50 protein-coding genes (1 of these 50 running past the window's edge) are annotated in these 57,671 nt (G+C 35.3%); 16 read left to right on the top strand and 34 right to left on the bottom strand.

The window, feature by feature from the left end; all coding sequences use genetic code 11:
* The 12 genes from argH to G3A47_RS18975 form a co-directional block, all read right to left on the bottom strand.
* Positions 1-723 carry the 5' portion of an argininosuccinate lyase gene (gene argH, locus G3A47_RS19030; protein WP_166925267.1) on the bottom strand. The gene continues 558 nt to the left of window position 1, outside the view, so the window shows 723 of its 1,281 coding nt (coding positions 1-723); the start codon lies at positions 721-723; its stop codon lies off the left edge, out of view.
* 137 nt (positions 724-860) lie between these two features.
* Entirely contained in the window at positions 861-1,931 is a 1,071-nt protein-coding gene (locus tag G3A47_RS19025) for a M20 family metallo-hydrolase (RefSeq protein ID WP_166925265.1), read from the bottom strand.
* Positions 1,932-2,015: 84 nt separating this feature from the next.
* Positions 2,016-2,792 carry an acetylglutamate kinase gene (gene argB / locus G3A47_RS19020; RefSeq protein ID WP_166925263.1) on the bottom strand — a complete coding sequence of 259 codons (777 nt, stop codon included), beginning with the start codon at positions 2,790-2,792 and terminating at the stop codon, positions 2,016-2,018.
* 80 nt (positions 2,793-2,872) lie between these two features.
* The gene (locus G3A47_RS19015; RefSeq protein WP_166925262.1) at positions 2,873-3,820 is read right to left on the bottom strand and encodes an N-acetylornithine carbamoyltransferase; all 948 of its coding nucleotides are present in this window, start codon (positions 3,818-3,820) and stop codon (positions 2,873-2,875) included.
* A gap of 141 nt (positions 3,821-3,961) precedes the next feature.
* Positions 3,962-4,354, bottom strand: coding sequence for a GxxExxY protein (locus G3A47_RS19010; protein ID WP_166925260.1), 393 nt, complete (start codon positions 4,352-4,354; stop codon positions 3,962-3,964).
* A gap of 121 nt (positions 4,355-4,475) precedes the next feature.
* Complete coding sequence (gene proB, locus G3A47_RS19005; protein WP_166925258.1) at positions 4,476-5,237, bottom strand: glutamate 5-kinase; 762 nt, start codon at positions 5,235-5,237, stop codon at positions 4,476-4,478.
* Between the two features lie 213 nt (positions 5,238-5,450).
* Positions 5,451-6,647 carry a glutamate-5-semialdehyde dehydrogenase gene (locus tag G3A47_RS19000; RefSeq protein WP_166925256.1) on the bottom strand — a complete coding sequence of 399 codons (1,197 nt, stop codon included), beginning with the start codon at positions 6,645-6,647 and terminating at the stop codon, positions 5,451-5,453.
* Positions 6,648-6,742: 95 nt separating this feature from the next.
* The gene (locus G3A47_RS18995) at positions 6,743-7,882 is read right to left on the bottom strand and encodes an aspartate aminotransferase family protein (protein WP_166925254.1); all 1,140 of its coding nucleotides are present in this window, start codon (positions 7,880-7,882) and stop codon (positions 6,743-6,745) included.
* Positions 7,883-7,971: 89 nt separating this feature from the next.
* Positions 7,972-8,949, bottom strand: a complete 978-nt coding sequence (argC, locus tag G3A47_RS18990; RefSeq protein WP_166925252.1) for an N-acetyl-gamma-glutamyl-phosphate reductase — start codon at positions 8,947-8,949, stop codon at positions 7,972-7,974.
* Entirely contained in the window at positions 8,942-10,135 is a 1,194-nt protein-coding gene (locus G3A47_RS18985) for an argininosuccinate synthase (RefSeq protein ID WP_166925250.1), read from the bottom strand. The genes argC and G3A47_RS18985 overlap by 8 nt, the downstream gene beginning before the upstream one ends.
* Positions 10,136-10,139: 4 nt before the next feature.
* Positions 10,140-10,757, bottom strand: coding sequence for a GNAT family N-acetyltransferase (locus G3A47_RS18980; protein WP_166925248.1), 618 nt, complete (start codon positions 10,755-10,757; stop codon positions 10,140-10,142).
* Positions 10,758-11,224: 467 nt separating this feature from the next.
* Positions 11,225-13,495 carry a M1 family metallopeptidase gene (locus tag G3A47_RS18975; RefSeq protein ID WP_166925246.1) on the bottom strand — a complete coding sequence of 757 codons (2,271 nt, stop codon included), beginning with the start codon at positions 13,493-13,495 and terminating at the stop codon, positions 11,225-11,227.
* A 369-nt stretch (positions 13,496-13,864) separates the two neighbouring features.
* On the opposite strand from G3A47_RS18975, the gene G3A47_RS18970 reads away from it, so the two are divergent.
* The 3 genes from G3A47_RS18970 (at position 13,865) to G3A47_RS18960 (ending at position 15,967) form a co-directional block, all read left to right on the top strand.
* Positions 13,865-14,716, top strand: a complete 852-nt coding sequence (locus G3A47_RS18970; protein WP_166925244.1) for an aldose 1-epimerase family protein — start codon at positions 13,865-13,867, stop codon at positions 14,714-14,716.
* A 9-nt stretch (positions 14,717-14,725) separates the two neighbouring features.
* Positions 14,726-15,274: a GNAT family N-acetyltransferase gene (locus tag G3A47_RS18965; protein ID WP_166925242.1), complete on the top strand. Its 549-nt coding sequence runs from the start codon at positions 14,726-14,728 to the stop codon at positions 15,272-15,274.
* A 135-nt stretch (positions 15,275-15,409) separates the two neighbouring features.
* Positions 15,410-15,967, top strand: a complete 558-nt coding sequence (locus G3A47_RS18960; protein ID WP_166925240.1) for a DUF3575 domain-containing protein — start codon at positions 15,410-15,412, stop codon at positions 15,965-15,967.
* On the opposite strand, the gene G3A47_RS18955 is transcribed toward G3A47_RS18960, so the two are convergent.
* Complete coding sequence (locus G3A47_RS18955) at positions 15,964-16,194, bottom strand: VF530 family protein (RefSeq protein WP_166925238.1); 231 nt, start codon at positions 16,192-16,194, stop codon at positions 15,964-15,966. The two genes, G3A47_RS18960 and G3A47_RS18955, sit on opposite strands and share 4 nt — an antisense overlap.
* A 312-nt stretch (positions 16,195-16,506) precedes the next feature.
* On the opposite strand from G3A47_RS18955, the gene smpB reads away from it, so the two are divergent.
* The 3 genes from smpB (at position 16,507) to G3A47_RS18940 (ending at position 18,789) form a co-directional block, all read left to right on the top strand.
* Positions 16,507-16,962: an SsrA-binding protein SmpB gene (smpB, locus tag G3A47_RS18950; RefSeq protein ID WP_166925236.1), complete on the top strand. Its 456-nt coding sequence runs from the start codon at positions 16,507-16,509 to the stop codon at positions 16,960-16,962.
* A 79-nt stretch (positions 16,963-17,041) separates the two neighbouring features.
* Complete coding sequence (locus G3A47_RS18945) at positions 17,042-17,680, top strand: DUF4136 domain-containing protein (protein WP_166925227.1); 639 nt, start codon at positions 17,042-17,044, stop codon at positions 17,678-17,680.
* Between the two features lie 101 nt (positions 17,681-17,781).
* Positions 17,782-18,789, top strand: a complete 1,008-nt coding sequence (locus G3A47_RS18940) for a helix-turn-helix domain-containing protein (RefSeq protein WP_166925225.1) — start codon at positions 17,782-17,784, stop codon at positions 18,787-18,789.
* A gap of 243 nt (positions 18,790-19,032) precedes the next feature.
* On the opposite strand, the gene G3A47_RS18935 is transcribed toward G3A47_RS18940, so the two are convergent.
* The 3 genes from G3A47_RS18935 to G3A47_RS18925 all read right to left on the bottom strand — a co-directional run bounded on the left by G3A47_RS18935 (position 19,033) and on the right by G3A47_RS18925 (position 21,210).
* Complete coding sequence (locus G3A47_RS18935; protein ID WP_306783655.1) at positions 19,033-19,983, bottom strand: virulence RhuM family protein; 951 nt, start codon at positions 19,981-19,983, stop codon at positions 19,033-19,035.
* Positions 19,984-20,116: 133 nt separating this feature from the next.
* Positions 20,117-20,272 carry a hypothetical protein gene (locus tag G3A47_RS18930; protein ID WP_166925222.1) on the bottom strand — a complete coding sequence of 52 codons (156 nt, stop codon included), beginning with the start codon at positions 20,270-20,272 and terminating at the stop codon, positions 20,117-20,119.
* A 296-nt stretch (positions 20,273-20,568) separates the two neighbouring features.
* Entirely contained in the window at positions 20,569-21,210 is a 642-nt protein-coding gene (locus tag G3A47_RS18925; RefSeq protein ID WP_047776342.1) for a protein-L-isoaspartate(D-aspartate) O-methyltransferase, read from the bottom strand.
* Positions 21,211-21,567: 357 nt separating this feature from the next.
* On the opposite strand from G3A47_RS18925, the gene G3A47_RS18920 reads away from it, so the two are divergent.
* The 7 genes from G3A47_RS18920 to G3A47_RS18890 all read left to right on the top strand — a co-directional run bounded on the left by G3A47_RS18920 (position 21,568) and on the right by G3A47_RS18890 (position 28,535).
* Positions 21,568-22,533, top strand: a complete 966-nt coding sequence (locus G3A47_RS18920) for a Gfo/Idh/MocA family protein (protein WP_166925220.1) — start codon at positions 21,568-21,570, stop codon at positions 22,531-22,533.
* A 92-nt stretch (positions 22,534-22,625) separates the two neighbouring features.
* Complete coding sequence (locus G3A47_RS18915; RefSeq protein ID WP_166925218.1) at positions 22,626-23,513, top strand: 3-hydroxyacyl-CoA dehydrogenase family protein; 888 nt, start codon at positions 22,626-22,628, stop codon at positions 23,511-23,513.
* 130 nt (positions 23,514-23,643) lie between these two features.
* A complete protein-coding gene (locus G3A47_RS18910) occupies positions 23,644-24,309 on the top strand; it encodes a YggS family pyridoxal phosphate-dependent enzyme (RefSeq protein WP_166925216.1) in 666 nt (221 codons plus the stop codon).
* An 86-nt stretch (positions 24,310-24,395) separates the two neighbouring features.
* Positions 24,396-25,757 (top strand): exonuclease domain-containing protein, encoded by a 1,362-nt coding sequence (locus tag G3A47_RS18905; protein ID WP_166925214.1) that lies wholly within the window; start codon positions 24,396-24,398, stop codon positions 25,755-25,757.
* A 30-nt stretch (positions 25,758-25,787) separates the two neighbouring features.
* Complete coding sequence (locus tag G3A47_RS18900; protein ID WP_166925212.1) at positions 25,788-26,627, top strand: ion transporter; 840 nt, start codon at positions 25,788-25,790, stop codon at positions 26,625-26,627.
* A 142-nt stretch (positions 26,628-26,769) separates the two neighbouring features.
* Entirely contained in the window at positions 26,770-27,699 is a 930-nt protein-coding gene (miaA, locus tag G3A47_RS18895; RefSeq protein WP_166925210.1) for a tRNA (adenosine(37)-N6)-dimethylallyltransferase MiaA, read from the top strand.
* Positions 27,700-27,794: 95 nt separating this feature from the next.
* On the top strand, positions 27,795-28,535 hold the full coding sequence (locus tag G3A47_RS18890; RefSeq protein ID WP_166925208.1) for an acyl-[acyl-carrier-protein] thioesterase: 741 nt from the start codon (positions 27,795-27,797) through the stop codon (positions 28,533-28,535).
* Between the two features lie 428 nt (positions 28,536-28,963).
* Here the strand turns inward: G3A47_RS18890 and G3A47_RS18885 are convergent, their stop codons facing one another.
* From G3A47_RS18885 to G3A47_RS18825, 13 genes are all read right to left on the bottom strand, one after another.
* The gene (locus G3A47_RS18885) at positions 28,964-29,680 is read right to left on the bottom strand and encodes a response regulator transcription factor (RefSeq protein ID WP_166925206.1); all 717 of its coding nucleotides are present in this window, start codon (positions 29,678-29,680) and stop codon (positions 28,964-28,966) included.
* A gap of 3 nt (positions 29,681-29,683) precedes the next feature.
* A complete protein-coding gene (locus G3A47_RS18880; RefSeq protein WP_166925204.1) occupies positions 29,684-31,270 on the bottom strand; it encodes a sensor histidine kinase in 1,587 nt (528 codons plus the stop codon).
* Between the two features lie 59 nt (positions 31,271-31,329).
* Positions 31,330-31,926, bottom strand: coding sequence for a dephospho-CoA kinase (gene coaE, locus G3A47_RS18875; protein WP_166925202.1), 597 nt, complete (start codon positions 31,924-31,926; stop codon positions 31,330-31,332).
* Position 31,927: 1 nt separating this feature from the next.
* Positions 31,928-32,926: a glycosyltransferase family 2 protein gene (locus tag G3A47_RS18870; protein ID WP_166925200.1), complete on the bottom strand. Its 999-nt coding sequence runs from the start codon at positions 32,924-32,926 to the stop codon at positions 31,928-31,930.
* Positions 32,927-33,048: 122 nt separating this feature from the next.
* Positions 33,049-34,239, bottom strand: coding sequence for an enoyl-ACP reductase FabV (gene fabV, locus G3A47_RS18865; protein ID WP_166925198.1), 1,191 nt, complete (start codon positions 34,237-34,239; stop codon positions 33,049-33,051).
* 62 nt (positions 34,240-34,301) lie between these two features.
* On the bottom strand, positions 34,302-35,009 hold the full coding sequence (locus G3A47_RS18860) for a hypothetical protein (protein ID WP_166925196.1): 708 nt from the start codon (positions 35,007-35,009) through the stop codon (positions 34,302-34,304).
* Positions 35,010-35,050: 41 nt separating this feature from the next.
* The gene (recN, locus tag G3A47_RS18855) at positions 35,051-36,703 is read right to left on the bottom strand and encodes a DNA repair protein RecN (protein WP_166925194.1); all 1,653 of its coding nucleotides are present in this window, start codon (positions 36,701-36,703) and stop codon (positions 35,051-35,053) included.
* Between the two features lie 57 nt (positions 36,704-36,760).
* Positions 36,761-37,648: a type IX secretion system protein PorD gene (porD, locus tag G3A47_RS18850; protein ID WP_166925192.1), complete on the bottom strand. Its 888-nt coding sequence runs from the start codon at positions 37,646-37,648 to the stop codon at positions 36,761-36,763.
* Between the two features lie 82 nt (positions 37,649-37,730).
* On the bottom strand, positions 37,731-38,939 hold the full coding sequence (gene coaBC, locus G3A47_RS18845) for a bifunctional phosphopantothenoylcysteine decarboxylase/phosphopantothenate--cysteine ligase CoaBC (protein WP_166925190.1): 1,209 nt from the start codon (positions 38,937-38,939) through the stop codon (positions 37,731-37,733).
* Positions 38,940-38,946: 7 nt separating this feature from the next.
* Entirely contained in the window at positions 38,947-39,264 is a 318-nt protein-coding gene (locus G3A47_RS18840; protein WP_047779281.1) for a DNA-directed RNA polymerase subunit omega, read from the bottom strand.
* 9 nt (positions 39,265-39,273) lie between these two features.
* Positions 39,274-40,068 (bottom strand): outer membrane protein assembly factor BamD, encoded by a 795-nt coding sequence (locus tag G3A47_RS18835; protein WP_166925188.1) that lies wholly within the window; start codon positions 40,066-40,068, stop codon positions 39,274-39,276.
* 126 nt (positions 40,069-40,194) lie between these two features.
* A complete protein-coding gene (gene dapA, locus G3A47_RS18830) occupies positions 40,195-41,088 on the bottom strand; it encodes a 4-hydroxy-tetrahydrodipicolinate synthase (protein WP_166925186.1) in 894 nt (297 codons plus the stop codon).
* Between the two features lie 15 nt (positions 41,089-41,103).
* Complete coding sequence (locus G3A47_RS18825) at positions 41,104-41,616, bottom strand: DUF6913 domain-containing protein (RefSeq protein ID WP_166925184.1); 513 nt, start codon at positions 41,614-41,616, stop codon at positions 41,104-41,106.
* Between the two features lie 47 nt (positions 41,617-41,663).
* Between G3A47_RS18825 and G3A47_RS18820 the strand changes: the two genes are divergently transcribed.
* Genes G3A47_RS18820 through G3A47_RS18810 form a run of 3 tightly spaced genes read left to right on the top strand, consistent with a single transcriptional unit; the run spans position 41,664 to position 44,342 of the window.
* On the top strand, positions 41,664-42,440 hold the full coding sequence (locus G3A47_RS18820; RefSeq protein WP_166925182.1) for a 5'-nucleotidase C-terminal domain-containing protein: 777 nt from the start codon (positions 41,664-41,666) through the stop codon (positions 42,438-42,440).
* Between the two features lie 51 nt (positions 42,441-42,491).
* On the top strand, positions 42,492-43,403 hold the full coding sequence (locus G3A47_RS18815) for a bifunctional metallophosphatase/5'-nucleotidase (protein WP_166925180.1): 912 nt from the start codon (positions 42,492-42,494) through the stop codon (positions 43,401-43,403).
* Between the two features lie 24 nt (positions 43,404-43,427).
* Complete coding sequence (locus G3A47_RS18810) at positions 43,428-44,342, top strand: hypothetical protein (protein ID WP_166925178.1); 915 nt, start codon at positions 43,428-43,430, stop codon at positions 44,340-44,342.
* A gap of 71 nt (positions 44,343-44,413) precedes the next feature.
* On the opposite strand, the gene G3A47_RS18805 is transcribed toward G3A47_RS18810, so the two are convergent.
* The 5 genes from G3A47_RS18805 to G3A47_RS18785 all read right to left on the bottom strand — a co-directional run bounded on the left by G3A47_RS18805 (position 44,414) and on the right by G3A47_RS18785 (position 57,650).
* Positions 44,414-45,106: a hypothetical protein gene (locus tag G3A47_RS18805; protein WP_166925177.1), complete on the bottom strand. Its 693-nt coding sequence runs from the start codon at positions 45,104-45,106 to the stop codon at positions 44,414-44,416.
* Positions 45,093-47,099: an NAD-dependent DNA ligase LigA gene (gene ligA, locus G3A47_RS18800; protein WP_166925175.1), complete on the bottom strand. Its 2,007-nt coding sequence runs from the start codon at positions 47,097-47,099 to the stop codon at positions 45,093-45,095. Before ligA ends, G3A47_RS18805 begins: the two co-directional genes overlap by 14 nt.
* Before the next feature lie 246 nt (positions 47,100-47,345).
* On the bottom strand, positions 47,346-49,280 hold the full coding sequence (locus tag G3A47_RS18795) for an OmpA family protein (protein WP_166925174.1): 1,935 nt from the start codon (positions 49,278-49,280) through the stop codon (positions 47,346-47,348).
* Positions 49,281-49,291: 11 nt separating this feature from the next.
* Positions 49,292-50,224 carry a PorP/SprF family type IX secretion system membrane protein gene (locus tag G3A47_RS18790; RefSeq protein ID WP_166925172.1) on the bottom strand — a complete coding sequence of 311 codons (933 nt, stop codon included), beginning with the start codon at positions 50,222-50,224 and terminating at the stop codon, positions 49,292-49,294.
* A 43-nt stretch (positions 50,225-50,267) separates the two neighbouring features.
* Positions 50,268-57,650, bottom strand: a complete 7,383-nt coding sequence (locus G3A47_RS18785) for an Ig-like domain-containing protein (protein WP_243860513.1) — start codon at positions 57,648-57,650, stop codon at positions 50,268-50,270.
* Positions 57,651-57,671 lie beyond the last annotated feature (21 nt).

Below are 57,671 nucleotides of genomic sequence, written 5' to 3'. Positions count from 1 at the left end.
TGCAAAAGCTACCGTTTTCTCTGCCTTACCACGACTCATTTGCGCCGCAACCGCATTGAATTTTAAAGTTTCAAAACCTAACTCCTGTGTGGTAAACGTCCTGTTGATTGGAAATGAGCTTCCGTAACCTGCTGCAGAACCTAACGGATTTTGATCTACAATTTTTCCGGCAGCATTCAACATAGTGATATCATCTATCAAACTTTCTGCATAAGCAGAAAACCACATCCCAAAAGAAGAAGGCATTGCGATTTGCAAATGGGTGTATCCGGGCAATAACACATTTTGATATTTCTCTGCGGATTCCATCAACAAATCAAAAAGTGTTTTAACCTGTTCTTTTAACGCTTTAACTTCGTCTTTTAAATATAAATGAACATCAACCAGAACCTGATCGTTACGGGAACGTGCAGTATGGATTTTTTTTCCGGCATCGCCTAATTTTACTGTTAACAGGTATTCAATTTTAGAATGAACATCCTCAAAACTGTCTTCGATTACAAAGTTTCCTTTTGCAATATCTGCGATGATTTCATTTAAGGCATTCACTAGAGAATCTGTTTCTTCCAAAGTCAACAAGCCAATTTGCCCAAGCATTTTAGCATGCGCAATAGATCCCAATGCATCGTATTTGGCGAGAACTAAATCCAAATCTCTATCGTTCCCAACCGTAAAGTGTTCGATTTGCTTGTCGGTTGGTATTCCTTTTTCCCAAAGTTTCATAACTTAGTTTTTTGTTTTTTTATTTATTATTTGATACAGTTCCTCAAATTTTTCGAGTAACTGAAATCTACTTCGTATTTTTATACGTAAGCTTAATAAAAATAGTTTCCTAATCCTGTCGTTCAGGATAGTACTTATTACAGTTTAAAAAAATCAGTTAGTATTTTAATATACAAATCAACTCCTTCTTCGATTTCATTGATGAAAATAAATTCATCTGCTGAATGCGATCGCAGCGTTTCACCAGGTCCAAGTTTTAAAGACTGACAACTTAAAACCGATTGATCTGAAAGCGTTGGTGAACCATAGGTTGTTCTTCCCAAAGCGATTCCTGCCTGAACTAAACCATGTGTAACAGGAATAGACGAAGCGTTTAAATGCATTGATCTTGGTGCAACTTCGGCATTTATATTTGCTTTAACTACCTCAAGAATTTCGGTATTCGAATAACAATCGGTAACCCGAATATCGACAACCAAATCACATTCTGATGGTACGACATTATGCTGTTTTCCTGCATTGATCTGGGTTACAGTCATTTTTACAGGACCTAAAACCTCTGATATTTTATCAAATTTATAGTTTTTAAACCATTCCATTACCGGAATTGATTTATACAACGCATTATCATCATTCTGATGTGCAGCGTGGCTCGCAGTTCCTTTTACCTTAACATCGAGAACTAATAACCCTTTTTCGGCAACTGCCAACTGCATTAAAGTCGGTTCACCAACAATCGCGCAATCCAACTCCGGTAAATGTTTTAAAACACTGTTCAAACCATTTTTACCACTACTCTCTTCTTCTGCAGAAGCAACGATTACAATATTATGTGATAAATTTTCAGCAGCATAAAAATGCACAAAAGTCGCGAGCAAGGACACCAGACAACCTCCGGCATCATTGCTTCCCAGTCCGAATAATTTTCCGTCTTTTTCAATTGCTTTAAACGGATCGTTGGTATAAGCCTGATTTGGTTTTACAGTATCGTGATGGGAGTTTAACAACAGTGTTGGTTTATTTTTATCAAAATATTGATTAAAAGCCCAAACATTGTTGTTTTCTCTTTTAAAAGGAATTTCATTTTGATTGAACCAATTTTCGATTAAAAGAGCAGTCTGATCTTCTTCACTTGAAAAAGAAGGTGTTTCAATCAGGCTTTTCAATAAAACAATTGCTTCCTGGGTAAGCGTTTTTATATTTTTCATTTTTATTTAGGTGCTGAAATACTAAGATTCTGAGTTTCTAAGATGCAAAAATCTTAGTTCTCTGTAAACTTAGCAACTTTTTCTTTACAATATAATGGTTGTGTGTTGAACATCCGGATTCTGCAACATACTGTGATGCCCGATTTTTATTTGCTGAACACCTCTCGATAAGCTATTAAAGCAATTATCCAATTTAGGTATCATTCCGGAATGAATTATTTTTTCTGCTTTAAGTTTTGAATATAAGACTTCATTTATTTCTGTAATTACAGACGCATCATCTTCAGAATCTGACAAAACCCCTTGTTTTTCAAAGCAGTAAGTAAGCGTCACATCAAAAAATCCGGCTAAAGTAATAGCTAATTCACTTGCAATTGTATCGGCATTTGTATTTAATAATTGTCCATTTTTATCGTGTGTGATGGCGCAAAAAACCGGTACAATTCCGTTTTCCAGTAATGTTCCCAACAATGTCGTATTAATCTCTTTTACATCACCTACATAACCATAATCAATTGTGGGATGATTTCGTTTTGCCGATTGAATTAAATTTCCGTCAGCACCTGAAAACCCCATTGCGTTATTGTTTTTTGCCTGCAGTTGCGCTACAATATGTTTGTTAATCTGTCCGGCATAAATCATCACTACCACATCGAGCATTGGAGCATCAGTGATGCGACGCCCTTCAATCATTTGGGGCACTAAACCAATGCTTTGTGCCATTTTCGTAGCTGATTTTCCTCCACCGTGAACTAATACTTTGTATCCTTCTATTTTAGAAAAATCAGTTAAAAATTGTTCTAATTCAGTTGGACTATCGATGATGTTTCCACCAATTTTTATTATTGTTACTTTTTTCATTTTTAGTTACTGGGGGACTAAGATTCTGAGTTGCTAAGCTCTTAGTATCTTAGACACTTAGAACCTTAGCAACTTTAAGATTACAATTTCTTCAATATCTTTTGCAATACCAACTGCGCCGCATACGTTCTGTTATTTGCCTGCTGAATTACAATCGAATTTTCACTATCGATCACTTCATCGCTCACAATCACATTACGACGCACGGGAAGACAATGCATGAATTTTCCATCGTTGGTTAACGCCATTTTCTCGGCTGTAACCGTCCAATTCGGATCAATGTTGGTTACTTTTCCGTAGTCGTTGAAGTTACTCCAGTTTTTTACGTAAACAAAATCAGCGTTTTCGAAAGCCTTATTTTGGTCGTACTCTATTTTGCAGTCTTTTGTAATTTCGGGACTTAGCTCATAACCTTCAGGATGCGTTATTACAAAATCCATTTCTTTTTGCATTTGCATCATTTCTACAAATGAATTGGCAACAGCCTGTGGTAAAGCTTTGGGATGTGGTGCCCAGGAAAGTACCACTTTTGGTCTATGTTCTGTTTTGTATTCTTCCATCGTAATGGCGTCTGCCAAAGACTGCAATGGATGGCGAACAGCACTTTCCATATTCACGATCGGCACCGTTGCATGTTTCAGAAAGCCTGAAATAACAGTTTCGGCATAATCTTTTTCTTTATTCTCTAAGCCCGCGAAAGCACGAATCGCAATAATATCACAATATTGAGAGACTACCTCGGCTGCTTCTTTGATATGCTCTGAAGCTCCAGAATTCATTATTGCACCATCTTCAAACTCCAGCGTCCAGCCTTCGTTGGTAAAATTCATCACCATTACATTCATTCCTAAATTTAAAGCTGCTTTTTGGGTACTCAAACGCGTTCTTAAACTTGGATTAAAAAATAACATTCCTAAGGTTTTATTTTTCCCTAAACTTTGATTTTTAAGTGGGCTTTTTTTAATTTTTAAGGCGCTTTTTACCCATTTAGATAACGAGTTGATGTCTTGAATTGAAATATAGTTCATTTGCTTTTCTTTTTTTGTTGTGCGTAGTTTTTTAACGCGGATTAAACTGATTCGCTCTCGCGAAGACGCGGATAAACGCGGATTTTTTATTCTTCTTTATCCATACTTTTTATCAACGTAAAATTCGCTCAACTTAATTTTTTATACTGTTCTTATTTTTCTGTAGTTTTCAAAAATTTTCCGTCGGAATTCAGGTTTCTTTCCGAAATTCAAAAGTAAACCCACTTCACAATCAGTACCCCGCAAATAGTTCAGAATTTGATTTTCAAAATCTTTCACTATACAATCGGAGGCTTTTAATTCTAGTATTATTAAATCTTCCACTATTAAATCAGCATAATATTCTCCCACAACAATTCCCTTGTAATACACATTAATTCTCTTTTGAGCTTCCACTTTCAAGCCTTTACTTCTTAATTCAACATACAAAGAATTTTGATATACTTTCTCTAAAAAACCATAACCCAATTCATTATAAACCTCATAAAAAGTTTTAATAATACATTCCGTTAAAGCGTGGTGTAGCAGTTCCATATTCAAAAATAAAAATGAATGAAATATACTACATTTTTTAGACTTTAAAAATAATAAACCAAAATAATCCGTTTTTATCCGCGTCTTCGCGATAGCGAATCCGTACAATCCGCGTCCCATTCTACGTGATCTTTGTAAACGGAATCTGCTCTTTCAACGCCTTTAAAATAAAATTATCCTCTAATCCGTTAATAATCCAAGTCTCAATATTAGCCGCCTTTGCAATTCCCGCTGCTTCAATTTTGGACTGCATCCCGCCTGTTCCATGTGAGGATTTAGACTCTCCTATTTCTTTTTCCAAAAGCTTTAAATCTTCTACCAATCTTATTGTTTCCGGTATCTCATTATGAATAGAATCCTTTGTATAAATTCCGCTTGTATTGGTTGCAATAATCAGAATATCAACATTTAGGAGTACTGCTGTCAATGCTGCCAGTTTATCATTATCTCCAAACTGAATTTCATCTGTCGCAACAGTATCATTCTCATTGATAATCGGAATATAATTGTTCTCGACTAAAACGTTTATCGTATTTACAATATTTACTTTGGATTGTTCTTTTTCAAAATCAGAATACGAAAGCAAACATTGTGAGGTCAATAAGCCCAAATCGCTAAAATTCTCATGAAAAATCCGCATTAAATGGGGTTGTCCAATCGAAGCCAAAGCTTGTTTGACCATAATTTCTTTGCCTTTACTTTCGAGTTTTACAAATTGTTTTGCAGCTGCGATAGCTCCGGAACTTACGATTACAAATTCGTACTCTTTGTTTAAAGCTGCAATCTGCATTCCGATATCTTCTATTTTTCCTCTCGAAATATGATTGGTTTCTTTTGTCAGCGTATTACTGCCTATTTTCAATAAAATTCTTTTTTTCGTCATGATCTGTTTAACCGCAAGGGGCGCAAAGTTTTTTTATATACTTGACCTTTACAATCGCAAGGTTCGCAAAGCTACTTTATATTAAAATTCCAATTTTTTAAATTCCAAATTCCAAGTAAAAAACTATAATTTACATTCGACATTTTACATTCGACATTTTACATTTTACAATCTACATTTTACAATCTAAAATCTAAAATCTAAAATCAACAATCATCTAATCTGTCCTTCCCCATAAATATACCATTTATTGGTTACAAGATGCTGTAAGCCAATTGGTCCTCTTTGGTGCAGTTTATCAGTGCTTATGGCTAATTCTCCACCCAGACCAAGCTGTCCACCGTCTGTAAAACGGGTTGATGCATTTTGATATACGGCCGCTGCATCTACATTCTCCATAAATTCTTGTGCAACAACATCGTTTCTGGTAATAATTGAAGCGGAATGTCCACCGCAATATTTATTTATTTTTTCAATTGCATGGTCTTCTGAATCTATGGTTCCGATTACAATTTTATAATCTAAAAACTCTTCATACCAAATATTTTCATCGTTCAAAAGACTTGTATTTTTAAACGTATCTAATGTCTTGTCTACTATGACTTCAACATTAGCTTCTACCAAATCCTCGATTAACAAAGCAACAAATCCTTCAAAATTTGGTAATCGCACATCTATTAAGACCTTATCCAGTGCATTACAAGCCGAAATTTTAGACGTTTTAGCATTTCTGATTACTTTCAGCGCCATATCGGTATCGGCTTCTTTGTGCACATAAACGAAGTTGTTACCACGTCCACTTACGATTACCGGGCAGGTCGCATGCGCTTTTACAAACTCAATTAACTTTTCACCGCCACGAGGCACAATTAAATCTACTTTTTGTGTTGGTTTTTCTAAAAAAGCCTGTGTTTCAGCTCTATTAAAATTCAAATATTCCACCCAATCTTTTGAAACTTTATTTTCTTGTAAAGCCTCGTGCCATAAACTCACAATTTTCAAATTAGACCGTAATGCTTCTTTTCCTCCTTTTAATAAAATTTTATTCCCGGATTTAAAAGCAATTCCACCTGCTTCAATAGTTACATCAGGACGCGATTCGTAAATGATCAATATTGTACCAAAAGCTGCTGTTTTATTGATCACTTTGATTCCGTTATCATGTACAAAATGAAATCGTTCTACTCCAACCGGATCATCCTGCGCGGCCAATTGATTTAACGATAAAATCATCTCATCAATCTTTTTATCATCAACTTTCAGACGTTCCTCCATGGCAAGATCAGAGCCATCGTAAGCCATTAAATCAGCCTGATTGGTTAAAATAATCTGGTTTCTTTCCTGCTCGACAAGCTTTGCCATCGACAGTAAAACCAAATTCCGCTTTTCGATTGAGAGTTGGTGATTCATGATTTACAGTTGGTTGGTTTTTGGTTGGTTTTATATTTTACACCTGACAGGTTTTAAAAACCTGTCAGGTGTGGTAAGAAAAATAAATTAAAATATTAATTTTTAAGTTCTTCTAGACTTTCTTTTAAAGCTACTATAAAGGTATCGATATCTGCTTTTTTTACCGTTAACGGAGGCAAAATTCTCAACAAATTCTTATTGTTTGCGCTTCCGGTAAAAATATGTTTCTCGATAATCAATTTCTTTCTTAATGCTGCCACTTCAAAATCAAACTCAACTCCGAGCATTAATCCTTTTCCTTTTACTTGCTTGATCCCCGGAACTTGTTTGATTTGTTCTGAAAAATAGGCCGAAACTTCGTTTACATTTTTCTGCAAATCCAATTTTTCAATAACATCCAGAACTGCAATTCCGGCTGCACAAGACAAATGACTTCCTCCAAAAGTAGTTCCCAATAGACCAAAACTTGCTTCAAACTTTGGCGAAATTAAAATCGCTCCTACCGGAAAACCGTTCCCCATTCCTTTTGCTACTGAAATAATATCAGCGTTAATTCCATGATGTTGAAAGGCGAAAAACTTTCCGCTTCTTCCGTATCCCGATTGTACTTCATCTAAAATTAAAACGACATCGTGTTTTTTACAGGTCTCTTCTAAAGCTTTAAAAAACTCGGTTGTTCCTTCATCCAAACCGCCAACTCCCTGAATCCCCTCGATAATTACGCTGGAAACATCTCCCTTTTGAAGTTCTGCTTCTACTAAATCAATTTGATTTAAAGGAAGAAAAGTCACTTCCTGCTGGGCATTTATTGGCGCTACAATCTTTTTATTGTCTGTAACGGCAACAGCGGCAGAAGTCCTTCCGTGGAATGAATTATCAAAAGCAACCACTCTTGATTTTCCGTTATGGAAAGAAGCTAATTTTAAAGCATTCTCATTGGCCTCAGCTCCGGAGCTGCATAAAAACAATTCATAATCTTCCAATCCGGAAAGTTTTCCCAGCTTTTGAGCTAATTCAACTTGCAAAGGATTCTGAATAGCATTGGAGTAAAACCCCAAATGATCCAATTGATTTTTCAGTTTGGCGACATAATCAGGTTGAGTGTGTCCGATAGAAATCACACCATGACCACTGTATAAATCTAAATATTCGATTCCGTTTTCATCTGTAATTGTACAATCTATAGCTTTTACAGGGGTAATATTATATAAAGGGTAAACGTTAAATAAGTTCATTTCTTTTTTGTTTAAGGTTTCAGGTTTCAGGTTTCATGTTTTACGTTCTGCACGCAATCTGAAACTTGAAACCTGAAACATTTTTTTTTCTAAAATCCGCTTGGTTTCATATGTAAACCTGTGGTTTCTTCTAATCCGAACATCAAATTCATGTTCTGGATCGCTTGACCTGAAGCACCTTTGGTTAAATTGTCAATAATTGATGTAATCAAAACCCGGTTTCCTTTTTTTAATATGCTAATAATACATTTATTGGTTTGTACGACCTGCTTCATATTAATATTGGTTGTTGTAACCGTTACAAAAGGCTCTTTTTTATAGAAATCCTGATACTTAGAAACCAAATCTTCTACACTTTCATCTGATGTGGTATATAATGTAGCAAAAATTCCTCTTGTAAAATCACCTCTGTTTGGAACAAAAATCAATTCATCTGAAAAATCAGGCTGTAATTGTGTGACACTCTGATTGATTTCTCCCAAATGCTGATGTTCAAAAGCTTTATAATGTGACATATTATTGTTTCTCCAGCTAAAATGAGAAGTATCTGCTAAACCAACTCCGGCACCTGTGCTTCCTGTTGTGGCATTAATATGAACGTCGCCTTTCAACAACTTATTCTTCGCTAAAGGCAACAAAGCCAATTGAATCGCTGTTGCAAAACAACCCGGATTTGCAATATGATTTGCTTTTTTAATCTCGGTTTTATTCAACTCAGGCAATCCGTATACGAATTGTTTTCCTTCAAAATCAGCATCTTTCGTCAATCTGAAATCATTACCTAAATCAATAATTTTAGTGTGACCAGCAAACTTGTTTTCTTTCAGAAACGAAATAGATTTCCCGTGTCCAAGACATAAAAAAACAACGTTTACATCAGGATTAATTTTGTCGGTAAAATTCATTTCAATATCACCCATCAAATCGTGGTGTGCCACTGAAAGTGGTTTGCCCACATTGGTTGTGCTGTAAACAAAATCCAGGTTTACATTGGGGTGATACATTGCTATTCTGATAAGTTCCCCGGCCGTGTAGCCTGAACCGCCAATTATTCCAACATTAATCATGATCTAAATGGTTTACAGATGAAAATATGTTTTGAGCGTTTCCTAAAATCTTAATGAATCCCTTTGCATCATCAGACGTCCAGGCGTTGTTCATTTCTCCATACTGACCAAATCCGGTGTTCATTAAATCATTTTGAGACTCAATTCCGTCAAGAGAAAAATGATAGGGCTTTAGAGAAACGGTTACTACTCCATTTACTGTTTTTTGAGTGTCTTGTAAAAAAGTTTCGATGTTTCTCATTACCGGATCAAGAAATTGACCTTCGTGAAACAACATGCCATACCAGTTTCCTAGTTGCTCTTTCCAATATTGTTGCCATTTTCCGAGCGTATGTTTCTCTAATAAATGATGTGCTTTAATGATAATTAGCGGTGCAGCAGCTTCAAAACCAACTCTTCCTTTAATTCCGATAATGGTATCCCCTACGTGAATGTCTCTTCCAATCGCATAAGCATTTGCCAGTTTTTCGAGGGTAACGATATTATTTGATGGTTTGTCTGTTTTACCATTAACTGCAACTAATTCGCCTTGTTCGAAATGCAAGGTCACTTTCTCTTCTCCTTCTTTTTGCAATTGAGAAGGATACGCTTCACCCGGTAATGGCTGACTTGAGGTTAGGGTTTCTTTTCCTCCAACACTTGTTCCCCAAAGTCCTTTATTAATAGAGTATTGCGCTTTTTCCCAGGAATAATGCACTCCATTTTTAGACAGATAATCTACCTCTTCTTGTCTAGAAAGTTTTAAATCTCTAATCGGAGTAATAATCTCAATTTCAGGAGCAATGGTCTGAAAAATCAAATCAAAACGAATCTGATCATTTCCTGCACCTGTACTTCCATGTGCGATGGCGCTTGCTCCTACTTTTTTAGCATATTTTATGGCTTCAATTGCCTGAAAAACACGCTCTGCACTCACTGATAACGGATAAGTATTGTTTTTTAATACATTTCCGAAAATCAAATATTTTATGGCTTTATCATAATATTTATCTACAATGGTTAGGTTGGCGTGTTGCGCACTTCCTAATTCGTAGGCTCTTTTTTCAATAGCTGACAATTCTTCTGCATCAAATCCTCCTGTATCTACAAGCACAGTATGAACTTCGTATCCTTTTTCGTTTTTTAAATATTTCAAACAATACGAGGTATCTAATCCTCCGCTATAAGCTAATACAACTTTTTTCATAATGTTACTTTTTTAAAAATAAGGCTTGTTTAATGGTTCTCAGTCTATTAAGAACTTTTTCGTTAAAAGGGTGTTTTGCCGGAGTTTTTTGTTTCTCTTTTGGATCGTACAACATACCGGTACAAAGACACATTTTGTTTTCTTTACTTTGCAGGATTTCGTAATTGGTACAGGTTTTACAACCGGCCCAAAAACTTGGATCTGTTGTAAGTTCTGAGAAAGGAACCGGTTTATAACCTAAGTCTGAATTGATTTTCATTACTGCCAACCCTGTAGTAATACCAAATATTTTGGCCTCCGGATATCTTTCCAGAGAGTAATCAAAAACCTTCGATTTTATCTTTTTGGCTAACCCTAAACTTCTGTAGTCGGGATGTACAATTAAACCGGAATGAGCTACAAATTTCCCGTGTTGCCAGCTTTCTATATAACAAAAACCTGCGAACTTTCCATCTGCCAGAGCAATCATAGCATCTCCATTTGACATTTTTTTCTGAATGTACTCAGGGGTTCTTTTAGCAATCCCTGTACCTCTTAACAGGGCCGATGATTCTATCGTATCGCAAATTTCCTGCGCATACTTAAAATGTTCTTCCTTAGTTACAACAATAGAGATCTTCATTTCAATAATTGAAGTTAGAGTTAAAAATTAAAACGTATTGTTTAGTTTGAAATCCAGAAATCAATCCAATAAAAGTAAGCAAAATAAAGATAACCCCTTCTAAATCAAAAAGTTGATTATGAGGCAATTTTAAACAATAGGTGCTTTTAGGATAGGTTTGTCCAATGGACAACTTATGTGATTTCAAAATGAAAAATGAATAGAAATAAATACGCTACGAAAAACTCAGTGGATACTATACAGATAGTGTCCGTACTTCGGGAGAAGTACTAGCAGAGTTTGTCCGTGACAAAGAAGTTGTATTTAAACTTATTTTATTCATCGATGCAAAAGTACACTATTTTTTTATTTACAAAACAAAAAAATAAAATTCTAACATTTTTTTAATCCATTGTTATTTTTGAGCACAAAAAAACCCGATAGCATTTTACAACTATCGGGTTTTAAGCATTTTATTATATTCTTTTCTATTTTCTGGTAAACGGAATTACTTGTCCATTTCCTAAAACAATCATATCAAATCCTGTTTTGGCTTCATTAAATTTGAATTTTAATCCCGCCATTTTTGATTCGAAAGTATCTTTTTCTTCCGCTACAGCTTTAACCGTAAACTTAGGATAACCTGTGATTTCTACACCCAAAGTACCATTTTTCTCTGTAAAATCAATTGCTAATGGAGCATTTTTAGTGATGTAAGTACCTAAATAACCATCTAAAATAACATCTTTTTCTACGGTCCCTTTTCCTGCTGTCCAAACATTATTACTTGTGTTATAATCTGGAAAAACATGATCAGGATCTAATGTAATGCTTTCAATTTCTTCAGTAGAATTGTGTTTGAATGACCAATCGTTATTACGTTGCCAGATTTCTACCGGTAATTTCACTCGTGTTACTTTTCCGCTTTTTCCTTTCACATCTAAAACAATCGGCATAGGCATTTTATCAAAGTTCTCTACCGTAATAATCACCCCTTTTGCAGGATCATTTTTCACATATTTAATGCTGTTGATACCTTGGTCAAAACGCCAGTTGTTTACGAACCAGCTTCTCCAGAACCAACTTAAGTCTTCTCCGGCAACATTTTCAATTGTTCTGAAGAAATCATCCGGTGTTGGGTGTTTGTAAGCCCAACGCTCTACATAAGTACGCAATGCTTTGTCAAAACGCTCTTCTCCTAAAACTTGTTCTCTCAAAATTGTTAAACCAGCTCCAGGTTTAAAGTAACATAGTGTCCCAATATTAGCTTCCTTCATATTATCAGGTGAACTCATAATAGGTTCCAGATCCTTTCCTGTTAAGCTTTCAGCACCTTCGTGCATGTCAGTTGGTTTCTGTTTGTATTCTCCTTTATTAAAATCAAATGAACTAACTGAGTTAATAAAAGTATTAAAACCTTCATCCATCCAGGCAAATAAACGCTCATTAGATCCTACAATCATAGGAAACCAAATATGACCGAATTCGTGATCTGTAACTCCCCATAAATCATCTCCTTTAGATTTCCATCCACAGAAAACAATTCCCGGATATTCCATTCCGCCCTCATTTCCTGCCACATTTGTTGCTGCCGGATAAGGATATTCAAACCATCTCTTAGAATAATTTTCAATCGATGCTTTTACATATTCTGTAGAACGTCCCCAAGCGTCATTGCCATTACTTTCTACCGGATAAGCAGATAGTGCCAATGATTTTTTACCACTAGGTAAGTTTATTTTTGCTCCGTCTAAGATAAAAGCCGGTGAAGATGCCCATGAAAAATCACGAGAATTTTTAATTTGATAATGCCATGTTTTTTCCCCTGTTGCATTAGCGTTAGCAGTTGCCGCAACTTCTTCAGCAGAACGAATTATAACTGTTTTATCACTCTGAGAAGCTTCTTTATAGCGTTTAAATTGCGCTGCAGGTAATACTTCAGCCCCATTTAACAACTCACCTGAACCCACTACATAATGATTGGCAGGAGCTGTAATTTTTACGTCAAAATTACCGTACTCCAAATAAAACTCTGAAGCCCCTAAATATGGAGCAGTATTCCAACCTCTTACATCATCATACACACACATACGCGGGTACCATTGTGCAATAGTAAAAATTTTACCGTGTTTAGTTTCTAAAACTCCCATTCTGTCTGATCCTTCAAAAGGAGCAATGAATGAAAATTCAATTTTAATCTTTACAGAACCTCCTTTTGAAGCTAATTCCTGCGGAAGGAAAATTTGCATTCTGGTATCTGTAACAATATATTTTGCAACAGTTTCAGTTTTAGTCTTTCCTCCGGAAATAATTTTTACTGATTTAATTTTATTTCCACCATCAAAAATCTGCCCTTGAGCACCATTACGGCTTCCTGTTAAAGGCACTACTGCATTTCCTCTTGAACTTTCGTTGAATAAATTCTGATCTAAGTTCAACCAAAGAAATGACAACTTATCCGGACTATTATTCGTATACGTAATTTCGTCTGTACCAACAAGCTCATTTGTTGCTCCATTTAATTTTACGGTTATCTGATAATCCGCCCTGTTCTGCCAGTACTCAACTCCTGGCTGACCGCTTGCAGAGCGTGTCGGCGTACCATTTTTTGTGTAAAAATGCGGTGCAAACGCATCATGGTAATTATAATTATTAACTGGATTTGCTGCTGTTGCAGGCGGCGTTTGCTGTGCCCAAACAGAAGAAATCCCAACAAATAAAGCCGCGGTTAACAAGGCTTTCGAGGAATGCTTTTTCATATTTTTTAGCTGTTTATATAGCAAATTAATGAAAAAAAAAGCTATCTTAAGAGAAAAAATAAAGCTATAATTCTTTTTTAACCAAAATTTATCAAAAAAAATAATTTCTGCCATTAATCCGAAAAAACAAAATTTATAAAATATATTTACATACTATTACAAGCCGTTGGATATAATTTGTAAAAATCACACTTAATACACAGAAACTTAGATTTTACTTAAAAAAAAGAAACACATTTCTGTCACCTATTTTAACTATAAGAATTTTGAATAAGTGGAATGTTTTTCTTCGAAAACTATGTTTCGATGTTTTAAAAAGTAATTACTCCGGATGGATTATTAAAACTAACTTATTACACTTGACAGATTTTGACTACAACAATTTCAAATTCAAACTTAACAGCTTCCATAAAACACGCAGGAGCTGAATTATTCTCCATAAAAGATAATCAAAACAAAGAATATATCTGGGAAGGTAATCCTTCATTTTGGGGGAAACATTCTCCGGTTCTTTTCCCCATTGTAGGCACTTTAAAAAACAACACCTACACCATTGATGGCAAAGAATATCACTTACCAAGACACGGTTTTGCCCGTGATATGGAATTTCAATTGGTGGATCGCACAGAAAACAGTGCAACTTTTTCATTACGTTCCAATGCAGAAACGTTACAAAAATTTCCTTTTGCTTTTGAATTGCAACTTATTTATACGCTAAAAGAAAAAGAGCTAGTTCTGTCTTACAAAGTAATTAATCCCGGAGACCTAAGGATTCCTTTCTCCATAGGTGCGCATCCCGCTATTGCCTTACCAAATGATTTTAACATCTATTCTCTTGAATTCGAAAAAGACGAGGTTTTAAAATACAATCTTCTTGAAAATGATTTGATTTCAAACAAAACCAAAACATTGGAAACCACAGCTAATTTGGTCCCGCTAGACTACAAACTGTTCGAAAATGACGCTTTGGTTTTCAAAACCCTGCAATCTAAATCTCTTACCATTCTTGAAAATTCTAAACCTTATGTAAAAATTACTTTCGAAGATTTCCCAAGCTTAGGCATCTGGACCAAAGAACAGGCTCCGTTTATTTGCATTGAACCCTGGTTCGGTTACTCTGACACCGCCGAAAACTCAGGAGATCTATTCAAAAAAGAAGGGATTCTTGTTTTAGATGCTCATCAAACATTCCAATCGAAATTTAGTATTCAACTATTATAACAAAACGCTATGTTAGAATTTAATTTTACTCCGTTCCCAATCGTAGAGACGGAACGTTTACTTTTAAGAAGAATCACCAATGATGACGTGAACGAAGTTTTTGAACTGCGTTCTAACCCGGAAACAATGAAATTTATTCCAAGACCTTTGGTTAAAGATACCGAAGATGCACTGGAACACATTGCCATGATGGAAGACAAAATTGTAACAAATCTTGGCATAAATTGGGGAATCACCTTAAAAGACAGCCCCAAATTACTTGGAATAATTGGCTACTACAGATTACAACCTGAAAATCATCGTGCCGAAATCGGTTATATGTTAGCTCCGGAATTTCATGGGAAGGGAATTATTCCTGAAGCAGTTAACAGACTAATTAGATTTGGTTTTGATGATTTAAAGCTACATTCTATCGAGGCTGTCATTGATCCTAAGAATCTTGCTTCTGAAAAAGTGTTGCAAAAATGTGGTTTTGTTAAAGAAGCTCATTTAAAAGAAGCTGAATTTTATGATGGTCGTTTCTTGGATATTATAATATATTCATTACTTGACAAATAACTCATTACAAGATCTTATTACAAAGAAAAACTTGTTAAAAAAGATGTTTTACGCAACACTATGCTATAGTGTTGCGTTATATTTGCACTCAAAATAAGTAATTGAAACTTATTTTCTACCGCGAAAAACTATTTTATGAAAAACATTTTAATTCTTTTTGTTCTTTTTTTTTCTGTACAACTACAAAGTCAGACTTATCTAAAATTTAATGGTGCAACAGCATTTATCGGTGTTCCAAATGTTGGTATAGAAACCGGTATAGGCGAAAAAGTTACCTTTAGCGTCGATGTCATGGCTTCTTTTTGGGAGTCTTTCAATGGCCACCATCCTATGAAATTTGTAACTTTAACGCCTGAAGTACGTTATCATTTTAAAGAAAAATACAATGGTTTCTATGTAGGAGGTCATATCGGACCGGATATATACGAAATTCAAAAATGGAATTATTGGAATAGCAATCTCTACGAAAAAGGATTTGGCTATCGCATGGGTGCTACTATAGGATACAACATCAAAATAAAAGATAAATTCTTATTGGATGTTTTTGTCGGCGGTGGCTGGCATCAGGGATTTTATCGTGGTTATTACAATGATGGAACCCCTGGAAGATACGAGAAAGCTCCTAACTGGAACAAAAGCGGAGAATGGCTTCCTTACCGCGGAGGTGTTATGCTTTCGTATAAACTAAATTAATTCTCAGGAAATTTAGGAATTGATTTAATATATAAGTCTTCTACTTTTTTTCGAGCCCAATCTGTTTTCCTCAAAAAAGTAAGACTAGATTTGATACTGGGATTTGAAGTAAAACTTTTAATGGGAATCAACTCCCCCAAAATATCAAAACCGTAAAAGTTAACCAATTTTTCGACTATTGCTTTAAGCGTAATTCCGTGTAAAGGATCTTTAGATTGATTTTGCATTTTATTTTTTTTTAAACTCGTTTTCTAAATAATCTATATCTAATTATTTCGACAAAAATAAATAATTAATTCAAGGTATTACTTCTGAGCTGTGAAATGCAAAACGTAAAATGTGTGATGTACAATGTAAATACGAAAGCTAATCCGTTTTATTTGATTGATTCTAACTTGTTTACCAACATAAAGTATCCCTGAACTTTCTGAAACAATACAATACTTTATATTCAGTTTCTCACAACTCACAACTCACATCTTGAATTAATAAGCTTTAATCTTATCAAAGTATTTCATTTTTATTTACATTTGCAACCTATGTTAAAATCAGTCAATATACTTAATAAAAGAGCTCGGTTTGATTATGAAATAATCGACACTTATACTGCCGGAATTGTTTTATCAGGCACTGAGATCAAATCTATTCGTTTAGGAAAAGCAAATATTACCGAAAGTTTTTGCGAATTTAGTGGTATGGAGCTTTTTGCCATTAACACCTACATTGAAGAATATACGTTTGGAAATCAATTCAATCACAAATCAAGAAGTGAGAGAAAATTACTTTTAAATAAAAAAGAATTAAAAACGCTTCATAAAAATGTACAGGCAAAAGGTTTAACGATTGTTCCTTTAAAATTATTCACTAACGAAAAAGGACTTGCCAAACTACAAATCGGTCTTTGTAAAGGAAAGAAAAATTACGACAAACGTGAATCCCTTAAGGAACAGGACACTAAACGTGATCTGGACCGAATTAAAAAAGCATATAACTAAAAGCAACTTTATTTTCAAGAAGAGTTTTTTTGATATTTTATACTTAGCTTTACTATAACGCTAACTTTAATTATAAAATATGAAAAAGTATTTATCTTTATTAGTTGTTTTAATTCTTTCAAGTTGTAGCAGTAATACAGTAATCGTAAGCAGTTGGAGAGATCCTAGCATTACCGTTGCTCAGGAACATTTTAAAAAAGTTCTGGTAGTTGCTTTGGTAAAAGATGAAGCCGCCAGAAGAACAACAGAAAACAGAATTGCGGCCGGCAATCCTGTCTTTAAAACCTCGTACCAATACATGAATGGAACTAACTTACACCTAACCAAAGAGCAGCAGCTAAAAATTTTGCAAGACGAAAATTTTGATGGTGTTATAACGATGCGTTTAGTGAGCAAGGAAAAAGAAACAAGTTATGTTCCTGGAACTTACACCGGAATGTACTACGGAGGTTTTGACGGTATGTACACAGGAATGTATGGCTATGGTTTTGGAAACTGGTATGGCATGTACTCCCCTAATTTCTACGATCCCGGATATTATCAGGAAACTACTGCTTATATGGTTGAAACGAATGTTTTCTCCTTAAAAGACAATAAACTCATCTGGACCGGAACTACAAAATCAGAATATGTTACCGATTTAGGGCAATCTGTTGATGCCATCATGCAGGCTGTTGTAAAAGAAATGAGAAAAGATGGTTCTTTACCACCTAAATAAAACCCGTAAACAATACTAAAAAAAGGCAATATTTCTGATAATGTCTTTTTTTATACTTAGCACAATGACTAAATTTGTCAAGACACTTATAATCCATACTAATGAAAACACTTCTTAAAAATGCCAGAGAACAAAAAGGGCTGAAAACTCGTGAAGTGGCTCAAATTCTTAGTATTGATCAGGCATTAATAAGTAAGTTTGAAAGTGGCACCCGAAGACCAACTAAAGAACAGGTTTTAAAATTATCCCAGCTTTTAGAAATTGATTATGAAACAATAATGATTGCCTGGCTAAAAGAAAAAATTCTTTACGAAATCGAAAACGAAGAGTTTGCTCTCAAGGCTTTATTGCTTGCCGAACATGAAATTCAGAACAACAGAAAAGAAATCAATTCTGTTCTTTTATCTTCGCTTCAGAATACTTTAGATGAAATCGAAATCTTAAAAAATCAAATTCAATCCTTTAATCCTTTCGAAACACGACAAATTTCGAAGACTTTAGAATTAGAATTCATCTTTAAGAGCCTTCGTTTAAACGGTAACTCCTTAACATTAGAAGAAACAAAGTCTATTATTAATGAAGGATTAACAATTGCAGGAAAAAGCATGCAGGAGCAGCTGGAAGCTATCAATTTACAGGAAACAGCAGCTTATATCAAAACTCTGATTCAGAAGAAAGCATCTTTAAACGAAAAAGAATTCCTTGCTCTGCACAATCTGCTATTTAAAGGAATTAAACCCGAAAGTTCAGGAAAATACAAGAATGATGCCTTGGCTGTGCGTGAAATAAATTCGTTTTTTAATTGGTACGAAACCCATAAAAACAACCTGCATCCGATCGTTTTAGCAGCTGAAAGTCACTTAAAAATAGCACAGATCAATCCTTTTGAACATGGAAACATACAAATGGCGAGTTTAACACTTAATTGGATCTTACTTCAAAGCAATTACACTTATGCCATTGTTGACAGCAATGAAGACAGTATTAATGAATACCTCTCTGTTTTAGAGCAAAGTCAACAGACAAATGACACCTCAATTTTCATCAATTACATACTCCGAATTGAAAAAGAAAATCTGGCTTATGCTATTGGATTGGTTTCTAAATAAAAAACCAAACCCGAAAAAACAACTAACTTTACTATTTTTTCACATCTTCCAAATAGAGCGTTTTAAATCTTATCGCATGTCTAGTACTCCCTTTAATTTCTTAGCAAAATTAAATTGAACCAGTACAGATTTACATAAATATCATTAATCATTACAAAGTTCCAGATCCTTTTGGTAGCTCTCCTGTCGATTTTATCTTTTCTATAATTTTATCAAAATCTGATTCATATTCGCGGTCTTGTACTATTCTAAATTTTTCATATTCAGTTTCAGCAATTTTTTAGCAACATCAGCCCTAAATTTTCCTGAATTCTTCAATAAATCATATTCGTTAAATTGCAAAAACGCATCAAGTTTATTTACCCAATCATTCATACTCATTAATTTGTTTCTTTTTGCTTGCAATTCCGCATAATCAAGATACATGTTAACTAAAATATTAAGTTCTGATATTTCATCTTCGTTTAAATAATTTTTAGCTACGCAAACATCTGTTTTCAAAACTTTACCTCCTGTATTTGAATTTTTAAAAGACGTTAAACCCATATTTGGCTTTTTAGAATCTGCACGCTCTTTTATTATTTCCGGCGCAGTTAAATGTGTTATAGCAAATTCTAATTTATTTTGTACCGTAGAAAAGAATACTTGTGTTATTTTTGATTTGGAATCATAATCTACTGAAGTGGCATATAAATCTGTTATTTTTTGATAGAATCGCCTTTCACTTGCTCTAATTTCACGAATTTTCTCTAATAATTCGTCAAAATAATCTTTACCAAATAAAGTTTTCCCTTGTTTCAATCTGTCATCATTCAATGCAAATCCTTTAATGAGATATTCTTTAAGCACATTAGTAGCCCATATTCTAAATTGAGTTGCTTTAACTGAATTCACTCGATACCCAACAGATATTATAGCATCTAAATTGTAGTATTCTACATTTCTCCTTACATTTCTTTTTCCTTCTTTCTGAACTATTTCCATTTTGGAAACAGTTCCATCGTATATCAATTCTCCTTCTTCAAAAATATTTGAGAGATGTTTGCTTATCGCAGGAACCTGTACTCCAAATATTTCGGCCATTGACAGTTGCGTAATCCAAACTGTATCTTTGTCTACTACTACATTTATATTAGTATTTCCACTTTCATTTGTATAAAAAATAAAATTACTGTTAGCTTCCAAATTATCCATTAATTAACATTTAATAAGTTAAACAATTCTTCAAATTACACAAAAACAGGTTTAAGATAATATATTGCTTTTCTTTCAATTGAACCTGAAAATAAAATTCATTCAAACATCTCAAAAGATAACTGTACCACAACTAATTACATACTCCATTATAATCTATTGTAAATTCCTCAAAACCTTTCAATAACATCCCTTCTGTTTCAGAGTCATCAAAACTAACATATTGTTTATTAACACGATTTACAAAATGATGATCGTAGCCGATATCTAAACCTCCGTAACTTAGCATTCATCAGATATATTTAGGTTATCAGTATTTATATATGATTTTTACAATAAACTATATCATCCTACTTTGCTATATCAACTATTAAAAAAATCACTTTCTTAACAAAACAGCCAGTCATATACCAGAAAAGGCCTTTTTGAATTTATAATCTTTAGACGCTTTATCAAACGAACAAATTACGCTTTCATTCCAATGCAAAATTTCCAAATGATCAATACTAAATTGTTCATTTGGAAACCTTTTTACTAAATATTTTACTTATTCTTTTTTAATCTGACAAACAACTTATTATCAACTTAATTCTTATCTTCTAATAATGGAACAAATCTAAATTCTCCAAACTCATGTTTTTCAAATTGTGTTTCATTTTTACGAATCAGTAAAGTCATAATCTGAACATCTTCTCCTAGCGGAATAACCAGTCTCCCCCCTATTTTCAACTGTGCCATAAGGGGTTGCGGGATAAAAGGAGCGCCTGCCGTTACAATAATACTGTCAAAAGGAGCAAAATTCGGCAATCCTTTATAACCATCACCAAATGACAAATGTTTGGGACGAATATTCAATTTCGGGAATAAATTGGAAGTGGTCTTAAACAACTCATTTTGTCTTTCTACACTAAACACTTTAGCACCCAACATGCACAAAACAGCAGTTTGATATCCTGACCCAGTTCCGATTTCCAGAATTTTATGTTCCTTTTTAACTTCTAATAACTGTGATTGAAAAGCGACAGTATAAGGCTGCGAAATAGTTTGTCCGGCCCCTATAGGAAACGCTTTGTCCTGATAGGCATAATCCTCAAAACTGGAGTTAAGAAAAAGGTGTCTTGGAATCTTTTTAATCGCTTCCAAAACTGCTTTATCGGTTATTCCCTTTTGTTCTAAAGTGCTTACTAACTGATTACGAAGTCCTTGATGTTTGGCAGTATCTTTCAAAGTTGGTCTTTTTATTTTTGGCAAAAATAAGAAAACAAATCATGAATTATCAACTACTTTTTAACCATTTCGCCTCTATTTTTGATTAAAAACCTAATCCTAATGAATACTAATATTTTATGATAAAAATCACAGCTGCTCTTTCTTCACTTTTAGTGACATTATGAATAATTAAGCCCTTTCTTTTTGTATTCCTTCGAACATCAGTCGTATAAATAAGCTTCACAGAATTTATTTTCAGCAACTGATTTTTTCAAAAAGTATTGTATTGAATGGATTTACTAAATCGTTAAATCTTTAAGGCATTAACTTTCACTTTTAACAAATAAATTCTATTTTTGTTTAAAATACATTATCATGTTAAAAGTGGGAGTTTTAGGTGCTGGTCATCTGGGTAAAATACATTTACGTTTATTACAACAATCTGACAAGTACGAATTAGTTGGATTTTACGACGAAAATCAAGAGAATGCCGAAAGAATTTCAAAAGAATTTGGCTACACTAACTTCAGTACTATTGCAAAATTAATCCATGCTGTTGATGTAATCGACATTGTAACACCAACACTATCGCATTACAAATGTGCAAAAGTTGCCATCAAATCAGGAAAACATATCTTTATAGAGAAACCTATTGCCAATACGGTTGAAGAAGCAGAAGAAATCATTGCTTTAGCAAAAGAATACAATGTAAAAGGGCAAGTAGGTCATGTGGAGCGCTTTAATCCGGCGTTTATTGCAACCAAAAATATGATCGAAAATCCGATGTTTATTGAAACACATCGTTTGGCCGAATTTAATCCGCGTGGTACAGACGTTCCGGTAGTTTTAGATTTGATGATTCACGATATTGATGCTATTCTTAGTGTTGTAAAATCAAAAGTAAAAAACATCAATGCAAGTGGCGTTTCTGTAATTAGCGAAACTCCGGATATTGCAAATGCCCGAATTGAATTCGAAAATGGTTGTGTTGCCAACTTAACGGCAAGCAGAATTTCTTTGAAAAACATGCGCAAAACGCGTTTTTTTCAAAGAGATGCCTATATTTCGGTTGATTTCTTAGAGAAAAAATGCGAGGTAGTCCGCATGAAAGACGCTCCTGAAGTTCCGGGAGACTTTGATATGATTCTGCAAAATGCTGAAGGTATAAAAAAACAAATCTACTTCACCAATCCTGATGTAGAGCAAAACAACGCGATTTTAGACGAATTAGAATCCTTTGCTAATGCAATTATTACAGATACCACACCAGTGGTAACTTTGGAGCAAGCTACCGATGCTTTACGTGTTGCGTATCAAATCATCGACTGCTTTGATAAATAATATAAAACATAACTAACTAATCTTTTAAGGTTTAAAGCGGGAAGAAAAACCGCTTTAAACCTTAACTTTTTAAAATTTAAATACTAAACTAAATGAAGACTATAGCTGTAATTGGTGCAGGAACAATGGGTAACGGAATTGCTCATACTTTTGCACAAAGTGGTTTTGTTGTAAAACTTATTGATGTTTCAGAAAAATCATTAGACAAAGGAATGGCAACTATTGCCGCCAATCTTGATCGAATGCAAGCAAAAGGAACTATTACTCCTGAAGAAGTTGCTAAAACGATCACCAATATTATTACTTATACCGACATCAAAGACGGTGTTGTTGGCGTCGATTTAGTAGTGGAAGCTGCAACAGAAAATGTGGAGTTGAAATTGAATATTTTCAAACAATTAAACGAAGTCTGTTCACACAACACAATTCTGGCAACAAACACTTCTTCGATTTCAATTACGCAAATCGGAGCCGTAGTAACACATCCGGAACGCGTTATCGGAATGCATTTTATGAATCCGGTGCCAATCATGAAGTTGGTAGAGATTATCCGCGGTTACAATACTAGCGATGAAGTAACAAAAATCATCATGGATCTGTCTGAGAAATTAGGTAAAACACCAGTTGAAGTAAACGATTACCCGGGTTTTGTGGCTAACAGAATTTTAATGCCAATGTTAAACGAAGCTATCGAAACCTTATACAATAAAGTTGCCGGAGTTTATGAAATTGATACCGTAATGAAATTAGGAATGGGACATCCGATGGGACCATTACAATTGGCTGATTTTATTGGACTTGATGTTTGCCTTGCTATTTTAAATGTAATGTATGAAGGTTTCAAAAATCCTAAATACGCCCCTTGCCCATTATTAGTAAATATGGTGCGTGCCGGAAAATTGGGTGTAAAATCCGGTGAAGGTTTTTATGACTATAGCGAAAGCAAAAAAGCAGAAAAAATTTCGAAGCAGTTTTTGTAAAATTTTCATTTGTTTGTGAAAATAAGTCAAACACAATTTAAAAATAGAAAATCACGAAATAGACTTTTTGTATTCCAACACGGAAATATAAGAAATTAAACGTGTCACTTTCCAAAACAGAACTAAATAAATGTCAATAGCCTCTAAATTAAATTCCATAAAAGCTACATTACCGGAAAACGTAACCCTGGTTGCTGTTTCTAAAACAAAACCTGTAGCCGATTTAATGGAAGCTTACGAAGCCGGTCAGCGCATTTTCGGAGAAAACAAAATCCAGGAAATGACAGACAAGTGGGAACAAATGCCAAAAGATATCCAATGGCATATGATTGGGCACGTGCAAACAAATAAAGTCAAATTTATGGCTCCGTTTGTAAGTCTGATTCATGGAGTTGACAGCTTAAAATTATTGCAGGAAATCAACAAACAGGCAGCAAAGAACAACAGAGTTATTGATTGCCTGTTACAAATGCATATTGCCGAAGAAGAAACTAAATTTGGTCTTGATGAAAACGAATTAAACACACTCCTCGCATCAACCGAATTTAAAGAAATGAAAAACATTCGGATTCTTGGATTAATGGGAATGGCAACTTTTACAGAAAATCAAAACCAAATAAAAAAAGAATTTATATATTTAAAATATATTTTTGATTCGTTGCGTGATAGAGATGCACAGCAGTGCATCTCTACCATTTCAACGATTTCAATGGGAATGTCCGGCGATTACCAACTTGCTATAGCATGTGGCAGCACAATGGTTCGTATTGGCAGCAGCATTTTTGGAGGACGCTAATATTATTAACTATCGTAAAGACGCACAGCAGTGCGTCTTTACAGTAGAGATGCTGCTGTGCATCTCTACCGAAAATTAAAATTTATTTGTACGCAATACTAGACATAGAAACAACTGGAGGGCAGTTTAATGAAGAAGGAATTACCGAAATCGCCATATATAGATTTGATGGACATGAGGTAATTGACCAATTCATTAGCCTTGTTAATCCGGAAATTCCGATTCAGCCCTTTGTGGTTAAATTAACCGGAATTAATAATGCTATGTTGCGATCAGCACCTAAGTTTTTTGAAATCGCCAAAAGGATTATCGAAATCACTGCTGACTGTATCATTGTAGCACACAACGCTTCTTTTGATTACAGAATTCTTCGAACGGAATTCCGTCGCTTAGGTTATAATTTTGAAGCCAGAACACTTTGTACCGTAGAACTTTCTAAAAAGCTAATACCGGAGCAAACTTCTTATAGTTTAGGAAAATTGGTTCGTGCACTTGGAATACCAATGGCAGACAGACATCGTGCCAGTGGCGATGCTATGGCCACTGTTAAGTTGTTTAAAATGCTCTTAGAAAAAGACTTGGAGAAAACAATCGTAAAAGATTTTATAAAACTCGAAGTCGAAAAAGGAATCGCTCCAAAATTACTGGATCTCCTGAAACAAATGCCAAGCAAAACAGGTGTATACTATATTCATAACGAAAAAGGTACCTTGATTTACATTGGTAAAAGTCAGAATATAAAAAAACGAATCAATCAGCATTTTACCGGAATCACAACAAAGAGCAAAAAAATACAAAAAGAAGCTTTTACGATAACTTACGACGAGACCGGAAGCGAATTAATCGCGCTTTTAAAAGAAAGCGAGGAAATAAAAATAAACCGTCCCAGATACAATCGTTCACAGCGAAAAACGATTTTTCAATATGCCTTATACGCCGAAAAAGATGAAAATGGATATATGAATCTTAAGCTTGAAAAAGCAGACGGCCGCAAAAAAGAAATCACCTCGTTTGCTACCTTACAAGAAGGTAAAAACGCTCTTTTCAGGTTTACGACAAAATACCATTTATGTCAAAAGCTAACCGGATTGTATCAAAGCAAAAAAGAATGCTTTCAATACAAAATCAAAGAATGTGATGGCGCTTGTATAGGCGAAGTAACTGCCGAAGTATACAACGAAAGAGTTCAGCAATTTATAACCGAAAACAGCTTCGAAAACAAAAGCATGATCTTGATTGACAGAGGCCGAAACATAAACGAACGTAGCGCCATCCTGATCGAAAATGGAATCTATAAGGGATATGCTTATTATGATCTGAATTATCAAATTACAAATATTGAGATCCTAAAAAACATTCTTATCCCAATGCAAAACAATCGTGATGTAAAAAACATCATACAAAACGACATTCGCAAAAGTAAAACGTTAAAAATCCTATATTTTTAATCCTTACAAACTTTACGTATCTTCGTAGAAATGACAAGACCTAAATCAAAATACGAGATTTTTAGAGAACAAACCAAAATCATCCTCTACGGCACGAACACCTTTTGGGGACGTCTGTTTGATCTGGTACTGCTCGGTCTGATTCTATTAAGTGTCATTCTGGTAATGCTTGACACTGTAGAAGGCATCAACAGCAAATACCATTCTCAGCTATTGATATGCGAATGGATTATTACCGTATTCTTTACAATCGAATACATTTTGCGCATAATAGCCATTCAGAAACCGTTGCGATACGTTTTTAGTTTCTATGGTATTATTGATTTACTCGCCATTTTACCTATGTACATGTCGATCTTTTTCCCGGGCACCAGCATACTGACGATCGTACGAATTTTGCGGTTTCTAAGATTATTCAAAATTCTGCATATACCCCAAATTTCACATCAGTCTTTTCAGTTAAAAGAAGCATTGCAAGCCAGCAAAGAAAAAATTCTTGTTTTCATCTATTTTGTAATCATTAGCGCTATAATTATAGGAGCTTTGATGTATGTTGTAGAAGGAAGAGAAAGTGGTTTTACCAGTATTCCGGTAGGTATCTACTGGGCAATAGTAACCCTCACTACAGTAGGATATGGCGACATCTCACCGGCAACACCTTTAGGGCAATTTTTAGCCTCTCTGGTTATGATTATGGGTTACGGAATTATAGCCGTCCCAACCGGAATTGTTACGGCCGAATTTGCAAAAAGCAGCTTGAAAGGTAACGCAGTCAGCACAAAAAACACCTGCAAAAAATGCAATGCCCAACTGCACTTCGACAACGCAAAATACTGTCACGAATGCGGAACCGAATTAACAAAAAATTAATCCATAAAACTATTCCAAACACAACAGTTAACTATACCTTCTTTTAATTCCATATCCTAAAACAAAAAAAAAACTCACAAGTCGCTCTTTTTCACTAAATAAACTATAACTCCGGATTTGCATTCTCCTCCGGGCTACCAATATGAAATATCTAATCACCATCGTCGGACCAACAGCTATAGGCAAAACAGCCTTAAGTATTGCTTTGGCACAACATTTCAAATGCGAGATTATATCTTGCGACAGCCGTCAGTTTTTTAAAGAAATGACTATTGGTACGGCAGTTCCACACGAAGAAGAGCTGCAAGCTGCACCACACCATTTCATTCAAAATAAATCTATTTTTGAAAATTATACCGTTGGCGATTATGAGAAAGAAGCCTTGATAAAACTAGATGTACTGTTTCAGCAAGGCGATTTCGCTATCCTAATTGGCGGTTCAGGTTTGTATGTGGATGCAGTATTAAAAGGTTTTGACGAATTTCCGGAAATTGATCCTGAGATTAGAACTGAGGTAAATTCAAATTACGAAAAACTCGGAATTCATTATCTACAGGAGCAACTAAAAAAACTAGATCCCGATTATTATCAAAAAATAACGACCGAAAACCCGCAGACTTTACAAAATCCGCAACGAATGATGCGATTTACTGAAGTTTGTCTGGGTACCGGAAAACCGTATTCTTCTTTCCTTAATCAGAAAAAAGGCAATAGAAATTTCACTTCGATTCTCATTGGCTTAGAAGCCGACAGAGCTGTTATTTACAACCGCATCAATCAACGTGTTGACCTTATGATACAGGGCGGTTTACTTGCAGAGGCCGAAAGACTTTATCCTAATAAAGCGTTAAATGCTTTACAAACGGTCGGTTACCGGGAATTATTTAGTTATTTTGACAAAGAATTCACTCTTGGCTTTGCAATCGAAGAAATCAAGAAAAACACCCGTCGTTTTGCCAAACGCCAACTGACGTGGTTTAAACGAAATGAAAATACAAAATGGTTTGATTATGCCACACCAAAAAGTGAAATCATAGAATACATTCAGTCGAAAGTGAAAAGTGAAAAGTGAGAAGCGAAAAACTTAATACTTAATACTTAATACTTATAACCTTCCACTAAAAATCTAAAATCTAAAGTCTAAAATCTAAAATTCCCCCTCCACCAATGCCTATATCTCCAAATTTCACTTCCGTTTTAAGCAAAGACTGGGAGATTAATTTTACACAATGCACACCTAACGGTTATTTAAAATATACCGATTTGTGTAACCTTTTACAGTTAACCGCTGCTGCACATTCAGAAGTTGGAGGCATCAGCTTTACTGATATGCAGGAATTTGATCAGGCCTGGGTATTAAGCCGAATGCGTGTTGAAATAACTGCTTTACCAAAATGGCAGGATACCGTAACCGTAAAAACCTGGATCAACAGCCTTGAAAATTCACGCTCTGTTCGTGCGTTGGAAATGTACGTAAACGGTAAAAAAATTGTTGGCAGCGAAACATTTTGGGCAGTATTCAATACTAAGGCCCGTCGTCCGGAAGCACTAGCTTTACCTTACCAACATTTTGAATTGTTTCCTGAAAACCGAGCCACTGTAGAAGGCTTCTCTAAAATAAATGTGAATCCTGAAAAAGAATCTGTTTTTGAAAAAACGGTTTATTTATCCGATTTAGACATTGTAAACCACGCCAATAATGTAAAATATCTCGAATGGTGTTTAGATCATGTAGACCCAAACAAAATTTTAAAACAGGAAATCAGCAGTTTTGAAATGAATTTCATGAAAGAACTCTCTTTAAATGATGCTGTAGTTATTCATGAAAGTGAAACAGAGACCGACACTACTTTTAGCATCACCAAAGAGGACAAAATCTGCTTTGCCTTACAGGTACATTGGAAATAAAAGCCTTTACATAAATAAAACCCTGAGAAACTCAGCGGTAAAGAGCTTAAACGCAAGGTACACAAAGGATCACGCAAAGTACACAAAGATTAACTATAAGACTTTTCACATAAAGCTTTGAGAACTTTGCGGTTAAACAAACACAACAGCAAAAAATCCTTGCGAGCTCCTTGTTTACGTAGAAATTTTCTCACGCAGATTCGGCAGATTTGTTCAGATTATTTTTATCCGAGCCAAAAATAAAAATATCGGCTTAATCCGCAAAATCTGCGTGCCTAAAAACTTTGCGAGCGGTTAAAATAAACTCAAGTCTTACTAAAGAAGGAAGTCTTTGTAAAAACAAAACTTTTATTCTAACCCGAATAAAATGTAACGAATACAAAAAAAAGCTCTGATTTCTCAGAGCTTTTTTATTATTTTGAATCTGCTTATTCAGTAATTTTGCTTTTAACAACTAATCTGAAACCTTCACCGTGGATGTTTAAGATTTCAACATCTTCATCTGCTTTTAGATATTTTCTAAGTTTAGCGATGTAAACGTCCATACTTCTTGAAGTAAAATAGTTGTCGTCTCTCCATATTTTAGTTAATGCTAATTCTCTCGGCATCAAATCATTTTCATGAAGAATAAGCATTTTAAGCAATTCATTCTCTTTTGGAGATAATTTAATTGCTTCTTCGTTTTCAAAAGTTAAGAATCTCAGTTTAGAGTTTAAGTGAAATTTACCAATATTAAACTCAAATTGTACTTGTTCTGCTTTAGTATCCGCAGATTTTCTTTGGATAATAGCTTTGATTTTCATCAATAAAACTTCTGAATCAAAAGGTTTATTCAAATAATCATCAGCACCTGCTTTGTACCCTTTTAACACATCCTCTTTCATCGATTTTGCAGTTAAGAAGATAATTGGCACTTCGCTGTTTTTCTCTCTAATTTCTTTTGCTAAAGTATAACCATCTTTATAAGGCATCATTACATCAAGAATACATAAATCATACACATCTTTCTTGAATTTTTCGAAACCTTCCATACCGTTTTTAGCTAAAGTAACTTCAAAGTCATTTAACATTAGATAATCTTTAAGAACTGCCCCGAAATTAAGGTCATCTTCTACTAAAAGTATTCTTTTGTTATTATTTTCCATATTTTAATTTATTAATGGTATTTTTATTATAAAGGTGCTACCTTTTCCTTTTTCGCTTTCAACATATACTTGACCATTGTGATCCTCAACTATCCTTTTTACATAAGCAAGACCTAAACCATGTCCTTTTACATTATGTAGGTCTCCGGTATGTTCTCTGTAAAATTTCTCAAAAACTCTTTTTTGAGCAATCTTACTCATACCTAAACCATTATCTTTTACTTTTATCAGAATCATGTCCTTAACATTTTCTGTAAAAATTTCAATTTCAGGTGTATCCGGCGAATATTTTATTGCATTTTCTAAAATATTTACCAAAACATTTGTAAAATGAACTTCATTGATCAGACAGGTTGTTCTGGCAGCATTCAAATGCTTAACAACAGTCCCTTGTCTGTCTTCTAAAATTAAATTTACATGCTCAATTGCATCATCAATAATATCATGAACTGCGGTTGGCTCTTTTGTAATATCCAATTCTCTTTTTTCTAATTTAGAGATTCTAAGAACATTTTCGACTTGCGCATGCATTCTCTTATTTTCATCCCTAATCATCTGAAGATAACGATACACTTTTTCTTTATCTTCAATAATTTTAGGATTTCTAATGGCGTCAAGCGCCAAATTTATTGTTGCAATCGGAGTTTTAAACTCATGCGTCATATTATTTATAAAATCTGTTTTGATTTCAGAAATATGTTTCTGTCGCAATAATTGATTTAACGCACTTGTATAGGCTACTATTATAATTAATGTAAAAATTATTGATAGTATGGTAATACTTAATAATTCAGATAATAAAAACTTCTTTTTGTGCGGAAATGTAATAAACAATTCATACTTACTATTTCCTTCATTATCTGTATATATAGGTACGTGATAACTCGCATCCTTATCATAATGAAAACCTTCAGATTTTACCTTTGTTGCCAGGCCACTATTTAAAACACCATATTCGAATTTGGTTTTAACACCATATTCTTCTAATTCCTTTTTTAATAGTTTTTGAAGCTTATCTCCAGTTATTCTTCCTTCTATTGGGGTTAAAGAAGCAATATCTTTGTACTGAATTTGTTGTTGTACTTTATTTAATATGTCTAAACTACCTGATTTCTCGATTTTAAGATCCGGTATAACTGTTTGATTCAGAGAATTATTATCAACACTATTATTATTGTTATAAACTTCTGTAACTCGTTTTGCACTGAAGTTTTTAAATCTCTCGCTGCTGAATTTTTTATTAAAAAGCGAACCGCTAATATCGTAATCCTCAGATGTCAGTGTATTAGAATAAATAATGGTCTTATTTGTTTTCGTATTTCTCTGAACATAATAAACCTGAAGCAAATCTTCTTTTTTGGGAATTTTACCGGTACTGTCTTTTATTCTGTTGTATTTGTCATAAAAACTGTACTCTTCCTGCTGTTCAAGTTTGTCTGCAACATTTCCAATTACCTGAGTAACATGATACTTAAACTGTTCGTCATTATTTTTAAAAGACGAGTTAAACCAATATACTTGAACCAGAATTATCCCAATTAAGGACAAGCTCATTAGTAAAACAAGTATTCTAAAAAATAATTTATTCATCGAAACAAAATTAATATTTTAACAATATACTAAATAATACATTAACCAAATATTAACATTTAAGACTGTTTTTGTTTTATATTTAAAATTTTAAGAATTTTAACAACTTCTTCTTTAGCTTTTTCAAGATTCTCGTTATTAATTACAAAATTGCTTCCAGAAATGCGTTTTTCATCATTCCATTGCATTTTCATACGGCTTAAAACGTGCTCTCTTGTGGTATTGTCACGTTCTAATACCCTTTTTATTCTTACTTCTTCCGGAGCAGTAACTGTTATTATAAAATCACATTCTTTATAACGCCCGCTTTCAAATAAAATTGCAGCTTCGTAAATTACATATTCGTCATTTTTGTGACTCAATAACCATGCCTCGAAATCCTCTTTTACGGCAGGATGCACAATCGAATTCAATTGGTTTAATTTTTCCTTATCCTTAAACACAATCTCTGCCAGTTTAGGTCTGCTTAAAATAGTATCCTCAAAAACTACCTCTCCAAAAATCGCTTTGATCTCCTTAATGATATTTTCAGACTGCATTACTTTTCTGGCGCCGTCATCTGCGATATAAACCGGAACCCCCAACTCATTAAAATAGTTCGCGATTGTTGTTTTACCACTTCCAATGCCACCCGTCAAACCAATAACTTTTGTCATACTATAATTTAAAAAACATACGAGGAAATGCTTCTTGTGGTTTTTTCTTTAAAAGAATAATCTTAACAAATGATTTTAAGAATCCTGTTCCATAACCATAAAATTGTTTCCAAACTGCAATTACCGACAAATACCCGATTTTAATACTCTTATTTTGAATGCTGGCTACAATAAAAATAATAGCGAAATATACAAAATATAATTGTAAGAAAAGGTCAATATTAAAAATTAACAATAAAAAAGCTACTAATAACCCAATTAAGAACACAGTAGGAAAGAAAAAAGTAATCTTATTGTGCTCTGGGTACCAACTGTTTAAAATAGGTCTCGCGATTCCAAACTTATGCACCTGAACAGAGAATTTTTCCCAGTCTATTCTACGTTTATGATATACAAATGCGTTTGGAAACAATCGGGTTTCAAATCCTAAATTCCACAAACGAATCGATAAATCAGGATCCTCTCCGGGATGAATATTTCCAAAACCATTTGAAATCTCGAAAGCTTTCTTTGAAATCCCCATATTAAAACTTCTTGGCTGAAATTTATTAATTTTCTCAGATCCACCACGAATTCCTCCGGTTGTAAGAAAGGAAGTCATAGCAAAGTTTATCGCTTTTTGAATGTTAGAAAAACTATCAAGTGCCTTGTCAGGTCCTCCAAAACAGTCTACATAATTTTTATCTAATTCTTTTCGAACTTCGGTCAGATAATTAGACGGAATAATACAATCTGAATCAAAAATGATAAAATAATCACCTCTCGCCTTTCGCATTCCAAAATTTCTTGAATCTCCGGGCCCTGAATTTTCTTTGAAATAATAAGAAATATTAAGTTTTCCCTGATACGTCATCACAACATCTTTACATGGTACTGAAGAACCATCTTCGACAAGAACAATTTCAAAAGCTTCATTATAATCAGACTTGGATAAACTTTCTAAAAGCTCATCAACTTCGTCTGGTCGATTATACACGGGTATAATTAAAGAAAAAATCATAACGGAATAGGGGGTATTAAAGTGGTAACTGTTTTAAATTTGAAAATTTCAACAAAGATATGGTATATTCACAAAAAAACCATCAACTTATGGTTGATGGTTTTATATCTGTTGATCTGTACTTATTTAATACTTTCAATATTTACAACTTCGTTTGCTTCTGCTTTGTAATCAACTCCTGCAAATTCAAATCCGAATAAATTTAAGAAGTCGTTTCTGTATCCGGCCAAATCACCGATTCCCGGTAAAGATTCTGTAGTTGCTTCTAACCAAAGTTTAGCCACTTTTTCCTGAACATCATCACGCATTTCCCAATCATCGATTCTGATTCTTCCTTTCTCATCTGTCGGAACTTCTGATCCGGAATACAATCTGTCCTGGAACAAACGTTGAATCTGCTCGATACAACCTTCGTGAATTCCTTCTTCTTTCATAATTTTATACAAAAGAGAAATATACAACGGAATAACCGGAATTGCAGAACTTGCCTGAGTAACCAAAGCTTTATTTACAGACACATATGCTTTCCCTCCTACCGACTTTAAGCTGTCACTGATAGAAAACGCAGTAGCCTCTAAATGATCTTTTGCGCGACCAATTGTTCCTTTACGGTAAACTGCCTCAGTCAATGCTGGTCCGATATACGAATAAGCAACTGTTGTAGCTCCTTCTGCTAATAAATTTTCTTCTTTTAAGGCGTCGATCCACATTGTCCAGTCTTCACCACCCATTACAGCAACAGTATTTTCAATATCCTCCTCATTAGCAGGTGCGATCGAAACTTCTGTTACATTTCCGGTATGAAAATCAACTGTTTTATTGGTAAATGTTTGTCCGATTGGTTTCAAAACAGAACGGTGTAAAACTCCTGTTACAGGATGTTGTCTTACCGGTGAAGCCAAACTGTAAATTACAAGATCTACTTGTCCTAAATCTGCTTTTATTAAATCTAAAGTCTGTCTTTTAATTTCATTAGAAAAAGCATCTCCATTGATACTTTTTGCATACAAACCTGCTTTATGAGCTTCTGTTTCAAAAGCAGCAGAATTGTACCAACCCGGAGAAGCTGTTTTTCCTTCAACTGGCGGTTTTTCAAAAAACACTCCAATTGTAGCCGCATCAGATCCGAATGCACTTGTAATTCTGGAAGCCAATCCAAAACCTGTAGACGCACCAATAACCAATACTTTTTTAGCTCCGGCAATTGGCCCTTTTGATTTGATATATTCTATTTGATTCTTAACATTTTGCTCGCATCCTTTTGGGTGTGATGTCAAACAAATAAATCCTCTCATTCTAGGTTCTATAATCATATTTTTTTTTATTTCAATTTTAGCTTTATTCTTTTTATGCCGAAATACTATTGAATACAGTATTACTTAATAATTTTATCGATATTCTCACGAACAACCAAAATGCTCACCTCTTTATCCTTACACTCTATCTTGGTTCCCTTATATTCCTCAATAATAAGATTCAAACCTTCACAATCTCTTATTAAATTAAATTCTTTTTTCTCAAGGCTAAATACAATTCCTTTCAATGAACCTAAATTAGAACCAATAGCTCCTCCAACCGCTCCTCCTGCTCCATACGCAAAAGCTTTAGACCACATGTTTGCATAAGGTCCTTCAAAATACCAGAACTTACCATCATTTATAACCCTGTGATAAGAATTCAGATCATTACCTTCTTGATTTTTATCTTTTTTAGCGGCTAACTTTTTAATCAATCTTTGCTGAATATACAAATTACCGTTATACGATATTGCATCATATTTATTCACCATAACACTGTCTCTTTTAAAGTAAAAGTAAACCTGATTAGCAACAACATCTTTAGGGATAGCATTGCTTTTACGCCCAAAAACAAGTTTTCTCTCTATAGCATCACCCATATTTATCCCTTTTTTTTGAAGAAGATCATCAAGTGTAGGATAAACGCCTTGCGGATAATCTTTTACTAAGTAAGAAGTTCCACTCGTATTTAATTCAGAACTTACAACATTCTGGTTACCATCCTGAGCATTTATCTGGATAATAAACAAGCACAAAAAACAAAAAACAGTAATTTTTCTTTTCATCGATTATATATAAAGTTACTGAGCAAATATAAATTAAATATTTAATTTAGTAATTCTTTTGCATGATTTAACGCAGAATCAGAAATATTCGCTCCCGAAAGCATCTGAGCAATTTCTGTAACTCTTTCGTCCTGAGCCAATAATTTTAATTCTGATTGAGTATCATCCGCAATCGTAGATTTGAAGACTTTGAAATGAGAATCTCCTTTTGCAGCAATCTGCGGTAAGTGCGTAATAGCAAATATCTGCATGGTAGCACTCATTTCTTTCATAATCTCCCCCATTCTGATGGCAATTTCACCTGAAACTCCGGTATCAATTTCATCAAAAATCAAAGTAGGCAATTTAGAGTACTGTGCCAAAATTGCTTTCACTGCCAGCATAATACGGGACATTTCTCCTCCGGAAGCCACTTTTTTAAGCAATCCGAAATCAGTTCCTTTATTGGCAGAAAACAGAAATTGCAATTCGTCTTTTCCATTTTGAAAATACGTTTCAGAAGGCAAAAGTTCCATTTTAAAACGAACATTTGGCATTCCTAACGTCTCAAGTATCGAAATTAACTGATTGGATAAAACCGGAATGGCATTCTCTCTATTCTGGTGAATTAGTACCGAAAAAGCATCTAATTCGAGTGCTTTTTGTTCTATTGACTGTGACAAAACCGCAATCTCTTCTTCTATATTTCCTAATTCAATAACTGCACTTTCCAGATTGCTCTGAATTTGAAGCAATTCATCAACAGTAGTTACCTGATGTTTCTTTTGAAGGTTGTAAATCAATTGCAACTTCTGGTTGGTTAATTCTAACTTCTCAGGATCATTTAACAATTTCTCCGAAGCGTTTTGCAATTCTTTGGAAACATCATCAAATTCAATTGCCACACTTGTAATTCTCTCAAACAAGCTCTGATATTCCGGAGAAAACAGTGCTATTTTTTGCAAAGAAGTTTTGATTTCGTTCAGATTATGAAAAACGCCAAATTGTTCTTCATTTGCAATCGCCAACGATTTATCAATTGATTCTTTTATAATTTCAACATTATTCAGCTTTTCAAAATCAGCTTCCAGTTCTTCCTGCTCCCCTGATTTTAATTTAGCCGAAACCAATTCGTTTAATAAAAAAGTATTGTATTCCTGTTCTTTCCCTGAATCGCTTTGCTTTTTCAGTAAAGCGTTTAGTTTAGATTTATCGGATTTGTAAGTCTTAAGAAGTTTTTGATAAGAAGCAATTACCTCTGCATTAGCAGCAATTGCATCAATTATTTTAAACTGAACACTTTCATCAGAAAGCTCCTGAGTTTGCTGTTGAGAATGAATATCAATCAAAAACAGACTCAAATCCTGTAATTCCTGAAGATTTACCGGGCTGTCATTAATAAAAGCACGCGATTTTCCCGAAGGCAATATTTCGCGTCTAATGATAGTTTCGTCTTCATAATCGAGATCGTTAGCTTCAAAAAACTCTTTCAGATTGTATTTAGAAATTTCGAATTGTGCTTCAATAACACATTTTTCTTCTTTGTTTTTTAATGAGGTCAGATCGGCTCTTTTACCAAGAACCAAGCCTATTGCTCCCAGAATAATTGATTTTCCTGCCCCTGTTTCTCCCGTAATTATCGAAAATCCTTTTGAAAAATCAATAGCGAGTTTTTCAATCAGAGCATAATTTTTAATTGACAATGAAGTAATCATAAGAGAAATAAATAAGTATAAAAAATAGTAATATGGGAACTAAAATCCGGAAAACGGCTAAAATTTAATCTGCGACCATTTCGTAGAATTCAATGGCGAAACTCTGTTTAAAACATCCGTTAAATCAGTGACCGGAATACTGGGACCGCCTGAAAACACAGAAACAATCTCGTCTGATTTGGCGTCAAAAAATATCCGGGTCAGAAAGGCGTTAGGTTTAACCGAATTTACTTTTGCAATAAGCAGTATAGAAGATTTAATTTTTTCTTTTGACGCTTTTAAATCCTGGCTCATACCGTCTAAACCGGAGTGGTACAAAGACATTGTTTGTCTTAAATCGCTATAGGTAGGAGAAAGCATATCATTTATTAAGAAATAACGGTTTTGCACTCCATCAGCCTGGCTCCATCCTTTATAACCGCCTTGTTGTGCAACGTTTGCAATGTTCTGAGCTGTTTCGAGATAAGAACTTCCTCCGCCCATCTGAAACGTATCAGCATCTATTCCTAAAATCATATAACTGTAAAAAGAAATTACAGACACCAGATTAGATTCAAAAGTGGTCGGATTAAACAATAAAGGTTCATATTCTGTATATCGGAAACTAAAATCTTTATCGTTATAATTAAAAATCGGAGAGGAATAAGTCGAATTATAGATCAGTCTTGAGGCCTGTATCTGAATTGTTCCCGAAAACTGATCTGAACTATACGATGACAGGGTAATATACATCGAACAATTGATGCGTTCGTTTTGTTTCAAAACAGATCCTGTCCAATCGGTTTTATTTACAAATTCAGACAAAGAAGTCTGAAGTGTCTTAAAAACCTGTTGATTCGGGGTTGCCAGCCTTTCCGTATTTAGAGTTACAGTACAATTTAACTGCTGTGCCTGCGAAAAGCCAAAAATCAAAAATACTAAGATTGTAACTACTTTTTTACTCATACGAAAATAATATTTGCTTTTAGCGAAATACAACCGCGCTAATTTTTAATTCAGTTATTTGATTTAAAATCAATAGTGCTCTTTATGAAAAGTGTGAAATCACTTTATTCAAAATATCAACAGCAACTAATTCTTTTGCTTTTAATTCCATAGGCTCAATTTTAAAATTTTTATCAATAAAAGTAATTTTATTGGTTTCTTTCTTAAAACCGGCACCTTCATCTTGTAAGGAATTTAAAACAATCAAATCTAAGTTTTTTTTCTGAATTTTCAACTTAGCATTCTCAATTTCATTTTCAGTTTCTAATGCAAACCCGATTAAAAATTGATTTTTCTTAGTATTGCCAAGCGACAATAGAATATCTTTTGTTTTCTCGAGTTCGATCGAAAAATCATCAGCCGCTTTTTTTATTTTCTGTGTGGCAGCAATTTTAGGTTTATAATCAGCAACTGCTGCTGCTGCAATAGCAACATCAACACCATCGTAATGCTCATGGCAAGCGTCATACATTTCCTGCGCTGACACTACATTTACAACTTTGACAGATGTATTTTTTGCTTTAAAATGGGTAGGTCCCGAAACCAAAACAACACTGGCTCCCAAATCTGCAGCTGTATTTGCAATATCAAATCCCATTTTTCCTGAAGAATGATTTCCTATAAAACGCACAGGATCTATTGCTTCGTATGTTGGTCCGGCCGTAATTAGTATTTTTTTTCCTTTTAAAGGCAATTTACTTTCTAAATCAGCTTCAAGAAATGCAATAATATTTTCAGGTTCAGCCATTCTGCCTTCTCCGGAAAGACCACTTGCCAGTTCTCCGTTTTCTGCAGGAATCATACTGTTCCCATATTGCTTTAAAGCTTCAAAACTTGCAATTGTAGAAGGGTGTTTGTACATATCCAGATCCATCGCCGGAGCAAAGTAAACAGGACATTTAGCCGATAAGTAAGCTGCAATCAAAAGATTATCGCAGTTACCGGTTGTCATTTTAGATAATGTATTGGCGGTTGCCGGAGCAATAAGCATTAAATCGGCCCAAAGTGCCAATTCGACATGATTGTTCCAAACAGCATCTTCATCATCCTGATTAAAAAAATTGGAATGTACAGGATTTTTGGATAGTGTAGATAACGTAAGTGGCGTTACAAAATCCTTAGAAGCAGGTGTCATGATCACTTGGACATGTGCACCTGCTTTTATAAAAAGTCGTACTAATGATGCTGTTTTATACGCTGCAATTCCACCGGAAACTCCCAGTAGAATCTTTTTTCCGTTTAAAACTGACATTATACTATTATTTATTTGTACCTCTGTGGTAAGTTTTACCGTCTAACCATTCTTGAACAGCTAAAGCGTGTGGTTTAGGTAATTTTTCGTAAAATTTAGATACTTCGATTTGCTCTTTATTTTCAAAAACTTCCTCAAGACTGTCATTGTAAGTAGCAAACTCTTCTAACTTTTCAGTTAATTCTTTTTTGATTTCAGAATTAATCTGATTTGCTCTTTTAGCCATAATGGTAATTGCCTCATACACATTTCCTGTTGGCTCTTCAATAACTGTTTTATTGTAAGTTATTGTGTTTACAGGAGCATTCGTCTTTTTTAAATCCATGACTTTATTTTATTTAGTAAATTTTTGTAAATCCGTTTCAACTCTGGCGTTCATTTCTTCAGCCTTCTCTTTGTACTTGGTATCGCTTTTAAACTTAATTAAGTTACCGTACGCTACCTTTGCCACATTTAAGCGTTCCTGCATTTTTGCCGGAACACTGTTTATTGCCAATTTGTATGCAGAATCATATTTATAGAACAATGCATCTTCTTTAAAAGGTGTTCCCGGAAAATCAGCAATAAAATTATCAAAAGCAATTAGTGCCGATTTATAATCTGAAATCAAATTGTATCCTTTGGCATTTTCGTATGCTTTTTTCTCCAGCTTACCGTTTAAAATTTTCACTGCATCATTTGCCTGACCAATGTATTCTGAATTTGGATACATATCAATAAAGCCTTGCAATTTCTCCAATGCTTTTGTTGTATCTGTCTGATCTAAACTATAAACAGGTGATAATTTTGAATAGCTGTATGCCCCAAGAAAAGCAGCTTCCTGCACTTTCTCACTTCGTGGGTAACCAGAAACAAAACTTTCAAACTGGTATCCTGCTAAATAATATTGTTTGGTCTTATAATAAGACTGAGAAAACATATAAAACAACTTTTCAGCCTGAGGTTTACCTCTATATGTAGGTGCTAATTGTTCAAAAAGACGAATTGCCTTTGAATATTTTCCAGCCTCATACATTTTTGTTGCTACTTCAAATTTTGCTGCAACATCATCATTTTTTAATGCTTTTTGGTAATCACTACAAGAACAAAAAAGGGCAACAACAATTAATAGAGATACTATTTTTTTCATTTTATTACTTTTATTATGATTACTCAGACCCTTATGCCAAAGCAAAATCACACCGAAGTTCCGGTGGCAAATTTAGTTATTAATTTAGCTACTACAAAATATTTTTTTTGGTATCATAAAATACCGTTATTCCTGCTCTACTTTAATGCTTTTTTTAACAAATTCATTCAATTTGTTCGCCAATACATCGTCTACAGACACCAATGGCAAACGTACTGTATTCTCAGCAATACCAAGGGCTTTGAATACTTGTTTGATTCCGGCAGGGTTTCCTTGTTCAAAAATCATATCAATACAGTCCGATAAAAAGTACTGTGTCTTAAACGCTTCATTTACTTTTTTATTCAATCCTAAACGGATCATTTCTGAAAATTCTTTAGGAAAACCTTGCCCGATTACGGAGATTACTCCCGCTCCACCAGCCAAAACAATCGGTAAAGCAATCATATCATCACCTGAAATCACCAAAAAATCCTTTGGTGCATTCTTAATCAACTGCATCGCTTGTACCACATCTCCTGCTGCTTCTTTTATGGCTACTATATTCTCAAAATCATTAGCCAAACGAACCACAGTTGCAGGCAACATATTACTTGCTGTTCTTCCCGGTACATTATACAATATTACAGGTATAGGAGAAGCTTCGGCTATTGCTTTAAAATGCTGATAGATTCCTTCTTGCGTCGGTCTGTTATAATAAGGAGAAACAGAAAGAATAGCTTCAAATGCTGAAAAATCTCTGGTCTTCAATTCTTCAACCAATTGTGCCGTATTATTACCTCCAACACCCAATACAAGTGGTAATCTTCCTTTATTATATTCAACAACCGCATTTATAACCAACTCTTTTTCTTCTTGAGACAAGGTAGCATTTTCTGCCGTGGTCCCCATAACAACAAGGTATTCAACTCCTCCATCGATCGAAAAATTTACGATTCGTTGTAATGCTTCAAAATCAATTGAAAAGTCTTTTTTAAATGGAGTTACCAGAGCAACACCAGTTCCTATTAATGATTGCATATTCTACTTTATATTTTATTTAATGTTCTTTAAATACCTAAACAATTCGAAAACGAAAAGTTTATATTTTTCTATAGCAGTATCTATCATCCATCGGTTTAATTCTTTATCGACTGATGCGAAACCCACTTTAAATTTCGCTTTTGACTTAGCGGTTATCAGCATCAAAATCACTTTTTCGATGTCATAATAACTAATCAAAAGATCAAATTCTGTCTCGATAAATTCGGTTAAGAAATCGGCCGTAATTTCTCCCTTCCAATTGATGTGTTTTTTACCGAATGTGGGGCTTGTGTACGTTGTTTTCTCCTTAAATTTATCGCTATACGAAACAATTTTTATGTTATCGGGGCTGATTCCATTCGAAACAAACTCTTTTATCAGCTCATTTGAATGGCTAAACTTCGTTTCATCAACCAGTAAACCAATTGTTTGTACATTACTTGTAAATACTTCGTTTTTTAAGCTACGCCAGTTATTTTTTAATGATTTTTTTATAAAAAATTCCTTTATGTAATTTAAAAACATAGTACATTTACGAGATTACAAAATTAATTATTTAAGTCGCATTTAAGATGGTAAAACTAAAAAAGTATAACGGGGTTTTAAAACTTTTTGTTATATTCTTAACACTTTTTTTTATATGTTCTTGTAGCAAGAACTACAATTTAACGAAGATAGAAGGGAAACAGCTTCCGATAACAGAGAAAGCTTCACTAACTCCTGCAATCGAAACTTTCATTGCTCCCTATCGCAACAATATCAATAAAGATTTAGACAGTATTTTAGCGTATTGCCCGGAAACACTGGAAAAAAGTACCGGTAAATGGCAAACTACTATTGGTAATCTAATGACTGATATTTGCTTAAAAAGAGGAAATATCGTTTTTAACGCTCGTGAGAAAAAAGATATTGATTTGTGCTTTTTAAATCATGGCGGCATACGTTCTATTTTACCAAAGGGTAATGTTACCAAAAGAACGGCTTTTGAAATTATGCCATTTGAAAACAGTTTGGTGGTTCTGGCTTTAAAGGGACAGCAAATCTCAGAAATGGCCGCTTATATTATTAAGGAGAAAAAAGCTCACCCATTATCGGGAATGACTTTTACAATCTCTAAAGATAAAACTCCAACAAATATACTTGTTCAGGGAAAACCACTTGATCTAAACAAAGTATATTACGTTGCTACCAACGATTATCTGGCAAGTGCCGGAGACAGCATGAAATTTTTCTTAAAAACTACTCAGAAATTTGATTTGAATTACAAACTTCGAGATGCGCTGATTGATTACTTCAGAGAAGTCGATACGGTTCCGGTGCCGAAAGACATCCGAATAACAGAAGAATAATTCAATTTAAATTACACTTAATACCTCAGCATACAGCTAAAAAAGACACCAATGAAAAGAAGAGAATTTATCGAAAAAACAGCTGCCAGCACCGCTTTATTAAGCTTAGGTTTATCGTTAAGCAGTTTTGAAAGCACCGATATTAAACACTTAACTGTTTTACATACCAACGACGTTCACAGCCATATTGATCCTTTTTCTGCCGATGATCCACGCAACGCCAATAAAGGTGGTGTATCTCGAAGAGCAGCGCTTATAGAAACCATTCGCAAAGAAAATCCGAATGTTCTTTTATTAGATGCCGGTGATATTTTTCAGGGAACTCCTTATTTTAATTACTACGGGGGTGAACTTGAATTTAAACTGATGAGCATGATGAAATACGATGCATCAACGATCGGAAATCATGACTTCGATAATGGACTTGATGGTTTACACGTACAAATGCCTCATGCTACTTTTGATTTTATTTGCTCTAATTATGATTTTAAAAACACCGTTATGAACGGACTGGTAAAACCTTATAAAATCTTTAATAAAAACGGAATCAAAGTAGGCGTTTTCGGTCTTGGAATTGAGCTTGCAGGTTTAGTTGACAAACAGCTGTATAAAGAAACTGTCTACAACAATCCTGTAGAAATTGCTCAGGACATGACCCGAATATTAAAAAAAGAAGAAAAATGCGATCTTGTCATCTGTCTTTCTCACTTGGGTTATGACTATAAAAATGAACCTTCAAGAATCTGCGATTTAAAATTAGCGCAATTGACTCAGGATATTGATTTAATTATTGGCGGACATACACATACCTTTTTAGATAAACCGACTATTGTAAAAAACAAAATCGGCACAGAAGTACTGGTTAATCAAGTAGGTTGTTACGGAATTAACTTAGGCCGAATTGATTTCTATTTTGACAAAGATAAAGCACACAGCAATCACGGCAGATCAATTGTTGTATAACACACTAATGAGCCCTGCTATACTATGATTGTAAACAAACATACTAAAATTGGGTTGTTTGAAAAAAGAAAACCAAACAACCCAAATGGGCTTTTCATATTTGACTTTACTACTCAGGAAAAGAAATATGTAAACAATTATCCCGACTGGGATGCAAAAGGACTTTCAACAGATGGAAAAAGAATTGCTATTACAGCAATTTCATCTTACAAAAGAGCCTATAGAACCGATCTGGCAATTATAGAGCATGAAAATCAAAACGTATTATTAAATACGAACGATTATTATGTTTACGATGTTGAATTTAATCTTAAAGGAGATAAAATTCTAATTGTTGCCGACAAAAAGAAACCTTTCTGTTATGATTTATCGCTTCAGCAAATCACCGCTGAACTACCGAAACAAATAAGAACTTATAAAGGAGATTTAGATGTTCTAAACGATACTTTTATCGCTCCTTGCGAAAAAAGCAAAGACACTTGCTATCTGTTCGATTTTAAAACTGGTCATACCGAAACGATTAAATTGGGCATTAAAGAAATAATCAGTCAAATAAAATTTTCTGTTGATGCTGCTTTTATTTATTTGATCACAGAAACAAATGTTTTGTATTGCCTCGACAGAAATTATAAAATTAAATGGAGCAAAGACTTTAATTTTTTAGGAGAACAAGGTGGGCGCATTAATTGTTCCTCAATATTTCAAACCGAAGACGGACAAAATTTAGCCGTATACACCTCTTCAACCGAAACAAATCAATGGGGAGCCGAATATGTTATTGATGCAACAACCGGAGAAATTATAAAACAAATTGAAGGGTACCAATTTCGTGGAAGATTCTCGAGTAACTTTTTTGAAAACAAAATACTGCTTTACACGTACAAAACAATTGATGTTATTACTGGTGAAGTATCTGAAAACCCCGTAATCCCGAATTAATTACAAATTCGTCTAAACTTTTGGTCACACTCTAAAGAAATCCGAGTTTGTTTTTTATCAAACAACGGAGTTTAGTGTGACCTCATTTTCTTCTGGACTTTAATCTTCTCTAAAAAATATTCTACCATAAAATAGTAGGCTAAAATTTGAGTAGTATCGCGAATTAACCCTAGGACAACTGAATAGGAAAAATATTCATTAAAAACATAAAATATATCCGAGAACATATAACTGATAGCCATTAACGACATCAGTAATGCGATATGAGTTCCTTTTGTGATGTAACTCGCAAAACAAAAATAACTGACAAAGCCCAAAACAATTCCGTAGATCGTATAAAGAATAATAAACCGCTTCATATTATAGAACTGCATGTTTAATATGGAAACCAACAGATACACCAGAAATATAATAATTATGGCTATTGGCAAAACATCTTTTCTGGTTAGTTTTAATTTTTCGTGCTCCCGTACAAAAATTAATAACAGCAAAAGATAAACAATCAAAAAGCTCACTACACCACCAACCTCAGAAATTTCAATGGCCATTATCTCAAAGATCTGACCTATAAAACAAAATAAAAAAATTAGACTTTCTATTTTACCGATTCTAAAATCGCTGCTAATTAGAAAATAAATAAAAATAGCCGGAAGAACGATCGATTTGGTATAGATTACCAAGAAATCCTGTCCCGTCCAACCAAAAATGATTGTAAAGAATAAGGCTAGAAAAAATAAAATCAAAGACGGTTTATTCGCTTTCATTTAATTTGTTTATAAAGTCTTCCTCCGATAATATCGGAATATTTAATTTATTCGCTTTTTCCAATTTGGCTGGTCCCATATTATCTCCCGCAATCACAAAATCTGTTTTTGCAGAAATTGAACTTCCCACTTTTCCACCGTTATCCTCGATCGCTTTCTTTAATTCATCACGCGAAAATTGAGCAAAAACACCTGAAACAACAAATGTTTTTCCTGCAAATTTATCGGTGGCATTCGGATTCACTTTTTCGACAATTTCAAATTGAACGCCATAATTTTTCAAACGTTCAATTATACTTTGGTTCTCCTGATTTTCAAAAAACTCAATAACACTTTTCGCGATTCTTTCTCCAATTTCATCTACTAAAATTAAATCCATTAGCGAGGCCTTACTTAATGCTTCAATATTTTTATAATGTTTAGCCAGTTTTTTTGCTACTGTTTCACCAACAAAACGAATTCCTAATGCAAACAAGACACTCTCGAATGGAATTTCTTTTGATTTTTGAACTCCATTTACCAGATTCTCAGCCGATTTTTGCGCCATTCTTTCTAAAGGCAAAATCTGCTCTACTGTCAATTCGTATAAATCGGCATAATTATGCACCAATCCGTTATTAAAAAGCAAAGCAACTGTTTCGCCGCCAAGACCTTCTATGTCCATTGCTTTTCTTGAAATATAATGTTGGATTCGCCCGATAATCTGCGGTGGACATCCATAAAAATTAGGACAGTAGTGATTGGCTTCGCCTTCATTCCTCACCAACTCGGTTTGGCATTCCGGACAATGCGTAATATATAATGTTACTTCCGAATTTTCCGGACGTTTTTCTAAATCTACGGCAATAATTTTAGGGATAATTTCCCCTCCTTTTTCGACAAAAACAGTATCATTAATTCTTATATCTAATTTTTCAATCTGATCTGCATTATGCAAAGAAGCTCTTTTTACAACGGTTCCCGCTAACTGAACAGGTTCTAAATTTGCCACCGGTGTAATGGCTCCTGTACGACCAACCTGATACGAAATCGAGTTTAGTTTGGTTGAAACTTGTTCTGATTTAAACTTATAAGCAATTGCCCAACGTGGTGATTTTGCAGTATAACCTAGTTCTTCCTGGTGCTGAATGCTGTTTACTTTTATTACTACTCCATCTGTTTCATAAGGCAACTCATGACGATGAACGTCCCAATAATCGATAAAATCAAAAACTTCTTGCAGATTATTAACTAATTTGGCTTCGTTTGGCACCTTAAACCCCCATTTTCTGGCAGATTCCAACCCTTCAAACTGGGAAGAAAAAGGCAAATTATTACCGGTTACAAAGTACAGCAAACATTCTAACGGACGTTTGGCAACCTCAGCACTGTCCTGTAATTTTAAACTTCCTGAAGCGGTGTTTCTTGGGTTTGAATAGGGTGTTTCACCAATTTCGATTAACTCCTGATTCATTTTTTCAAAACCGGCATGCGGAAGGATGATTTCTCCACGGATATCAAATTTATCCGGGTAATTCCCTTTTAGCTGTAGCGGAATTGATTTTATGGTCTTAATATTATTTGTTACATCGTCTCCCTGAAAACCATCTCCACGGGTCAGAGCCTGAACCAATTTTCCGTTCTCATACGTAATACTTATCGAAGCTCCATCGTACTTTAGTTCACAAGTATATTGCAAATCAACATTCCCAAGTACCTTTTGGATTCGGGTTTGCCAATCTTCCAAATCATCTTTAGAGTATGAATTATCCAGAGAATACATGCGGTACTGATGCGCAATAGTTTGAAAATTCTTGGTAACAGTACCTCCCACTCGCTGCGTTGGCGAATTTTCATCAAAAAACTCAGGATTCTTATTCTCTAAGTCCTGAAGTTCTTTTAGTTTGACATCAAATTCATAATCCGAAATTGTAGCATTGTCAAGTACATAATAATTGTAATTGTGCTGATTAAGTTCGTTTCGTAATGCTTGAATGGTCTCTTGAATGCTCATAAAATACTAAAATGATACAGATTGTAATGTCGTTTAATTGTACCTCAAAATTAGGATTATTTTTATTGAAAAACATTAAAAAATGAAAGTTTTAAAAAACCAAAAATCAGGCTGTAAATTCATACAACCTGATTTCCTTCTTGTCCATCATTCTTAAAAAAAGAATTAATAAAAACCAACTTCCAATGGTATCTTCGTTTTGCATTTTCAGGCTACTAATTAAAATATTCCTAAAGAAATACAAAACTATTTCTGGATAATGATAAAATCAGAGCGTCTGTTTAATAAATGTTCCGCTTCTGTACATTTTACTCCGTTTTTACATCTGTTAATTAATCTGCTTTCCCCATAACCTATTGCACTTTCTATACGGGAAGCATCAATACCCTGAGATATAATATAATTCTGGGTAGATTTGGCTCTCTTATCTGAAAGTACCATATTGTATGCATCCTTTCCACGAGAATCGGTGTGCGACTCTATCTTGATACGAATCTTAGGGAATTTTTGCATGATAAATACAACCTTAGTAAGTTCTTCTATTGCCAAAGGTGTAATATCGTACTTATCATAATCAAAATAGATTGGTTTTACATCTACTTTTTCAACTCCTTTTTTCTTCACTACCAAGTCGTCGTAATTACTAAGTTCAAAATTAACATCTTTGATTTCTCCTCCGTTTACATTTGTAGTTTCAACTGTTTTTTCATCACTACTATAGTTCATTTTTGAGGCAACCAATTTGACATTTTTTTTGCAGGGAACTTCTATTGCATACTTCCCTTCATAATTGGTTTTTGTCTCCCCCAGCACTTCACTATACGGATTGTAAGCCGTAATTACAACATCTTCAAGCGGCAATTTGGTTTTTCTGTCTACTGCCAGACCGGATATCGATTGGTTGCAAATTGGTTGTCCTTTTGTAAAAGAGTAAATATCGTCGTCTCCTTTTCCTCCTTCTCTATTGGAAGAGATGTAACCCATTTCACCGGCCTTATCAATGATAAAAGAAAAATCATCTTTGTTACTGTTTATGGGAGCTCCCAGATTTCTGGGTGTTGAAAAACTTCCGTCTGAAAACATTTTACTTTCATAAATATCCAAATCTCCCCAACCATAATGTCCGTCTGAAGAAAAATAAAGAACCCCGTTTCTAAAAAAAGGAAAAACTTCATTTCCTATTGTGTTAATTTTTGGTCCTAAATTTACAGGAGAACTCATTGTACCATCGGCTGCAATTTTTACATAATACAAATCTGTTTCTCCATATCCACCCTGCATATCTGAGGCAAAGAAAAGCAACTGTCCGTCATCACTTAAAGAAGGATGCCCAACAGAATAGTCATCACTGTCAAAAAACACTTTTTGCGGATTCTCTAATTTATTATTGACTATTTTTCCCTCGATAATTTGAAAATTGTTGATTTTGTTTTCATCAACAACCAGTTTGTTTTTCTTTACAATATTTGTCGAATAGTAAATTGTTTTTCCACTACTGTCAAAAGTGGCTGTCGCTTCATGATATTTAGTCATTACGTTAGCCAGAAATACTGTTTCGTTAAACAAACTTCCATCAGCAGGATTTTTGTCGGCCATATACAAATTCAGAAAGGGCTGATTGTTCCAACTGTACAGCTTCTCACCAAATTTTGTGGTGTCTCTGGCAGAAGAGAATACTATTTTATCTACAAAGTAAGTGGCTCCAAAATCAGATTTACTGGTATTAATATCTAAATTTCTAATGCTGTAAAGAGATTTCGCTTTAGCCAGACTGTCCATTTGGGTTTTCTGAGTCACATATCGTTTGATTTCTTTCTGATCTCCTTTTTTATTTAAATATTCTTTGGTTACTCTGTCTGCCTCATCATAATCCATGACAGCTTTCATAGATTGAATGTACCGGAGATAGTAAATATCTGTTAGATTATTGCCTTGTACTTCGTATAATTTCCTGTACCACTTGAGGGCATTTCTTGCGTCAGAATTAAAATAATACGAATCGGCAGCATTCTTTAAAGTTTGTGCTGAAGGACTCTTGATGTTTTGCAAACATTCCTCATAGGCTTTTGAAGCGTCTAAATAAGAAAAGTTTTTAAACAGCGCGTCCGCTTTCTTTAAATTCGTTTGAGCAAAACTAACCGTAAAACTCACGAATAAACTTAGGATATACAATTTTTTCATAAGCTTCATTTTTAGAAGAATCTAGGAGATTTAATTTTACTTTGACTTTTAGTAAACTGATAACGCAGAATAAATTCATGTGTACCATCGTTGTACTTGTTTAACTGGCTAACCGTGTAATCAAAAGCATAGCCAAGGTAAAAGCTTTTTGAAATTTGAAAACCAGCCAATATACTAACAGAATCATCTGTTCTGTAGGCAGCTCCAACTACAAATTTTTCCGCAATCATAAAATTCGCCGACACATCAGCAGTAAGTGGAGCTCCATTTACTGCTTTTACTAAAAATGCCGGTTTAAATTTTAAATTAGGACTTAAGTCAAATACATATCCTCCCACTAAATAATAATGCAAACGATCATACTCTATCGATTCCTGTACATCATCGTAATAATCATTCTGAATGAAGCTTGGAACTGAAAATCCAACATACCATTTGTCGGTGTAGTAATAAACTCCCGCTCCAACTGCCAGTTTCATCTGGTTGCTAATATTTTGATTTAACAAAACATCATTATTGTCATAAAATCTCCCTTTAGACCAATCTATATCCAACATTCTAAAACCTGCTTTCAAACCAAATGCTAATCTTTTTTCATAACCCAATGGTAATGAATAAGAGAAGTTTCCATCAAGATACAATTCGTTTGAAGGGCCAATTTTGTCATTTACGACACTTAACCCTACACCAATTTTCTCGTTTCGAAGTGGCATGTGAGCAGAAAACGATTGTGTTTCCGGAGCACCGGAAATTCCAACCCATTGCGAACGATGCAAAAGTGTTGCTTCTAAAGTTCCGGTAGATCCGGCATAAGCCGGATTTATCGCCATAGTGTTGTACATATATTGTGTGTACTGTGGATCCTGTTGTGCGCTCGCACAAAATGTAATAAAAGAACATATTAGAATGAAATACGTTTCTAATAATTTTATATATAGTTTCATAACGATACTTATTTAGTTAATTAATTAGATGATTAATCGAAGCTTATCTCATAATAGATAACCAGCCTTTTTTAATCGTTCCGTCTCCAGTGTCTATTACATAGAAATAAGTACCTGTTGGCAACATATCTCCTTTATTAACAACCCCGGAAACGTTCGCAGTTCCGTCCCAATTGTTTTCATAATGTACTTTTTTGTACACTAATGCGCCGTATCTATTGAAAACTTTTAACTCGTTGTTTGGATGTGTTTCGATACAATCGATTCTGAACAAGTCGTTTGCCCCATCATTATTTGGAGTAAATTCATTGTAAACTGTTAAACATATTGGTTCAACAGAAACCGAAGCTGAATTGTTTGATGCATCAACATCTAACGGAGTCGAGATTTCTATAGTTGCCACATTTAGATAATTACCGCTTGATAATACTTCGGCTACTATAGTTAACGTAACACTTTGTCCGGCATTTAAAGTTGGAATTGTCCAAAGCTGTGTTGCGTTATTATAAGAACCTGAAGTGGTAGAAGCACTAACTAAATCATAACCACTAGGCAATAAATCACTAACTATTGTATTTATAAAACTACCTTCTCCAACATTGTTTACTGTTACTGTAAAGGTTACCTGATCACCAAAATTAGGTCTTGGATTATTTACTGTATTCGTAATCGTTAGATCTGAACATGTAGCAACTGTAACGTTTAATGTTTTAGTTGTTGTTTCGTCACAAGTATTAATATAAGTGACAGAAACTGTACCCGGACCAATATCAGACCATGAAACTGTTACAGATCCGTCTGCGTTTCCTCCGCCATTAGTAATTGTTCCGTTGGTAATTGACCAAACATAATTTGATTTTCCATTTGCTATTGAATACGTTACATTTTGGAAAACACATGGTGTATCGTCTGTTGACACCAATTGTACTAAAGCATCATTTTCAAAAGAAACAGTTATTGCTAATCTGGCAGCACTATCACAACCATTCGTTGTATTGTTTAGCGCTGTTGCATAGTACGTTCCAGCTACAAGTGGTGTGTTTGCCGCTAAGGCTGTTCCGCCCGTCGCGGTACTGTACCAAACTACATTAGGCTCGTTTACCACTATATCTGATACTGTTGGTGCTTTTGATAAGCAGAATTTTTGTGCTGTACTTGGTGTTGTCACTATATCTGGCGCATTAACATTTACCACAACTGCTAATCTTAGCGAATTCTCGCATCCAATTGCGCTTGAAACTGCTCCATAATAGGTACCGGTTACTAAAGCTGTTGTTGATGGAAGTACTGTGCCTCCTGTTGCAGTGCTGTACCAAACTACATTAGCTTCATTTACCTGGATGTTAGCAACTGTTGCCGCACTTAATGTACAGAAGTTTTGCGTTCCTGCACTTGTAGTTGGCGTTGCACTTGGGTTAACTATAGTAACTGTAACCATCAAACGAGTTGGGCTTTCGCAACCTGTTACCGGGTCAATAATGTTTTCATAGTAAACTCCTGTTGTCAGAGCCGTTGTTGGAGCAATTGCTGTTCCGCCTGTTGCAGTGCTGTACCAAACTACATTAGCTTCATTTACCTGAATATTGGCAACTGTCGGAGCATTTACCGAACAGAAATCTTGTGTGGTATCTGTAGTTGTCGGGTTTGCCGGATTTCCAATTGTAATCGTAACTAACAATCTCACACTGCTTTCGCAACCTGTTGCCGGATCTTTTACAGCTCCATAATATACACCACTGGTTAAAACTGTTGTTGGTGCTATAACTGTTCCGCCAGTTGCAGTGCTATACCAAACCACATTTGCTTCGTTTGTCTGAATGCTCGCAAACGTTGGTGCATTTACCAAACAGAAATCTTGTGTCGTATCTGTTGTAGTTGGCGTGGCCGGATCGGTTACGCTAACGGCAACTTGTAATCTCACAGCACTTTGACAACCCGTGGTGGCATTTACCAAAGCAGCGTAATAAGTACCACTGGTTAAAGCTGTGGTCGGTGCAATGGCAGTACCTCCTGTTGCAGCACTGTACCAAACTACATTAGTCTGAGTAGTTTGAATGCTCACAAACGTTGGCGCATTGATCAAACAGAAGTTCTGAGTTCCCGCATTTACTAATGTTGGTGTACCCGGATCGGTTACACTAATAGTCACTTGTAATCTCACAGCACTTTGACAACCTGTTGTAGCATTTACTAAAGCAGCATAATAAGTACCACTAGTTAAAGCGGTTGTAGGTGCAATCGCAGTACCTCCTGTTGCAGCACTGTACCAAACTACATTAGTCTGAGTAGTTTGAATGCTTGCAAAAGTTGGCGCATTGATCAAACAGAAGTCCTGAGTTCCTGCATTTACTAATGTTGGTGTTCCCGGATCGGTTACACTAATCGTAACTTGTAATCTTACATTACTTTGACAACCTGTTGTAGCATCTAACAAAGCAGCATAATAAGTACCACTGGTTAAAGCGGTTGCCGGAGCAATGGCAGTACCTCCTGTTGCAACGCTGTACCAAACTACATTAGCCTGATTCGTTTGAATACTGGCAAAAGTTGGTGCATTGATCAAACAGAAATCCTGTGTTGTATCTGTCGTTGTTGGTGTGCCGGGATCGGTTACACTAACGGCAACTTGTAATCTAACAGCACTTTGACAACCTGTAGTTGCATCTAACAAAGCAGCATAATAAGTACCACTGGTTAAAGCAGTTGTCGGAGCAATCGCTGTTCCGCCAGTTGCTGCATTATACCAAACTACATTAGTCTGAGTAGTTTGAATACTTGCAAACGTTGGTGCATTTACCAAACAGAAGTTTTGAGTTCCTGCATTTACCAATGTTGGCGTACCCGGATCGGTTACACTAATGGTCACCTGCAGTCTTACAGCACTTTGACAACCTGTTGTAGCATTTACCAAAGCAGCGTAATAAATACCGCTGGTTAAAGCGGTTGTAGGCGCAATGGCAGTACCTCCTGTTGCAGCACTGTACCAAACGACATTAGTTTGAGTAGTTTGAATGCTCGCAAATGTTGGTGCATTTACCAAACAGAAGTTTTGAGTACCCGCATTTACTAATGTAGGTGTGCCCGGATCAGTTACACTGATGGTAACTTGTAATCTAACAGCACTTTGACAACCTGTAGTTGCATCTAACAAAGCAGCATAATAAGTACCGCTCGTTAAAGCTGTTGCCGGAGCAATCGCTGTTCCCCCTGTTGCTACACTGTACCAAACTACATTAGCCTGATTCGTTTGAATGCTCGCAAATGTTGGTGCATTGATCAAACAGAAATCTTGTGTTGTATCTGTCGTAGTTGGTGTCCCCGGATCGGTTACACTAACTGTAACTTGTAATCTCACAGCACTTTGACAACCTGTCGTAGCATTTAATAAAGCAGCATAATAAGTACCACTCGTTAAAGCTGTTGTCGGAGCAATCGCAGTTCCGCCAGTTGCTACACTATACCAAACTACATTAGTCTGAGTAGTTTGAATGCTCGCAAACGTTGGCGCATTTATCAAACAGAAGTTTTGAGTTCCTGCATTTACCAATGTTGGTGTACCCGGATCAGTTACACTAATGGTAACTTGTAATCTAACAGCACTTTGACAACCTGTGGTAGCATTTAATAAAGCAGCATAATAAGTACCGCTAGTTAAAGCTGTTGTCGGTGCAATGGCAGTACCACCTGTTGCAGTACTGTACCAAACTACATTAGGTTGAGTGGTTTGGATACTGGCAAACGTTGGTGCATTTATTAAACAGAAGTTTTGAGTTCCTGCATTTACTAGCGTTGGTGTACCTGGGTCGGTTACACTAATGGCAACTTGTAATCTCACAGCACTTTGACAGCCTGTAGCTCCATCTAATAAAGCAGCATAATAAGTACCGCTCGTTAAAGCTGTTGCCGGAGCAATCGCTGTTCCTCCTGTTGCTACACTGTACCAAACTACATTAGTCTCATTCGTTTGAATACTGGCAAACGTTGGTGCATTTACTAAACAGAAGTCTTGTGTTGTATCTGTCGTTGTTGGTGTACCCGGATCGGTTACACTAATGGTAACCTGTAATCTAACAGCACTTTGACAACCTGTGGTAGCATTTAATAAAGCAGCATAATAAGTACCACTAGTTAAAGCTGTAGTCGGTGCAATCGCTGTTCCGCCAGTTGCAACACTATACCAAACCACATTAGCCTGATTGGTTTGAATGCTCGCAAATGTTGGTGCATTTACCAAACAGAAGTCTTGTGTCGTATCTGTCGTTGTTGGTGTGCCCGGATTCGTTACGCTAATGATAACCTGTAATCTCACAGCACTTTGACAACCTGTCGTAGCATTTAATAAAGCAGCGTAATAAACACCACTTGTTAAAGCGGTTGTAGGTGCAATTGCGGTTCCGCCAGTTGCAACACTATACCAAACCACATTAGTCTCATTGGTTTGAATGCTCGCAAATGTTGGTGCGTCTACCAAACAGAAATCCTGTGTCGTATCGGTTGTAGTTGGTGTACCCGGATCGGTTACACTAATAGTTACTTGTAATCTAACAGTACTTTGACAACCCGTGGTAGCATCTAATAAAGCAGCATAATAAGTACCACTTGTTAAAGCAGTTGTAGGTGCAATTGCTGTTCCTCCTGTAGCTACACTGTACCAAACTACATTAGTCTGAGTAGTTTGAATGCTCGCAAACGTTGGTGCATTTACCAGACAGAAGTTTTGAGTTCCTGCAGTTACCAATGTTGGCGTACCCGGATCGGTTACACTAATGGTCACTTGCAGTCTTACAGCACTTTGACAGCCTGTTGTTGCGTTTAATAAAGCAGCATAATAAGTACCACTGGTTAAAGCGGTTGTAGGTGCAATTGCGGTTCCGCCAGTTGCTACGCTATACCAAACCACATTAGCCTGATTAGTTTGAATACTCGCAAATGTTGGTGCATTTACCAAACAGAAGTCTTGTGTCGTATCTGTTGTTGTTGGTGTGCCTGGATCGGTTACGCTAATGGTAACTTGTAATCTTGTATTACTTGCACAACCCGTTATCGGATCCACAATACCTGCGTAAAAAGTACCACTCGTTAAAGCAGCTGTTGGTGCAAAAGCGGTTCCTCCACTAGTTGCATTATACCAAACTACATTTGGCTCGTTTACCTGAATACTCGCAAATGTCGGCGCATTTACCAGACAGAAATCTTGTGTAGTGTCTGTCGTTGTTGGTGTACCCGGATCGGTTACGTTAATGGTAACTTGTAATCTCTCTGTACTTTGACAACCTGTAGTAGCATCTAACAAAGCAGCATAATAAGTACCGCTAGTTAAAGGTGTAGTCGGTGCAATAGCGGTTCCTCCTGTTACTACACTATACCAAACCACATTAGCCTGATTGGTTTGAATGCTCGCAAACGTTGGTGCATTTACCAAACAGAAATCTTGTGTTGTATCTGTAGTTGTTGGTGTACCCGGATCGGTTACGCTAATGGTAACTTGTAATCTCTCTGTACTTTGACAACCTGTGGTAGCATCTAACAAGGCAGCATAATAAGTACCGCTAGTTAAAGGTGTAGTCGGAGCAATTGCTGTTCCTCCTGTTACTACACTATACCAAACCACATTAGCCTGATTGGTTTGAATGCTCGCAAATGTTGGTGCATTTACCAAACAGAAATCTTGTGTAGTGTCTGTCGTTGTTGGTGTACCCGGATCGGTTACGCTAATGGTAACTTGTAATCTCTCTGTACTTTGACAACCTGTAGTAGCATCTAACAAAGCAGCATAATAAGTACCGCTAGTTAAAGGTGTAGTCGGTGCAATAGCGGTTCCTCCTGTTACAACGCTATACCAAACCACATTAGCCTGATTGGTTTGAATGCTCGCAAATGTTGGTGCGTTTATCAAACAAAAATCTTGTGTTGTATCTGTAGTTGTTGGTGTACCCGGATCGGTTACGCTAATGGTAACTTGTAATCTCTCTGTACTTTGACAATCTGTGGTAGCATCTAACAAGGCAGCATAATAGGTACCACTAGTTAAAGGGGTAGTCGGTGCAATTGCGGTTCCACCTGTTACAACGCTATACCAAACCACATTAGCCTGATTGGTTTGAATGCTCGCAAATGTTGGTGCATTTACCAAACAGAAATCTTGTGTAGTATCGGTTGTAGTTGGTGTACCAGGATCGGTTACGCTAATGGTAACTTGTAATCTCTCTGTACTTTGACAACCTGTGGTAGCATCTAACAAGGCAGCATAATAAGTACCGCTGGTTAAAGGGGTAGTCGGAGCAATAGCGGTTCCTCCTGTTACTACACTATACCAAACCACATTAGGCTGATTGGTTTGAATGCTCGCGAATGTTGGTGCATTTACCAAACAGAAATCTTGTGTTGTATCTGTAGTTGTTGGTGTACCAGGATCGGTTACGCTAATGGTAACTTGTAATCTCTCTGTACTTTGACAACCTGTAGTTGCATCTAACAAAGCAGCATAATAAGTACCGCTGGTTAAAGGGGTAGTCGGAGCAATAGCGGTTCCTCCTGTTACAACGCTATACCAAACTACATTAGGCTGATTAGTTTGAATACTCGCAAATGTTGGTGCATTTACCAAACAGAAGTCTTGTGTTGTATCTGTAGTTGTTGGTGTACCAGGATCGGTTACGCTAATGGTAACTTGTAATCTCTCTGTACTTTGACAACCTGTAGTAGCATCTAATAAAGCAGCATAATAAGTACCGCTAATTAAAGGTGTAGTCGGTGCAATTGCTGTTCCTCCTGTTACTACACTATACCAAACCACATTAGCCTGATTGGTTTGAATGCTCGCAAATGTTGGTGCAGTTACCAAACAGAAGTCTTGCGTAGTGTCTGTCGTTGTTGGTGTACCCGGATCGGTTACACTAATCGCAACTTGTAATCTTACATTACTTTGACAACCTGTGGTAGAATCTAATAAAGCAGCATAATAGGTACCGCTAGTTAAAGGCGTAGTCGGTGCAATTGCTGTTCCTCCTGTTACAACGCTATACCAAACCACATTAGGCTGATTGGTTTGAATGCTCGCAAATGTTGGTGCATTTACCAAACAGAAGTCTTGTGTAGTGTCTGTCGTTGTTGGTGTACCAGGATCGGTTACGCTAATGGTAACTTGTAATCTCTCTGTACTTTGACAACCTGTGGTGGCATCTAACAAAGCAGCATAATAGGTACCGCTAGTTAAAGGTGTAGTCGGTGCAATTGCGGTTCCTCCTGTTACTACACTATACCAAACCACATTAGTCTGATTGGTTTGAATACTCGCAAACGTTGGTGCATTTACCAAACAGAAATCTTGTGTAGTGTCTGTCGTTGTTGGTGTACCCGGATCGGTTACACTAATGGTAACTTGTAATCTCTCTGTACTTTGACAACCTGTGGTAGCATCTAACAAAGCAGCATAATAAGTACCGCT

Origin of the sequence: Flavobacterium poyangense (assembly GCF_011751075.1) — a bacterium.
In the GTDB taxonomy this organism is placed as follows: domain Bacteria; phylum Bacteroidota; class Bacteroidia; order Flavobacteriales; family Flavobacteriaceae; genus Flavobacterium; species Flavobacterium poyangense.
Note: the sequence above shows the minus strand (reverse complement) of the source record. Positions and strands in the feature narration are given on the sequence as shown.

What these genes read in the sequence shown, in the direction of transcription:
- G3A47_RS19025 (WP_166925265.1), bottom strand. Translation starts at nt 1,931, where the DNA reads ATGAAAAATATAAAAACGCTTACCCAGGAAGCAATTGTTTTATTGAAA.
- argB (WP_166925263.1), bottom strand. Translation starts at nt 2,792, where the DNA reads ATGAAAAAAGTAACAATAATAAAAATTGGTGGAAACATCATCGATAGT.
- G3A47_RS19015 (WP_166925262.1), bottom strand. Translation starts at nt 3,820, where the DNA reads ATGAACTATATTTCAATTCAAGACATCAACTCGTTATCTAAATGGGTA.
- G3A47_RS19010 (WP_166925260.1), bottom strand. Translation starts at nt 4,354, where the DNA reads ATGGAACTGCTACACCACGCTTTAACGGAATGTATTATTAAAACTTTT.
- proB (WP_166925258.1), bottom strand. Translation starts at nt 5,237, where the DNA reads ATGACGAAAAAAAGAATTTTATTGAAAATAGGCAGTAATACGCTGACA.
- G3A47_RS19000 (WP_166925256.1), bottom strand. Translation starts at nt 6,647, where the DNA reads ATGAATCACCAACTCTCAATCGAAAAGCGGAATTTGGTTTTACTGTCG.
- G3A47_RS18995 (WP_166925254.1), bottom strand. Translation starts at nt 7,882, where the DNA reads ATGAACTTATTTAACGTTTACCCTTTATATAATATTACCCCTGTAAAA.
- argC (WP_166925252.1), bottom strand. Translation starts at nt 8,949, where the DNA reads ATGATTAATGTTGGAATAATTGGCGGTTCAGGCTACACGGCCGGGGAA.
- G3A47_RS18985 (WP_166925250.1), bottom strand. Translation starts at nt 10,135, where the DNA reads ATGAAAAAAGTTGTATTAGCTTATAGCGGAGGATTAGATACCTCGTAT.
- G3A47_RS18980 (WP_166925248.1), bottom strand. Translation starts at nt 10,757, where the DNA reads ATGAAGATCTCTATTGTTGTAACTAAGGAAGAACATTTTAAGTATGCG.
- G3A47_RS18975 (WP_166925246.1), bottom strand. Translation starts at nt 13,495, where the DNA reads ATGAAAAAGCATTCCTCGAAAGCCTTGTTAACCGCGGCTTTATTTGTT.
- G3A47_RS18965 (WP_166925242.1), top strand. Translation starts at nt 14,726, where the DNA reads ATGTTAGAATTTAATTTTACTCCGTTCCCAATCGTAGAGACGGAACGT.
- G3A47_RS18960 (WP_166925240.1), top strand. Translation starts at nt 15,410, where the DNA reads ATGAAAAACATTTTAATTCTTTTTGTTCTTTTTTTTTCTGTACAACTA.
- G3A47_RS18955 (WP_166925238.1), bottom strand. Translation starts at nt 16,194, where the DNA reads ATGCAAAATCAATCTAAAGATCCTTTACACGGAATTACGCTTAAAGCA.
- smpB (WP_166925236.1), top strand. Translation starts at nt 16,507, where the DNA reads ATGTTAAAATCAGTCAATATACTTAATAAAAGAGCTCGGTTTGATTAT.
- G3A47_RS18945 (WP_166925227.1), top strand. Translation starts at nt 17,042, where the DNA reads ATGAAAAAGTATTTATCTTTATTAGTTGTTTTAATTCTTTCAAGTTGT.
- G3A47_RS18940 (WP_166925225.1), top strand. Translation starts at nt 17,782, where the DNA reads ATGAAAACACTTCTTAAAAATGCCAGAGAACAAAAAGGGCTGAAAACT.
- G3A47_RS18935 (WP_306783655.1), bottom strand. Translation starts at nt 19,983, where the DNA reads ATGGATAATTTGGAAGCTAACAGTAATTTTATTTTTTATACAAATGAA.
- G3A47_RS18930 (WP_166925222.1), bottom strand. Translation starts at nt 20,272, where the DNA reads ATGCTAAGTTACGGAGGTTTAGATATCGGCTACGATCATCATTTTGTA.
- G3A47_RS18920 (WP_166925220.1), top strand. Translation starts at nt 21,568, where the DNA reads ATGTTAAAAGTGGGAGTTTTAGGTGCTGGTCATCTGGGTAAAATACAT.
- G3A47_RS18915 (WP_166925218.1), top strand. Translation starts at nt 22,626, where the DNA reads ATGAAGACTATAGCTGTAATTGGTGCAGGAACAATGGGTAACGGAATT.
- G3A47_RS18910 (WP_166925216.1), top strand. Translation starts at nt 23,644, where the DNA reads ATGTCAATAGCCTCTAAATTAAATTCCATAAAAGCTACATTACCGGAA.
- G3A47_RS18900 (WP_166925212.1), top strand. Translation starts at nt 25,788, where the DNA reads ATGACAAGACCTAAATCAAAATACGAGATTTTTAGAGAACAAACCAAA.
- miaA (WP_166925210.1), top strand. Translation starts at nt 26,770, where the DNA reads ATGAAATATCTAATCACCATCGTCGGACCAACAGCTATAGGCAAAACA.
- G3A47_RS18890 (WP_166925208.1), top strand. Translation starts at nt 27,795, where the DNA reads ATGCCTATATCTCCAAATTTCACTTCCGTTTTAAGCAAAGACTGGGAG.
- G3A47_RS18885 (WP_166925206.1), bottom strand. Translation starts at nt 29,680, where the DNA reads ATGGAAAATAATAACAAAAGAATACTTTTAGTAGAAGATGACCTTAAT.
- G3A47_RS18880 (WP_166925204.1), bottom strand. Translation starts at nt 31,270, where the DNA reads ATGAATAAATTATTTTTTAGAATACTTGTTTTACTAATGAGCTTGTCC.
- coaE (WP_166925202.1), bottom strand. Translation starts at nt 31,926, where the DNA reads ATGACAAAAGTTATTGGTTTGACGGGTGGCATTGGAAGTGGTAAAACA.
- G3A47_RS18870 (WP_166925200.1), bottom strand. Translation starts at nt 32,926, where the DNA reads ATGATTTTTTCTTTAATTATACCCGTGTATAATCGACCAGACGAAGTT.
- fabV (WP_166925198.1), bottom strand. Translation starts at nt 34,239, where the DNA reads ATGATTATAGAACCTAGAATGAGAGGATTTATTTGTTTGACATCACAC.
- G3A47_RS18860 (WP_166925196.1), bottom strand. Translation starts at nt 35,009, where the DNA reads ATGAAAAGAAAAATTACTGTTTTTTGTTTTTTGTGCTTGTTTATTATC.
- recN (WP_166925194.1), bottom strand. Translation starts at nt 36,703, where the DNA reads ATGATTACTTCATTGTCAATTAAAAATTATGCTCTGATTGAAAAACTC.
- porD (WP_166925192.1), bottom strand. Translation starts at nt 37,648, where the DNA reads ATGAGTAAAAAAGTAGTTACAATCTTAGTATTTTTGATTTTTGGCTTT.
- coaBC (WP_166925190.1), bottom strand. Translation starts at nt 38,939, where the DNA reads ATGTCAGTTTTAAACGGAAAAAAGATTCTACTGGGAGTTTCCGGTGGA.
- G3A47_RS18840 (WP_047779281.1), bottom strand. Translation starts at nt 39,264, where the DNA reads ATGGATTTAAAAAAGACGAATGCTCCTGTAAACACAATAACTTACAAT.
- G3A47_RS18835 (WP_166925188.1), bottom strand. Translation starts at nt 40,068, where the DNA reads ATGAAAAAAATAGTATCTCTATTAATTGTTGTTGCCCTTTTTTGTTCT.
- dapA (WP_166925186.1), bottom strand. Translation starts at nt 41,088, where the DNA reads ATGCAATCATTAATAGGAACTGGTGTTGCTCTGGTAACTCCATTTAAA.
- G3A47_RS18825 (WP_166925184.1), bottom strand. Translation starts at nt 41,616, where the DNA reads ATGTTTTTAAATTACATAAAGGAATTTTTTATAAAAAAATCATTAAAA.
- G3A47_RS18820 (WP_166925182.1), top strand. Translation starts at nt 41,664, where the DNA reads ATGGTAAAACTAAAAAAGTATAACGGGGTTTTAAAACTTTTTGTTATA.
- G3A47_RS18815 (WP_166925180.1), top strand. Translation starts at nt 42,492, where the DNA reads ATGAAAAGAAGAGAATTTATCGAAAAAACAGCTGCCAGCACCGCTTTA.
- G3A47_RS18810 (WP_166925178.1), top strand. Translation starts at nt 43,428, where the DNA reads ATGATTGTAAACAAACATACTAAAATTGGGTTGTTTGAAAAAAGAAAA.
- G3A47_RS18805 (WP_166925177.1), bottom strand. Translation starts at nt 45,106, where the DNA reads ATGAAAGCGAATAAACCGTCTTTGATTTTATTTTTTCTAGCCTTATTC.
- ligA (WP_166925175.1), bottom strand. Translation starts at nt 47,099, where the DNA reads ATGAGCATTCAAGAGACCATTCAAGCATTACGAAACGAACTTAATCAG.
- G3A47_RS18795 (WP_166925174.1), bottom strand. Translation starts at nt 49,280, where the DNA reads ATGAAAAAATTGTATATCCTAAGTTTATTCGTGAGTTTTACGGTTAGT.
- G3A47_RS18790 (WP_166925172.1), bottom strand. Translation starts at nt 50,224, where the DNA reads ATGAAACTATATATAAAATTATTAGAAACGTATTTCATTCTAATATGT.